We start from the raw sequence: 57,671 nt of genomic DNA on the forward strand, positions 1-57,671 counted from the left end.
GAGCCCAGCGACGAGCTCATGCCGCCGCCGAACATGTCCGACATGCCTCCGCCCTTCCCCTTGTGCATGAGGATGAGCATCGTGAGGAAGACACTGGTCAGGATGAGGACCGCGATGAGCGTCCAGTTGAGGATCTCCATAGTGGCCTCAGTCTACTCGGTGCACGGCGCGGATGAGTTCAGCGAAACCCGTGGGGTGCAGGCTGGCGCCGCCCACCAGCGCTCCGTCGACGTCCGGACCCGCGACCAGTTCCGCCGCGTTGTCCGCCGTGACGCTGCCGCCGTAGAGCACACGGGCCGTCCGTGCCACTCCCTCGCCGTGCACCTCCGCGAGGCGACCCCGGATCGCCGCCGCCATCTCCTGCGCGTCCGCGGGTCCGGCGGTCTCGCCCGTCCCGATCGCCCACACGGGCTCGTAGGCGATGACGAGGCCGCCGAGGTCGTCGGCACCGATCCCGTCGAGGGCACCGTCCACCTGGTACAGGACGTGGGCGACGTGATCGCCCGCGTCGCGGACCTCGCTGGGCTCGCCCACGCAGAGGACGGGGGTGAGGTCGTGCCGCAGCGCGGCGCGCAGCTTCGCGGCCACGAGCGCGTCGTCCTCGCCGTGGTGCGCTCGGCGCTCGCTGTGGCCCACGAGCGCGTAGGTGCAGCCCAGGCGCGACAGGAAGGCGCCGGAGACCTCGCCGGTGTAGGCGCCGGAGTCGTGGGGCGACAGATCCTGCGCACCGTATGTGAGGTCCATCCGCTCGCCCTGGATGAGCGTCTGCGCGGACCGGAGGTCCGTGAACGGGGGGATCACCGCGACGTCGATCCGATCGAGGTCGACGGACAGATCGCGCAGCGCCCACGACAGCTTCTGGATGAGTGTGAGCGCCTCGAAGTGATCGAGGTTCATCTTCCAGTTGCCCGCGATGAGCGGGGCCCGGTTCGTCTCCACCATCGTGCTCACCCCTCCAGCACCGCGAGGCCCGGCAGGACGCGGCCCTCGAGGAATTCGAGCGAGGCGCCACCGCCGGTCGAGATGTGGCCGAAGTCGTCGTCCGCGAAGCCCAGGGCGCGCACGGCCGCGGCGGAGTCGCCGCCGCCCACCACGGTGAGTCGGCCGGACTCGCGTCCGCCGTGGGCCGTCGTGAGGGACTCCGCGACCGCACGGGTGCCCTCGGCGAAGGCGGGGAACTCGAAGACGCCCATGGGACCGTTCCAGAAGACCGTCCGCGCCTGCGCCGCGCGTGCCGCGAACGTCCGGGCGGCCTCGGGGCCGATGTCGAGGCCCAGGGCGGTGGCGCCGCCGGGCGTCTGTTCGAGCGCGTCGACCTGCGCGGTCCAGTGCGCCGCCTCGCGGTCGAAGGACTCCGCCATGACGATGTCCTGCGGCAGGAGGATCTCGACGCCGCGCTCCTCCGCCTTCCGCAGATAGCCGCGCACCGTCTCCAGCTGGTCCTCCTCGACGAGGCTCGCGCCGATCGCGTGACCCTGCGCCTTGAGGAACGTGAAGACCATCCCGCCACCGATCATGAGGACGTCCGCGCGCTCGAGGAGGCTGTCGATGACCCCCAGCTTGTCCGACACCTTCGAGCCGCCCAGGATGACGGCGTACGGGCGTGCGGGGTCCTCGAGCAGACGTCGCGAGACCTCGACCTCCGCCGCGACGAGACCGCCCGCGTAGGCCGGCAGGCGACGCGCGATGTCGACGACGCTCGCCTGCTCGCGGTGGACGACGCCGAAGCCGTCGGACACGAACAGGTCCGCGAGCTCCGCGAGGCCGTCCGCGAACGCACCCCGCTCCCCCGCGTCCTTCGAGGTCTCCCGCGGGTCGAACCGAAGGTTCTCCAGCAGGGCGACCTGGCCGTCGGCCAGCCCCTCGACCGTCTCCCGCGCGCTCTCGCCCACGGTGTCGTGGGCGAAGGCGACGGGGCGGCCCAGTTCCTCGGCCAGGGCGACGGCGACGGGAGCCAGCGACAGCTCCGGCACCCGCTCGCCCTGGGGGCGCCCCAGGTGCGCTGCGACGACGACCCGGGCCCCGGCCTCGGCGAGGGCTCGGATGGTCGGCACGGACGCGGTGATCCTGCCCCGGTCGGTGATCTCGCCGTCCCGCAGCGGGACGTTGAGGTCGCTGCGGACGAGGACGCGCCTGCCCGCGACGGCGACGGCGGGAGTGAGGATCTGCATGGAGGGCCTTTCCGGTGGGTGAGGGCGACTCAGCCCAGCTGGGTCGCGATGTGGACGGTGAGGTCGAGGAGGCGGTGCGAGTACCCCCACTCGTTGTCGTACCAGGCGATCACCTTGAGCTGATCGCCCACCTGCTCCGTCAGGAGCCCGTCGACGATCGCGGAGTGCTCGTCCATGACGATGTCGGAGGAGACGATCGGGGCCTCCGTGTACGCGAGGATGCCCGCGAGGGGACCTGCGGCGGCCTCGCGCAGGAGGCGGTTGACCTCGTCCGCGTCCGTGTCCCGCTCCGGCGTGAACACGAGGTCGACGAGCGAGCCGGTGGGGACGGGCACGCGCACGGCGAGACCGCTGAGCCGGCCATCCAGCTCCGGCAGGACCGTCCCCACCGCGGCGGCGGCACCCGTCGTCGTCGGCACGACGTTGACGGCGGCGGCCCGGGCCCGGCGCAGGTCCTTGTGGTTGCCGTCGACCAGACGCTGGTCGCCCGTGTACGCGTGGATCGTGGTCATGAGGCCGGACCGGATCCCGATGCCTTCGTGGAGGACCTTCGCGACCGGGGCGAGGCAGTTCGTCGTGCACGAGGCGTTCGACACGATCGTGTGACGCTGCGGATCGAAGTCGGTGTGGTTGACGCCCATGACGAACATGCCGTCGACGCCCTTGCCGGGCGAGGACATGACGACGGTGCGGGCGCCGGCGTCCAGGTGGCCGCGCGCCTGGTCCGCGCTGCGGAACCGCCCGGTGGCCTCGATGACGATGTCGACGCCGTACTCGCGCCACGGGATCTCCGCGGGTGTCGAGTGGGCGGTCGCGCGGATGGTGCGGCCGTCGACGATGATCGAGTCCTCGTCGTGGTCGACAACGGCGTCGAGGCGCCGCCAGACGGAATCGTAGGCGAGGAGGTGGGCCAGCGAGGCGTTGTCCGTGAGGTCGTTGATCGCGACGACCTCCACGTCCGGGTGGGTGAGTGTCTGGCGGAGGAAGGACCGTCCGATGCGTCCGAAGCCGTTGATTCCGATGCGAGTGGTCATGGAGAGGCGCTCCTCAGATCGTAGGGTGATCCCATTCTATCGACTGCGGAGCGGTCATTCGTCCTCGAGCATGTCCGCCGTGATGTTGGCGTCCGTGCCCGGGATCCCCAGCTCCTCCGCCCGCTTGTCCGCCGTCGCGAGCAGGCGGCGGATGCGGCCGGCGACCGCGTCCTTCGTCATGACCGGATCCGCCAGCTGGCCCAGCTCCTCGAGCGAGGCCTGCTTGTGGGTGAGCCGCAGCCGGCCCGCGTACCGGAGGTGCTCCGGCACCTCATCGCCCAGAATCTCGAGAGCCCGTTCGACACGGGCGCCGGCGGCCACCGCGGCGCGGGCGGACCGGCGGAGATTCGCATCGTCGAAGTTCGCCAGCCGGTTGGCGGTCGCCCGCACCTCGCGCCGCATCCGGCGCTCCTCCCACACGAGCACCGCATCGTGGGCGCCCATCCGGGTCAGCAGCGCGGCGATCGCGTCCCCGTCGCGGATGACGACGCGATCCGTGCCGCGGACCTCACGGGCCTTCGCGGCGATGTCGAGGCGGCGGGCCGCGCCCACGAGGGCGAGGGCGGCCTCGGGACCGGGGCACGTGACCTCGAGGGCGGCGGAGCGGCCGGGCTCCGTGAGCGATCCGTGCGCCAGGAAGGCGCCGCGCCAGGCCGCCTCGCAGTCCGCGACCGCCCCGCCCACGATCGTCGAGGGCAGTCCACGGACGGGACGGCCGCGCGCGTCCAGGAGGCCCGTCTGCCGGGCGAGCGAGGCGCCGTCCTGCGCGATGCGGACGAGGTACCTGCTGCCGCGGCGCAGACCTCCCCCGGTGATCGCGACGATCTCCGCCGTGTGGCCGAAGAGCCCCCGGATCTCCGCGCGCAGGCGGCGCGCCGCAGCCGCCGTGTCCAGTTCCGATTCGACGAGGACGGCGCCGCCGGAGAGGTGGAGGGCGGACGAGAACCGGAGGATCGACGTCACCTCCGCCTTGCGCGCGGACACCCGCGTCACCTCGAAGCGGGCGAGCTCGTCCTTCACCTGCGCGGTCAGCGCCATGGGCACTCCTTCTCCTTCCGACCGACTGTCCTCACCACGTGTCCTCCCTCAGGAGACCGCGGTCGAGCAGCAGATCACGGTAGCAGGCCGCGAGCTTGAGGCTGTCATGCTGGCGCGGGCGGCGGGATGTGAGCGGATGCGTGCGGACCTCCGCGCCGAAGAGCTCCGAGGCGATCCGGACGAGGGCGGACTCCTTCGCCGCGGCGGCGGCGTCGACGAGCACGAAGTCGAGGCGCAGGTCCGGCGCGTGCCGGTGCAGCGACTGCAGGTGGTCGACGAGGGAGAGGTCGACCGTCTCCCCCGGCGCCGCGCCCAGGTTGAGCGTGAGCGTCTTGAGGGCCCGCGAGCGGACGATCGCGTCCGCCAGCTGGGGCACGAGCAGGTGGGGCATGACCGACGTGTACCAGGAGCCGGGCCCCAGGTTGAGCACGTCCGCCGCCTCGACCGCCGCGATCGTCTCGCTGCGGGCCGGGGGCGAGGCCGGGTCGAGCCGGACCTCCTCGACGCGGCCCGGTGTCGCGGCCAGCACGGACTGGCCGCGGATGACCTCCGGCGCACCGGCCGCGGCCGTCACGACGTCCGCCTCGATCGTGAGGGGGACGGACGACATGGGCAGGACGCGGCCGTGCGCCCGCAGCAGACGCGCGATCCAATCGAGTCCCACGACGTGGTCCTCGTGGATCTGCCACAGCGCGGCGATGAGGAGGTTGCCCACCGCGTGCCCCTCGAGGGCCCCCCTCGAGGCGAAGCGGTGCTGCATGACCCCGCGCCACACCCGGCCCCATTCGCCGTCGTCGCAGAGTGCCGCCAGCGCCATGCGCAGGTCACCCGGCGGCAGGCCGCCCATCTCCGCACGCAGGCGTCCGGACGACCCTCCGTCGTCCGCGACGGTCACGACGGCGGTGAGGTTCTCCGTGATGAGCCGGAAGGCGCGCAGCGCTGCGTAGAGCCCGTGGCCGCCGCCGAAGCTCACGATCCGGGGCTCGTCGCTGCTCTCGCTGTCCTGCGGGGTGCTGCCCAGGAGGCCACCCAGCAGCAGCGGCAGCTCCTCCGTGCTGGGGGCCCGGCCCATGTCCGGCACCCGACCGCCGCTCACGACTTCTCCAGATCACGGTGGCGGACGGAGACGCGCAGGCCGGTCGCCTGCCGCAGCCGGCGGGCGAGCTCCTCGGACATCGCGACGGAGCGGTGGCGACCGCCCGTGCAGCCCACGGCGACGGTCGCGGAGGAGCGACCGTCCTCGAGGTAGCCGCGCACCACCGTCGCGAGCGCCTGGGTGTACTCGTCGAGGAACTGCGAGGCGATCGGCTTCTGGAAGACGTAGTCGGCGACCTCTGAATCCGTGCCGTCGAACGGGCGCAGGTGCGGCACCCAGTGCGGGTTGGGGAGGAAGCGCACGTCCGCGACGTGGTCCGCGTCCGTGGGGATGCCGTGCTTGAAGCCGAAGCTCATGACGGTCAGCCGCAGGGTGTCCCCCGCCTCCGCCGCGAACGCCTGGCGGACCTCCTTGGCGAGCTCGTGGATGTTGAGCGTGGAGGTGTCGATGACGACGTCCGAGCGGTGCTTGACGTTCTCCAGCGCCGCGCGCTCCGCGGTGATGCCGTCCAGCAGCGTCCCGTCGCCCTGCAGGGGGTGCGGTCGACGGACGGATTCGAACCGGCGGACGAGGATGTCGTCCGCCGCCTCGAGGAAGAGGACGCGCAGCGCGACGCCCTGATGGAGGTACTCGTCGACCGCGGAGGCCAGATCCGCGCGCTGCGCCGCGCGGCCGCGGATGTCCGTCACGATCGCGACACGGGGCAGAGCGCCCTCCGCACGGCCCACCAGCTCGAGGAGCGGCGCGATCATCGCAGCGGGCAGGTTGTCGACGACGTACCAGTCGAGGTCCTCCAGCACCCGCGCGGCCGTCGACTTGCCCGCACCGGACATACCGGTCACGAGCACGACTTCGGGCAGCTGAGCGCGAGCGGAGGTGTCAGCTGTCATCAGTGGTCGTCCCTTCTGCGAGTCCTGCGTGAATCGTAGCCGCAAGAGCGGCGCCCACGCCCTGGACCTCCTGCAGCTGCTCGACCGTCGCCGCGCGCACACGGGCGACGGAGCCGAACCTCGCCAGCAGGGCCTTCTGCCGCGCCGGCCCCAAACCGGGGATCCCGTCGAGGGCCGACGCCGTCGCGGACGCGGCCCGCTTCTTCCGGTGGTACGTGATCGCGAAGCGGTGGGCCTCGTCGCGGATCCGCTGGAGCAGGTAGAGGCCCTCCGAGCTGCGTGGGAAGACCGTGGGGTACTCCTCGCCGGGCAGCCAGACCTCCTCGAGGCGCTTCGCCAGACCCGCGACGGCGATCTGCGCGAGCCCCAGGTCGTCGAGGGCGCGCCGCGCGGCCGCCACCTGCGGCGGACCGCCGTCGACCAGCAGCAGCGACGGGCGGTAGCCGAACCGCTCGTCGGGCTCCTCCGCCGCGAGGCTCTCGAGATAGCGGGTGAAGCGCCGGGACACGACGTCGTACATCGCGGACGTGTCGTCGCGCGCGGCGTCCCCGCGCACAGAGAAGTGCCGGTAGTCGCGCTTGAGCGGCAGCCCGTCCTCGAAGACGACGAGCGAGCCCACGACGTCCTGCCCCTGCGTGTGCGAGTTGTCGATGCACTCGATCCGCATGGGCGGTTCGTCGAGCCCCAGGACCTCGTGCACCTCGCGCATGGCCTCGCTGCGGGTCGTGAGGTCGGAGGCGCGGCGCGTGCGGTGCAGCACGAGGGACTGCTGGGCGTTCTGCCGGACGGTCTCGAGCAGGGCGGCCTTCTCCCCCCGCTCAGGCACCCGCAGCGTCACCCGGCGACCGCCGCGACGCTCGCGCAGCCAGTCCGCGACGGTGTCCGCGTCCTCCGGCAGCACGTCGACGAGCACCTCGGCCGGGACCCCCTGCGGGTCGACCTCCCCGTACGCCTGCCGCAGGTAGTCCGCGACCAGCTGGGCCGGTGTCGCGTCCTCGAGGCGCTCGACGATCCAGCCGCGCTCACCGCGGATACGCCCGCCGCGCACGTGGAAGACCTGGACCGCGGCCTCGAGCTCGTCATAGTGGACGGCGAAGACATCGCAGTCCGCATTCATCGAGAGCACGACGGCGTTCTTCGCCAGCACCTTCTCCAGCGCCTGGATCTCGTCGCGCAGGCGGGCGGCCCGCTCGTAGTCCAGCTCCTGGGCCGCGTTCGCCATCTCCTTCTTCCGCTGGGAGATGAGCGTGCCGGTGGAGCCGGACATGAAGTCCCCGATCCCGCGGACCAGCTCGCGGTGCTCGTCCTCCGACACCCGCCCCACGCACGGGGCGGAGCACTTGTCGATGTAGCCCAGCAGGCAGGGGCGGCCGCTGCGTTCCGCGCGCTGGAGGACGCCGGACGTGCACGTGCGGACGGGGAACACCTGGAGCAGCAGGTCGAGAGACTCGCGGATCGCCCAGGCCTGGCCGAACGGTCCGTAGTACGTGATGCCCTTCTTCCGCTTGCCGCGCGTCACGTAGACGCGCGGGATGCGGTCCTTCGTCGTGATCGCGAGGTACGGGTAGGACTTGTCGTCCCGGAACATGACGTTGAACCGCGGACTGAACTCGCGGATCCACGTCCACTCCAGCTGGAGTGCCTCGACCTCCGTTCCGACGACGGTCCATTCGACGGACGCCGCGGAGTGCACCATGCGGAACGTGCGGGGGTGGAGGCCCGCCGGATCCGCGAAGTACGAGTTGAGCCGCTGCCGGAGGTTCTTCGCCTTGCCCACGTAGAGGATCCGCCGGTCCTCGTCGCGGAAGCGGTAGACGCCGGGGGATGTGGGGATCTCCCCCGACGCGGGACGGTACTCACTGGGGTCCACGGACCCCCCTCCGCGCCAGCACCTCTGCGAGGTACTCGCCCGTGTGGCTGCCGGGGACCTGCGCGACCTCCTCCGGCGTGCCCTCAGCGACGACGGTGCCGCCGCCGCGGCCGCCCTCCGGCCCCAGGTCGATGATGTGGTCCGCGCTGGCGATGACATCGAGGTTGTGCTCGATGACGAGGACCGTGTTGCCCTTGTCGACGAGGCTCTGGAGGACGGTCAGGAGGCGCGAGATGTCCTCGAAGTGCAGGCCCGTCGTGGGCTCGTCCAAGACGTAGACGGTGCGCCCGCGGGTGCGCTTCTGCAGCTCCGCGGCGAGCTTGACGCGCTGCGCCTCGCCGCCGGACAGGGTCGTCGCGGGCTGGCCCAAGCGCACATAGCCCAGGCCTACGTCCACGAGGGTGACGAGGTGGCGCGCGATCGCGGGCACGGCCTCGAAGAAGCTGGCGGCCTCCTCGATCGGCATGTCGAGCACCTCCGCGATCGACTTCCCCTTGAAGGTCGCCTCGAGCGTCTCCCGGTTGTAGCGGGCGCCGTCGCAGACCTCGCACGGGACGTACACGTCCGGCAGGAAGTTCATCTCGATCTTGATCGTGCCGTCGCCCTTGCAGTTCTCGCAGCGCCCGCCCTTGACGTTGAACGAGAACCGGCCCGGCTGGTAGCCGCGGATCCGGGACACCTCCGTCTCCGAGAAGAGGCGGCGCACGTGGTCGAAGACGCCCGTGTACGTGGCGGGGTTGGACCGCGGCGTCCGGCCGATGGGCGACTGGTCGACGTGGATGACCCTGTCGAGGTGCTCCAGACCGGTCACGCGCTTGTGGCGGCCCGGGACGCGCTTGGCGCGGTTGAGCTTGTTCGCCAGCTCCGTGTAGAGGATGTCGTTCACGAGGGTCGACTTGCCGGAGCCGGAGACGCCGGTGACCGCGGTGAGCACGCCCAGCGGGAACTCGACCGTCACGTCCCTGAGGTTGTTCTCGCGGGCGCGCTCGACGCGGAGCGTGCGCTCCGGATCCGCCGCCCGCCGCTGGTCGGGCACCGCGATGCTGCGACGTCCGGACAGGTAGTCGCCCGTGAGCGAGCGGGGAGCGTCGGCCAGGCCCGCCACCGGTCCGGAGTAGACGATCTCGCCCCCGTGCTCGCCGGCGCGCGGACCGATGTCGACGATCCAGTCCGCCGCGTCGATCGTCTCCTCGTCGTGCTCGACGACGATGAGGGTGTTGCCCAGGTCGCGCAGCTTCGCGAGCGTGCCGATGAGGCGCCGGTTGTCCCGCTGGTGCAGGCCGATGCTGGGCTCGTCGAGCACGTAGAGGACGCCCACGAGGCCGGAGCCGATCTGCGTGGCCAGGCGGATCCGCTGCGCCTCCCCGCCGGAGAGCGTCCCGGCCGTCCGGTCGAGACTCAGGTAGTCGAGACCCACGTCCAGCAGGAACCGCAGGCGGGCGTTGATCTCCTTCATGACCTGCGCGGCGACCTGCGCGTCCCGGTCGGACAGGGTGAGTCCGGCAAGGAACTCCGCGGCCTCGTCGATCGGCTTGCGCGACAGATCCGCGATCGAGATCCCGCCCACGGTGACAGCGAGGACCTCCGGACGCAGGCGCGCGCCCTCGCAGACGGTGCACGGGATCTCCCGCATGTACTCCTCGTACCGCTCCCGGGACGACTCGGATTCCGTCTCCTGGTGCTTGCGGAGGATGTACTGGACGACGCCCTCGAATCCGGTCGAGTAGGTGCGCTCGCGGCCGAACCGGTTGCGGTAGCGGACCTGCACCTTGTGGTCCTTGCCGTCCAGCAGTGCGCGACGCGCGGCGGCGGGGAGGTCCTTCCACGGGGTGACGAGGTCGAAGCCCAGGTCGTCGCCCAGGCCCTTGACGATGCGCAGGAAGTACTGGGACGTCGTCTTCCCGGTGGCCCACGGCGCGATCGCGCCCTCCGTGAGGGTGAGGTCCTCGTCCGGGACGACGAGGGACTCGTCGACACTCAGCCGCGTCCCGATGCCGTCGCACGCCGGGCACGCGCCGAAGGGCGCGTTGAACGAGAAGGTGCGGGGTTCGATCTCGTCGAGGACGAGGGGGTGGTCGTTGGGGCAGCGGAGATTCTCCGAGAACGTCCGCACCGTCCCCTCGTCGACCAGTTCGACGTCGATCCGACCCTCCGCCAGCCCCAGGCCGGTCTCAACGGAGTCCGCGAGGCGCTGTCGGATCCCCTCGCGCACCACCACGCGGTCGACGATGACGGAGATCGTGTGCTTGTACTGCTTCTTCAGCTCCGGCGGATCGTCCAGGCGGATCTGCTCGCCGTCGACGACGGCGCGGGAGTAGCCCTGCGCCAGCAGCTGCGGGAACAGGTCCTTGAACTCGCCCTTCCGATTGCGGACCAGGGGGGCGGCGATGATGAGCTTCGTGCGCTCCGGCAGCTCGAGGAGACGGTCCACGATCTGCTGCGGCGACTGCTTCTCGATCTCCTCCCCGCACGTGGGGCAGTGCGGGATCCCGATCCGGGCCCAGAGGAGGCGCAGGAAGTCGTGGACCTCCGTGATCGTGCCCACGGTGGAGCGGGGGTTCTTCGACGTCGACTTCTGATCGATCGACACCGCCGGCGACAGGCCCTCGATGAAGTCGACGTCCGGCTTGTCGACCTGCCCCAGGAACTGCCGGGCGTAGGACGACAGGGACTCCACGTAGCGGCGCTGGCCCTCCGCGAAGATCGTGTCGAAGGCCAGCGAGGACTTGCCCGACCCGCTCAAACCGGTGAACACAACCATCGAGTCGCGCGGGATCGTGACGGAGGCGCTCTTGAGGTTGTGGGCGCGGGCGCCCTGCACCCGGATGACGGGGGCGTCGTCGTGCGTGCGGCCGTCCGGTGCGGTGCGCGGGAACTGGTCCGTGGAGCTCTGCATTTTCACTCCCCCACTGTATCGACCGGGACGGACGCACTCACTCCTCTGTGAGGGGACCCACCCCGTCGATGCGGAGGACGACCTCGCCGGCCTCGTCGCTGGCGGGCAGGTCGACGGTCGCGCGGATGGACCAGTCGCCGTCGCCCTGCGGGTCCGCCAGCACCTGCCGCACGCGCCACGTGTCCGCTCCCCGCTCGATGTGCACCATCCGCGCGGAGCGTGCGTCCGCGTCGATGCCCAGATCGTCGTACTCGTCGTAGAAGGACTCGATCGCGTCCTCCCACTCGCGCGCACCCCAGCCGGACTCCCCGTCGAGCGCGCCCAGCTCGCGGTAGGCGGCGCGTTCAGCCAGCAGGACACGGTGGAACAGCGCGTTCCGGACGGCGGCCGTGAACCGGCGCTCGTCGGAGGTGAATGTCCGCTCCAGCGCGTGGAGCGCGACGTCGGGCAGCTCCTCCCCCGGTTCCGCGAGTGCGGCCCACTCCTCGACGAGGCTCGAGTCGACGCGGACGACCAGATCGCCCAGCCACGTGATGATGTCCTCGAGCTCCTCGCCGCGCCGGTCGACCGGGACCGTCTGGACGAGGGCGCGCCACACGTCGAGGAGGTAGCGCAGGAGACCGCCCTCCACGCGGGCGATGCCGTAGTAGGCGACGAACTGCGAGAAGTTCATCGACTGCTCGATCATGTCCGCGACGATCGCCTTGGGCTCGATGCCGATCTCGCGCACCCACGGCGCGGTCTCCGCGTAGGCGTCGAACGCGGCCTCGAGGACCTCGCCGTTGGGCCGGGGCACGTCGAGGGAGTCGAGGATCTCCATCCGCTCCGCGTACTCGACGCCCTCCGCCTTGAGTGCCGCCACCTCGTCGCCCTTGATGCGGTCCAGCTGGCCGCGGATGATGTGGTGCTGGATCTGCGTCGTCGCCTCGATGACGCTCAGCGCGTCGAGCGCCCAGGTCTCCGACTGCTCGTCGAAGAGGTCGAGGGCCGCCAGCGCGAACGGGCTGAGCGGCTGGTTGAGAGCGAAGTCCGGGCCCAGGTCCGCGCTCAGCGCGTACTCGACGCGGCCGTCGTCCGTCACGGTCCGCTCGATGACGCCGCCGACCAGCAGGCTGCGACCGATCCGCAGCGCCCGCAGCATGAGGTCGAGGATCCGCTCGCGGGACTCGTGGGTGCGCTCGAGGAAGTCGCGGATCGTGTGGACGCCCGCGTGCGGACGCGCCAGCAGGTTCACGATCATCGAGTGGGTGATCCGCATGTGCGAGCGCAGCTGCTCCGGGGTGCCCGTCTCCAGGTTCTGGAACGTCTGCTGCGACCAGCCCACGTGGCCCTCGGGCGCCTTCTTCCGCTTGACCCGCTTCTGCTTCTTGGGATCGGACCCCGCCTTCGCGAGCGCGACCGCGTTCTCGATCTCGTGCTCCGGCGCCTGTGCGACGACGTAGCCCACGGAGTCGAAGCCCGCGCGGCCGGCGCGGCCGGCGATCTGCTGGAACTCGCGCACCTGCAGCTGCCGGACCCGGCGGCCGTCGAACTTGGCCAGCGAGGTGAAGAGCACCGTCCGGATGGGCACGTTGATGCCCACTCCCAGCGTGTCCGTCCCGCACACGACGCTCAGCAGGCCCGTGAGTGCCAGGTGCTCCACGAGTCGTCGGTACCGGGGCAGCATGCCGGCGTGGTGCACGCCCACGCCGCCCAGGACCAGTCGCCGGAGTGTGACCCCGAAGCCCTTGCCGAAGCGGAAGCCGCGCACCTCCTGGGCGATCGCGTCCCGCTGCTCCCGTGTCGTCAGGTTGGCCGCGAGGATCGACTGCGCGAGCTCCACGGAGCGCGCCTGGACGAACGAGACGACGTAGACGGGCGCGCGGTCCTCCGCGACGAGCGAGGCGAGCTTCTCCAGCAGGGGCGAGGTCGAGTACTCGTACTCGAGCGGGACCGGTCGCTGCGCGGAGCCGATGTGCGCGGTGTCACGGCCGGTCAGGTCCGTGAGGCGCTGGGAGATGTCCGTCGTGTCACCCAGCGTCGCGGACATGAGGACGAACTGGGCCTGCGGCATCTCGAGCAGCGGCACCTGCCACGCCCAGCCGCGCTGCGGATCCCCGAAGTAGTGGAACTCGTCCATGACGACGAGCGCGACGTCCAGCTCACCGCCCTCGCGCAGGGCGTGGTTCGCGAGGATCTCCGCGGTCGCGCAGATGACCGGCGCCTCCGGGTTCACGGAGCTGTCGCCGGTCACCATGCCCACGTTCTCGCGCCCCAGCGCTTCGACGAGCGAGAAGAACTTCTCGCTCACGAGTGCCTTGAGCGGCGCGGTGTAGTACGCGGTCCGGCCCGTCGACACCGCGTAGTACAGCGCCGCGAGTGCCACCATCGACTTGCCGGAGCCGGTGGGCGTCGCAACGATCGTGTTGTCGCCCGCGAGCACGGAGAGGATCGCGTCCTCCTGCGCGGGGTACAGGCTCATCCCGCTCTCCCGCACATGCGTCTCGAACGTCTCCCAGACGGTGTCGGCGTCTGCGAAGTCGTCGGGGATCTGCGGGAGTCGGGACACGCGGGGGCTCCTGGGCTCGAGGGGTAGTGTCAGTGCACGGGGCGCACCCGTGCTCCGAGACGAGTATCGCACTCGCACCCGACCGACACACAGGAGAGCCATGGCAGTCTTCGCCGTCACCTACACCTACGGCCCCGATACGGAGAAGCGGATGGGGGTCCGCCCGGCCCACCGCGAGTGGCAGGCCGCGCAGCTGGAGGCCGGTCGCCTGCTGGCGTCCGGACCGCTCGAGGACGAGCTGACGCCCGGCGGCCTGCTGATCCTCCGCGGCAAGGACAAGGAGGAGATCGCGACCCTGCTGGCGCAGGACCCGTACGCGGACGCGGGCGTCATCGACGACACGACGATCCGTGCGTGGACCCCCGTGTTCGGCCCCTTCGAGGCCTGATCCGACCCCACCACCGCCGAGGCCCCGGTCACCTGTCCAGGTGACCGGGGCCCACGCATACGGCCGGGTGGGGACAGCGGATCAGTCGCGCCGCAGGGGCGCCTCCTGGGTCCGCTTCATCGCGATGAGGCTCGCGACGGTGGCGACGACCATCGCGAGGACGATGAAGCCCAGCGACTGCCACGTCGTGATGACCGGCACCTGCGAGGTGAAGGACTCCGGCAGCCACTCCGTCTCGTGGAGGGCGTGCAGGAACAGCTTCACACCGATGAAGGCGAGGATCGCGGCGATGCCGTAGTGCAGGTACGGGAGTTTGTCGAGCAGGCCGCCCAGCAGGAAGTACAGCTGACGCAGTCCCATGAGCGCGAAGACGTTCGCCGTGAACACGAGGAACGGATCCTGCGTGATGCCGAAGATGGCGGGGATCGAGTCGAGCGCGAACATGATGTCCGTCGTGCCGATCGCGATGAACACGATGAGCATGGGAGTGAAGAACTTCTTCCCGTCGATCGTGACGCGCAGCTTGTTCTCGTGGTACTCGTCCGTGATGTTGATCCGCTTGCGGAGGAAGCGGATGAACCCGTTCTCCGCGTCCTCGTCGTCCTCGCCGCTGAACGCCTGGCGCCACGCGGTCCACAGGAGGAAGGCGCCGAAGAGGAAGAACACCTCGATGAAGCGCTCGATGATCGCGGAGCCCGCGACGATGAAGATGCCGCGGAAGATGAGGGCGAGGATGATGCCCACCATGAGCACCTGTTGCTGGTACTTCTTGGGCACCGAGAAGCCGCTCATGATGATGACGAACACGAACAGGTTGTCGATGCTGAGGCTGTACTCCGTCAGCCAGCCGGCGAGGAACTGTCCGCCGTGCTCCGCATCGCCCATCGCGAAGAGGACGCCGGCGAAGACGAGGGCGAGGCCCACGTAGAACGCGACCCACAGCGAGGCCTCCTTCATGGAGGGCGTGTGGGGCCGCTTGATGACCATGAGGAGGTCGGCGACGAGGATCAGCACGAGCACGACACTCGAGACGACCTCGAACACGTGGTAGGGATCCTGGAAGAACTCTTGCATGAGTGCCTTTCGGAGGAGAGTGGTCGCTGCACGCGGTCGAAAGTCTCTCCCACGGCCAGCGGCCGCTCCGCATCCGGATCCGCAGGATGGCTGCGATCGTGGTGACGAATGCGGAAGGTGTCGGGATACTCCCCTTCAACGACGGTTCATCGTACACCGATCAGACGTGTCCCGCCTCCTTCATCTGCCGCAGCTCGCGCTTGAGGTCGCCCAGCTCGTCCCGCAGGCGGGCCGCGAGCTCGAACTGGAGGTCCGCCGCGGCCGCGTGCATCTGGTCGGTGAGCGTCGCGATGAGTTCGACGAGGTCCTCCGCCGGCGGCGCCAGCGGCGCTCCCGCACCCCGCGACGTGGAGAACGCCTCCCGCTGCTCGTCCGTGATCGTCGCGTTGAACCCGCGCTTGCCCTTGCCGTAGTCGAACTCCGCGAGGATCTCGCGGGTGTCCTCGTCCTCGCGCCGCAGGCGCTCCGTGATGTCGGAGAGCTTCTTGACGAGCGGCTGCGGGTCGATGCCGTGCTCCTCGTTGTGCGCGATCTGCACCGCGCGCCGGCGGTCCGTCTCGTCGATCGCCTCGCGCATCGACCGTGTGATCGTGTCCGCGTACATGTGGACCTCGCCGTGCACGTTGCGGGCCGCGCGCCCGATCGTCTGGATGAGGGAGGTGGCCGACCGCAGGAAGCCCTCCTTGTCCGCGTCGAGGATCGACACGAGCGACACCTCCGGCAGATCGAGGCCCTCGCGCAGGAGGTTGATGCCCACGAGCACGTCGAAGTCGCCGGCCCGCAGCTCGCTCAGCAGCTCGACGCGGCGCAGCGTGTCGACGTCCGAGTGCAGGTACTCGACGCGCACCTGGTGCTCCAGCAGATAGTCCGTGAGGTCCTCCGCCATCTTCTTCGTGAGGGTCGTGACGAGCACGCGCTCGTTCCGCTCGACGCGGACCCGGATCTGCTCGAGCAGGTCGTCGATCTGCCCGCGTGTGGGCTTCACCTCGATGCGGGGGTCGACGAGGCCGGTGGGGCGGATGATCTGCTCGACCGTCCCGTTCGCCCGCTCCAGTTCGAAGTCACCCGGGGTCGCGGACAGGTAGACGGTCTGGCCGATCCGGTCGAGGAACTCCCCGAACCGCAGGGGCCGGTTGTCGAGCGCGCTGGGCAGGCGGAACCCGTGGTCCACGAGGGTGCGCTTGCGCGACATGTCGCCCTCGTACATGCCGCCGATCTGCGGCACCGTCACGTGGGACTCGTCGATGACGAGGAGGAAGTCCTCCGGGAAGTAGTCGAGGAGGCAGTTGGGGGCCGTGCCCGCGGCGCGCCCGTCGATGTGGCGCGAGTAGTTCTCGATGCCGGAGGTGAAGCCCATCGAGCGCATCATCTCCAGGTCGTAGGTGGTGCGCATCTTGAGCCGCTGCGCCTCCAGCAGCTTGTTCTGGCCCTCGAGCTCCTCCAGCCGCTCCTGCAGCTCCTGCTCGATGTCCGTGATCGCCCGCCCCATCCGCTGGTCGCCGGCGACGTAGTGGCTGGCCGGGAAGATGTGGACGACCTCCTCCTCCCGCACGATCTCGCCGGTGAGCGGGTGGAGCGTGTAGAGCGATTCCACTTCGTCGCCGAAGAACTCGATCCGCAGCGCCAGTTCCTCGTACTGCGGGATGATCTCGACCGTGTCCCCCCGCACGCGGAACGTGCCCCGCGTGAAGGCGACGTCGTTGCGCGAGTACTGCATCGAGACGAACCGCTTGAGCAGTTCGTCCCGGTCCAGTTCGTCGCCCACCGACAGCGACACCATCCGGTCGACGTACTCCTCCGGTGTGCCCAGGCCGTAGATGCAGCTGACGGTCGAGACGACGACGACGTCGCGGCGGGTCAGCAGCGCGTTCGTGGCGGAGTGCCGCAGGCGCTCGACCTCGTCGTTAATCGACGAGTCCTTCTCGATGAACGTGTCCGTCTGCGGGACGTAGGCCTCCGGCTGGTAGTAGTCGTAGTAGGACACGAAGTACTCGACCGCGTTGTGCGGCAGCAGCTGCCGGAACTCGTTCGCCAGCTGCGCGGCGAGCGTCTTGTTGTGCGCCATGACGAGCGTGGGCCGCTGCACCTGCTCGATGAGCCACGCGGTCGTCGCGGACTTGCCGGTGCCGGTGGCGCCCAGCAGGACGATGTCCTTCTCCCCCTGCTCCAGGCGCGCGGTCATGTCCGCGATCGCGGCCGGCTGGTCCCCCGACGGCGAGTAGTCCGACACGACCTGGAACGGCGCGACGGACCGGACGATGTCCGGACGGTGGCCCACCAGCGGCACGGGGCGGCTGGGGGCGTCCTGCGGGCGGGTGTCCGGGTGCTGCGGGTCCATGGCACACACGATAGCGCGGAGGACGGACACGGGAACCGCCCCGCAGGGCCGCTGCGGGGCCTAGACTCGGACCGGACGAAACGAACTCAGAAGGGGATGACGATGGCGGAGACGATCTCGAAGGCGCACACGGTGTGGCGGGGCACGCTCCCGGAGGGCAGCGGCACGGTCTCGCTCGACAGCTCCGGCGCCGGCGCGCTGGCGGTCTCGTGGGAGGCGCGCGCGGAGGGCACCGGCACGGCGACGACGCCGGAGGAGCTGCTGGGCGCCGCCCACTCCGCCTGCTTCTCGATGGCCCTGTCGAACGCGCTCACCTCGAACGGCACGCCGCCCGAGGAGCTCTCGACCGGCGCGGACGTCAGCTTCTCCCCCGCCGACGGGATCACCGGAGTGCACCTCTACGTCGTGGGCTCCGTGCCGAACCTCAGCGAGCCGGACTTCCGGACGATCGCCGAGCGCGCGAAGAAGGACTGCCCCGTCTCCCGCGCCCTCAAGGGCGTGTCGATCGAGCTCAGCGCGTCCCTGCGCTGACCGTCACCGTCGCGGGACGGCCGGGGTCCGTCGTGAGCCACCGGTCGTCCCGCGGCGCGTAGCCCGCGTCGCGCAGAAGGGCGCCGACGGCCTCGGGGTCCGTGCCCGCCGGGACGCGCAGGTCGATTGCGACCCCGTCCGCAGCGGGCGACGCCGAGGCCGTGGCCGGCACCCCGGCACGGCCCGCTGTCCGCTCGAGCCGGGCCACGAGGCGCGCGCCCGCGGCACGCTGGGCCTCCTCCCCCGCCTCCGTCCCCGTGAGCGGCAGCGGCCGGGCCGGGATGCCGGCGGCGCGGTTCCGCCGGAACGGCTCGATCCGGTCCTCCCACAGCCGCGCGACCTGTGCGCGCAGGTGCTCCTGCGTCCCCGCGTTGTCGAGGGCCGTGTCGCACGCGAGGTGGCGCTGGGCGTCCGTCGCCTGCGCCCGGATGCGCCGCTGGGCGTCCTCCCGATCGAGGCCCCGACTGGTCGTGAGGCGCTCGAGCCGCGTCTCCTCCGGCACGTCGACGAGCAGACTCAGGTGGTAGTTCCCCGTCATCCCGTTCTCCACGAGCAGCGGGACGTCGTGGACGACGACCGGCAGATGCGCGTGCTCCGCCAGCCGCGCGGCGGTCCGCTGCGCGATCGCGGGGTGCATGATCGCGTTGAGTGCCGCGGTCCGCTCCGGTGTCGCGAAGGCGAGACCTGCCAGCGCCGCGCGGTCCAGCGCGCCGTCGACCGCGAGGACCGCGTCCCCGAACTCCCGCCGCAGGGCCTCCAGGGCCGGTTCACCCGGCTCCACGACCTCGCGTGCGATGCGGTCCGCGTCGACGATCCCGGCTCCGCGGTCCGCCAGCAGTGCCGCGACGGTCGACTTGCCGGCGCCGATCCCCCCGGTGAGTCCCAGCAGCAGCGGAGAGGTGGGCGCGTGCGTCTCTGTCATGGTCCTCACCCTACTCCGCGCAGGTCGACGACCCACGTGTCCTCGACGCGCTCCGCGTGCGCTCCCGGCGTCCGCGCCAGCGCCTCCGCGAGCTCGTCCGCCGGCCCGGGCAGAAGGGGTGCGCCCTCCGGCACGAGGACGAACTCAGTCCCCCGGGCCCGGATGTCGCGGACGGCGTCCACGACCCGGGCCTCGTCGAGAGCCGCGGAGCCCCCAGGCCCCTCCGCCTCCCGCAGGAGCACGTCGAGCGGGTCGAGCAGCGACTGGTAGAGGACCGGGTGGTCGTCGGTGCTCCCGATGAAGTACCCGCCGGTCTCGCGGTAGTGCATCCCGGTCTCCGCCTGCCACGCCATCGCCTGGGCGTGGTCGGGCTCCGCCACAGCCCGCGGGGTGGGCAGCGCCTTGACGACGGATCCCTGCGGGAGCGCCTCCTCGATCGCCCCGGCGGCGATCGCCGTGGGGATGTGCAGGACCCGGGTCTCGACCGCGGCGGGTGCGATGAGCACGCCCACGGATGCGACCGCCGCGACGGATGCGACCGCCGCGCGCGCACCCGCCCGCAGCGCGTGATGGAGCAGCACCGCGGTGAGCGCGCTCAGGACCAGCACCACGTGGACGGACAGGCGCATCGGCAGGATGTTCTCCAGCACCGGCAGGTGCTCGACGAGGCGGAACGGCCCCGGCACCGGGAGCTCGTGTCCCAGGATCCGCAGGGGCGAGCCCATCGACAGCAGCCACACCGCCGCACCGGTGAGCGCCAGGACCCGCACGAGCAGGCCGTGGCGGGGCGACCTCCACCGGCGCAGCACGGCCCAGGCGCCCACGACCAGCCAGACGAGCGAGACGTACCCGCCCACCTCCGCCGGATCGATCCCCAGGACACGCGGGATCTCCGGGCCCGCTCCCCGCAGCAGGGTGTGCTGCGAGGGCGTCACGAGGTCGGCGAGGTCGTTGTTCCAGACCCCGTGCGGACGGATCGCCTCACGCGGCGCCCCCGGTCCGGTCAGCATCGTGACGAGCAGCGGCGCGGCCAGCAGCAGCGCCGTCACGACGGCGGCACCCGACGCGGCGAGGAACGGCACCAGACGCGGTCGCAGGCGCCCGCGCAGGCACACGGCGATCGCCGCCACCGCGGCCACGGCAGCCAGGAAAGTGCCGGCCAGCAGTTCCGTCGACACGTAGAACTGCCAGCCCAGGGCGCCGCCCACCAGGATGCCCCACGGCAGCGCCTCGCGCACGTGGGTGCGCAGAGCTCCGCCCGCGGGCGCGGTCGCGGACCGCCACAGGAAGGCACCCACCAGCGGCGGCAGCACCGCGAAGCTCAGGTTGAGGTGGCCTCCGGCCTGGGCGGTGAGGTACGGGGAGAAGCCGTACAGGAGGGCACCCGCGAACGCGGGGGTCCGGTCCGCGAAGCGGGTCAGCAGCGCGGCGGCCGACAGTGAGGCGGCGACCGGCGAGAGGACGATCGCCGTCGTGTAGGCGACGACCGGTCCGGCCAGCCACGTGAGGGGGGCCAGCGGCAGTGCGAGACCCAGGACGCTCGTGTTCCACGCTCCGTTGACGCCGTCGGGCCAGTTCATCCCCGCAGTCAGAAGGAAGCCCGTGGTGCCGGTGCCGAAGCCCAGGGCGGAGGCGAGGGCGTCCGCGCCGTTCGCGAACCACCAGATGAAGAGGGAGGCGTCGTCGTTGTGCGCGTACACGCGCCCACCGGGATCCGCGACGAGGCCGCGGAACGTCAGGAGCGAGAGCGCCAGCGCCAGCAGCGCGAAGACGAGCCAGGGACGGGATGCGGAGGACCCCCGGACATGCGTCCGGGGGTCCTCAGAGCCTCTGCTCACAGATGCGGCGTCAGCGTGCGGCGATCAGCTGCCGGCGAGCTTCTCGCGCAGCGCGGCCAGCGCCTCATCGCTGGCGAGCGTGCCGGAGTCCGCGGGCGCCTCGCTGGCGTACGAGCTGGCGGCCGCCGGGGTCTCCGAGCTGACGGCGCCGGACGCAGCGGCCTCCGCGTCTGCGGAGATCGCCTTCGCGACCTGCTTCTTGTGCTCCTCCCAGTGGTGCTGAGCGGTCGCGTACTGCTGCTCCCACTCCTCGCGCTGGGCGTCGAAGCCCTCGAGCCACTCGTTCGTCTCCGGGTCGAAGCCCTCCGGGTACTTGTAGTTCCCGTCCTCGTCGTACTCCTGGAGCATGCCGTAGAGTGCCGGGTCGAGGAACTCCTCCGCCTCCGGGTCCACGCCCTCGTTCGCCTGCTTGAGGGAGAGCGAGATGCGGCGGCGGTCCAGGTCGATGTCGATGACCTTGACGTAGATCGTCTCGTCGACGCCCACGACCTGCTCCGGCAGGTCGATGTGGCGCACGGCCAGCTCCGAGATGTGCACGAGGCCCTCGATGCCGTCCTCGACCCGCACGAACGCGCCGAAGGGCACGAGCTTCGTGACCTTGCCGGGCACGATCTGGCCGATGATGTGGGTCCGGGCGAAGTGCTGCCACGGATCCTCCTGGGTCGCCTTGAGCGACAGGGAGACGCGCTCGCGGTCCATGTCGACGTCCAGGACCTCGACGGTGACCTCGTCGCCCACCGTCACGACCTCGCTGGGGTGCTCGATGTGCTTCCAGGACAGCTCCGAGACGTGGACCAGACCGTCCACGCCGCCCAGGTCGACGAACGCGCCGAAGTTGACGATCGAGGAGACGACGCCCGGACGGACCTGGCCCTTCTGCAGGGTCTGCAGGAAGTCGTGGCGGACCGCCGACTGCGTCTGCTCGAGCCAGGCGCGGCGCGAGAGGACGACGTTGTTGCGGTTCTTGTCGAGCTCGATGATCTTCGCCTCGACCTGCTGGCCGATGTACGGCGCCAGGTCGCGGACGCGGCGCATCTCCACGAGCGAGGCCGGGAGGAAGCCGCGCAGTCCGATGTCGACGATGAGGCCGCCCTTGACGACCTCGATGACGGTGCCCGTGACGACCCCGTCCTCGTCCTTGATGCGCTCGATGTCGCCCCATGCGCGCTCGTACTGCGCGCGCTTCTTGGAGAGCATCAGACGGCCGTCCTTGTCCTCCTTGGTGAGGACGAGGGCCTCGATGCCGTCGCCGACCTCGACGACCTCGGACGGATCGACGTCGTGCTTGATCGAGAGCTCGCGGGAGAGGATGACGCCTTCGGTCTTGTAACCGATATCGACGAGCACCTCATCGCGATCGACCTTCACGACGGTGCCTTCGACGATGTCTCCGTCATTGAAGTACTTGATGGTCTCGTCGACGGCTGCGAGGAAGTCCTCGGAGGTGCCGATGTCGTTGACGGCGACCTGCTTCTGGTGCGCCGAGTCAGGCGTGGTGGTGGTCATTAGGTAAGGGACTCCGTAGATGGAATGTGGCCCGCGGTCCCGAGGGAACGGGGACACGGTCTCGTGATGGATGATTGGAAGTGCAGCACGGCGCCGTGTGACGTCCACGGTTCGCGATGTGCATACAGTCCCATATGCTAGCACCACCGCGGGTGCGAACGCACGTGCGGACTGTGGTTCTGACAGCGAGGAGCGGGTGTGAGCGAGGGCGAGTACTCACCGGAGATCATCAGCGGCGGATATCTGTCGATCGGTGAGGAGGAGTCCGTCCGGGCCAACCGCTCCTACTGGGACGGATCCGCGGAGGAGTACCTCGCGGAGCACGGCAGCTTCCTGGGGGCCTCGGAGTTCGTGTGGTGCCCGGAGGGCGTCCGCGAGGACGACGTGCGGCTGCTGGGCGACGTCCAGCGGCGCCAGGTGCTCGAGGTGGGCTGCGGCGCGGGGCAGTGCTCTCGCTGGCTGGCGGAGCACGGCGCGCTGGCGACGGGCGTCGACCTGTCCTCCGGCATGCTCGAGCAGGCCTCCCGCCTGCAGCGCGAGAACCCGCTGGGGCCGGACGCGGTGCCGCCCACCTTCCTCCAGGCCGACGCGCGCTCGCTGCCGTTCCCGTCCGACAGTTTCGACATCGTCTTCTCCTCGTACGGCGCGCTCCCCTTCGTCAAGGACGCGGAGACCGTGCTCGCGGAGGCGGCCCGCGTCCTCCGCCCGGGCGGCCTCTGGGTCTTCTCCGTCACCCACCCGCTGCGCTGGATGTTCCCGGACGTGCCCGGCGAGGCCGGACTCACCGTCGAGTACTCGTACTTCGACCGCACGCCGTACGTCGAACTCGACGCCTCCGGCCAGCCCGTCTACGCGGAGCACCACCGCACGCTCAGCGACTGGATCCGCCTCCTCGTGGACGCGGGCTTCGAACTGACCGGGCTCACGGAGCCCGAGTGGCCGGAGGACAACGAGTCGTCGTGGGGCGGCTGGTCGCCGCTGCGCGGCCGGGTCATGCCGGGCACCGCGATCTTCTCCACCCGCCTGCGCGACTGAGAAGCCTGCGCGACGGCCCCGCCACGGGCGGGACTCAGTGCGCGGCGTCCTGCCAGCTCTGCCCGATCCCCACATTCACCTCGAGCGGGACGGACAGGGTCGCCGCGTCCGCCATCCGCTCCGTGACGATCCGCGACACCTCGTCGTGCTCGCCGGCGACCAGCTCGACGATGATCTCGTCGTGCACCTGCAGGAGCACGCGGCTGTCGAGGTCCGCCTCCCGGATCGCCTCGTCGACGCGGATCATCGCCCGCTTCATGATGTCCGCCGCGCTGCCCTGGATGGGCGCGTTGAGTGCGGCCCGCTCCGCCATCTCGCGGACCTGCCGGCGGTCGGAGGTGAGTGCCGGCAGGTACCGTCGACGACCGTCCATCGTCTCCGTGTATCCGCGCTCGCGCGCCTCCTCGACGACGCTCGAGAGGTAGTCGCGGACCGCGCCGAACCGGTCGAAGTAGCCGTCCATGAGGGAGCGGGCCTCGTCGACGCCGATCCCCAGCTGCTGGGAGAGCCCGTAGGCGGACAGGCCGTAGACCAGTCCGTACGACATCGCCTTGACCTGAGAGCGCAGCTCCGGGGTGACCTCCGAGGTCGCCACGCCGAACACCTGGGCGCCCACGTAGGCGTGCAGGTCCTCCCCCGCGCGGAACGCGCTGATGAGGGACGGGTCGCCGGACAGGTGCGCCATGATGCGCATCTCGATCTGGGAGTAGTCCGCGGTGAGGAGGGCGTCCGCATCGCGGCCGGGGACGAAGACCTCACGGATGCGGCGGCCGGCCTCGGTGCGCACCGGGATGTTCTGCAGGTTGGGGTCCTTCGACGACAGTCGGCCGGTCGCGGCGACGGTCTGCAGGTAGGTCGTGTGGATGCGTCCGCCGTCCGCGATCGTCTTCTCCAGCCCCACGACCGTCTGGCTCAGCTTCGTGCGGTCCCGGTGCGCCAGCAGATGCGCCAGGAAGGGGTGCTGCGTCTTCGCGTAGAGATCCGCGAGTGCGGCGGCATCCGTCGTGTACCCGGTCTTCGTCCGCTTGGTCCGCGGCATGTCGAGGTCGTCGAAGAGGACCTCCTGCAGCTGCTTGGGCGAGCCCAGGTTCACCTCGCGCCCGATCGCCGCGTACGCGTCCGCCGCACTGGCGTCCGCCTGCGAGCGGAACTCCTGCGCGAGAGCGTCGAGACGTGCGCGGTCGACCGCGATGCCGCGGACCTCCATCCGGGCGAGGATGTCGAGGACGGGGACCTCGATCTCCTCCATGATCCGGGTGAGGCCGCTGTCCTCGAGCGCCTCGGCCAGTACGGGGCGCAGGTCCGCGACAGCGGCGGCGCGTGCGGCGAGCGGGGCGAACGGGTCCTCGTCCGCGGCCTCGGGCAGCGTCGTCCCCAGGCGCGCGCCCAGCAGGTCGCCCAGCTCGTAGCCGCGGCGGTCCGGCTCCAGCAGGTAGCCGGCCAGCTGGGTGTCCCAGGCGACGGCGGCCTCGGGGAATCCCGCCTCCCACAGCGCTTTGAGCTGCGGCTTCGCATCGTGGGCGACGAGGCGCGGGTGCTCCGTCAGGAGCGCCGCGAGCGCGGTCTGCGCGGTGGTGTCCAGCTCGCTCAGGTCGAGCGCCCAGAGGTCCTCCCCGCGCGCCAGCACGAGACGGTCGACGGTGCCCTCCCCGCGCACGTAGGCGCCGTCGGACGCGAGCGCGACCCAGTCCTCGGCGCGGACCCCGGCCAGGGCCTCCGGCACGTCCGCGGAGGCGAGCCGGGTCGCCTCCCGGACCACGGCCTCGGCGGCGGTGTCCGCGTCCTCATCCGTGTACAGGGCCTGCGCGCGTCGGCCCAGCACCGCGAACTCGAGCTGGTCGAAGAGGGCGTCCAGCGTCTCGCGGTCCGGCGACCGGCGGCGCGTCTCCTCGATCGTGACCGGCAGCTCGACGTCGTCCAGGAGGCGGTTGAGGCGGAAGTTGCGGCGCACGTCGGTCAGGTGCGCGCGCAGGCTCTCGCCCGCCTTGCCGGTGATGACGTCCGCGTGGGCGAGGACCTCCTCGAGCCCGCCGTAGGTCGTGAGCCACTTCGCGGCGGTCTTGGGGCCCACCCCGGGCACGCCCGGCAGGTTGTCCGCCTTCTCGCCCACGAGCGCGGCCTGCCCGCGGTACTGCGCGGGGGTGACGCCGTACTTCTCCTCGACCGCGTCCGGGGTCATCCGGTCGAGGTCCGTCATGCCGCGCCGGGGGTAGAGGACCGTCACCCCGGGGCGGACCAGCTGGAAGGCGTCCTTGTCGCCCGAGGCGATGCGGGCCTCGACCCCGGCCTCCTCCGCCAGCCGTGCGAGAGTGGCCAGCACGTCGTCGGCCTCGACGCCCACGATGCCCAGCACGGGGATCCGCAGCGCCTGCAGCACGTCCTCGATGAGGTCGACCTGGCCGTGGAAGTCCGGCGGCGTCTTCGCGCGCCCTGCCTTGTACTCCGGGTGCTCGTCCAGTCGGAACTGCGGCCGGCCGCGATCGAACGCGACCGCGATGTGCGTGGGCGACTCTGCCTCGATCGCCGTCAGCAGCATCGAGACGAACCCGAACACCGCATTCGTCGTCTGCCCCGATGCCGTCTGGAACTTCTCCGGCGGCAGCGCGTGGTACGCGCGGTAGGCCATCGAATGGCCGTCGATGAGGAGGAGCGAGTCCTGCGGGGCGGGGGCTGCGTCTGCGGAGGCTGTCGTCGTCACCCCCACAGGGTACCGGGAGACGGGAGGACGGCGCCGGGTCCTGATAGAGCCGGGTCCTGACTAGAGTGAGGGTGATCCCATCCGCACACCACCTCAGGAGTCCCCGTGCCCGCAGACCGGCAGATGCCCGCCCTCTCCCCCGACATGACCGCGCAGGACTACGCCGCGCTGGTCGAGAACTGGACGCTGCCGGCGGGCACGCTCGTCGAGAAGATGGGGATCCGGACCACGGGGCTGGGCTGGGAGTGGATCGAGGCCGACTGCCCGGTCGCCGGCAACCTCCAGCCGGCGGGGCTCTTCCACGGCGGCGGCCACGTCGTCATCGCGGAGACGCTCGCCTCGATGCACGCAGCGCTGCGCTCCGGCGGAGCCGTCGTGGGGGTAGACCTGAATGCCACGCACCTGCGATCGATCACGGAGGGCACGGTCTTCGCACGCGCGCAGGTCCTGCACGCGGGGCGCCGACTGTTCAACCACGAGGTCCGGATGACGGATGCGGACGACCGACTCCTGTCGATCGTCCGCATCTCCAATATGGTGCTGCAGGGCTCCTGAGGCTCAGCCCTTCGCGGAGCCGATCTGGTTCAGGACGGTCTCCGCGACCTCGCGCATCGTGAGGCGACGGTCCATGGAGGTCTTCTGGATCCACCGGAAGGCCTCCGGCTCCGTCAGCCCCATCGACGAGATGAGGAGGCCCTTCGCACGCTCGACCAGCTTGCGCGTCTCGAAGCGGTCCGTGAGGTCGGAGATTTCCGATTCCAGCGCAGTGATCTCCGCGTGGCGCGACAGCGCGATCTCCAGTGCCGGCAGCAGGTCGTTCGACGAGAACGGCTTGACGACGTAGGCCATGGCACCGGCGTCGCGGGCGCGCTCGACGAGCTCCTTCTGCGAGAAGGCGGTGAGGAGCACGACGGGGGCGATGCGGGCCTTCGCGATCCGCTCCGCTGCGGAGATTCCGTCGAGGACGGGCATCTTGATGTCCATGACCACGAGGTCCGGACGCAGCTCCTCCGCCAGCCGGATCGCGGACTCGCCGTCCGCGGCCTCGCCGACGACGTCGTATCCGACCTCGCGGAGCATCTCGACGATGTCGAGACGGATGACGGCCTCGTCCTCCGCGACGACGACGCGGCGCACGGGACCGTGCTCGGTGCTGGGGGTGTCTTCGTTGTGGGTCACCCCGCCATCCTACCGCCGTGACGGTCTCCGGGCACGGCGGGGGCGCACCCGGTGCGTGCAGTACACTTCCCCTGGGCCGGATTGGCGGAATCGGTAGACGCAGCGCACTCAAAATGCGCCGCCTTCGGGTGTGAGGGTTCGAGTCCCTCATCCGGCACGGAGGAAGGGGTCCCCAGCGGGGACCCCTTCTGCATGTGCGGATCCTGCGCGCTCAGACGCCCGTCTCGTCCACCTCGTCCCGGTAGGCGGCCGCGACCCCGTTGATCGCCTGCCCCAGGACGTGCACGCGCAGCGCGTTCGTCGACCCGACGATGCCGGGGGGCGAGCCGGCGACGATGATGCTCAGCTGGCCCTCCTCCCCCTCGCCGTTGCTCAGGAGCACCTTGTCGACCTGGCGGGCCATCTGGTCCGTGTGGTGGACGGCTCGCACGAGGTGCGTGCGCACGCCCCAGCTCATCTCCAGCTGATTGCGCACCCGGGGGTCGGGTGTGAACGCGATGACGGGCCGCTTCTGGCGCAGGCGCGACATGCGTCGCACGGAGTCGCCCGACTGCGTGAAGGTGCAGACGAGGTCGATGCCCAGCTGCTCCGCGATCTGCGCGGCCGCCGCCGTGATGGCTCCGCCGCGCGTGTGCGGGGTGGTGCCCAGGGAGGGGATCCGGTCGAAGCCCTCAGCCTCCGTCGCCTCGATGATGCGGGCCATCGTCCGCACCGACTCGAGCCAGTGCGCGCCGATCGACGTCTCGCCGGACAGCATGAGGGCGTCCGCACCGTCCAGGACGGCGTTCGCGCAGTCGCTCGCCTCCGCCCGGGTGGGGCGCGGCGACTCGATCATCGACTCGAGCATCTGGGTCGCGACGACGACGGGCTTCGCCTGGCGACGGGCGACCTCGATCGCGCGCTTCTGGACGATCGGGACCTCCTCGAGCGGCAGCTCGACGCCCAGGTCTCCGCGGGCCACCATGATGCCGTCGAACGCGGCGACGATCTCGTGGAGGCGGTCGACCGCCTGCGGCTTCTCGAGCTTCGCCATGACGGGCAGGCGCACGCCCGTCTCCTCCATGATCCTGTGGACGTCCTCGATGTCCTCGGGCCCGCGCACGAAGCTGAGTGCCACCCAGTCGACGCCGTGCGCCAGACCCCACCGCAGGTCCGCGAGGTCCTTCTCCGTGAGGGCGGGGACGGAGACGGCCACGCCGGGCAGATTGATCCCCTTGTGGTCGGAGATCCGGCCGGGCACCTCCACCTCCGTCACCACGTCCGTCTCCGTCACCTCGATCGCGCGCAGACGGATGCGGCCGTCGTCGATGAGCAGCGGGTCGCCCGGCTGCACGTCGCCGGGGAGTCCGGTGTAGGAGGTGCTGACGATCTCCGCATCGCCGTCGACGGGACGGGAGGTGATGGTGAAGCGATCGCCGATCGCCAGGTGCGGCTTGGCGCCGTCCGCGAACGTGCCCACCCGGATCTTGGGCCCCTGCAGGTCGAGGAGGACCGCCACCGGCGAGTCTGAGTCCGCCGCGGCCCGACGGAGCCGCTCGAGGCGCTCCTCATGGTCCGCGTGCGTCCCGTGGCTCATGTTGAAGCGGGCCACATTCACGCCCTCCGCGAGGAGGTTCCTCAGGTCGTCGTAGGATGTCTGTGCTGGTCCCAGGGTCGCCACGATCTTCGCATGCCTCATGGCACCAGCCTACTGCCTACGGGCCCGCGGTCAGCGCCTGTTCGTGGGCCGTCACCGGACGCGGGAGGGACGTCTCCCCCATGAGGTGCGCGTCGACGGCCGCGGCCGCCGCCCGGCCCTCCGCGATGGCCCAGACGATGAGCGACTGGCCGCGCCCCGCATCGCCCGCGACGAACACGCCGTCGAGGGCCGTGGCGTAGTCAGCGTTGCGGGCCAGGGTCCCCGCCTCGACGCCGAGGCCCCACGCGGCCGCCGTGACCGTCTCCGGTCCCGTGAACCCCATCGCGATGAGCACGAGATCCGCGGGCAGCTCCTCCTCCGTGCCCGGCTCCGGCACCCGGCCGGCGTCCGTGTACGCGGTCCGCGCGACCCGCAGCGCCCGCACGCGGCCGGCCCCGTCGTCCAACGCCTCGACGGTCGAGGCGAGGAAGCGGCGCTCACCGCCCTCCTCGTGGCTGGTCGAGACCTCGAAGATCCGGGGGTCCGTGGGCCACGGCTCGTCCGCGGAGCGCTGGGCGGGCGGCCTCCGGCCGATCGCGAGCGATGTGACGGACGCCGCGCCCTGACGCAGGGCGGTGCCGACGCAGTCGGACCCCGTGTCGCCTCCGCCGATCACGACGACGTGTTTCCCCGCGGCGTCGATCCGGTCCGCGACCGGATCGTCACCGGCCTGCCGCCGGTTCTCCGGGACGAGGTAGTCCATGGCCGGGTGCACGCCCGCCAGCTCGCCGCCGGGGATCCTCAGCGCGCGCGGGACGGTCGCTCCCGTGCACACGACGACGGCGTCGACGCGGTCGCGCAGCTCCTCCCACGACACGTGCGTCCCGATCTCGACCCCGGTGCGGAATCGGGTGCCCTCGCGTCGCATCTGCTCGAGCCTGCGATCGATGTGGTGCTTCTCGAGCTTGAAGTCCGGGATCCCGTAGCGCAGGAGTCCGCCGATCCGGTCCTCGCGCTCGAACACGACGACGGAGTGCCCTGCACGGGTCAGCTGCTGGGCGGCCGCCAGGCCTGCAGGGCCCGAACCGACGACGGCGACGGTGCGTCCCGACATCCGCTCAGGCGGCCGCGGCACGACGAGGCCCTCCTCGAACGCACGGTCGATGATCGTCTGCTCGACGTTCTTGATCGTGACCGCCGGTTGCGAGATCGCGAGGACGCACGCGGATTCGCAGGGCGCGGGGCATGCCCGGCCCGTGAACTCCGGGAAGTTGTTCGTCGCGTGGAGGAGCTCGCTGGCCCTCGCGGTCTGCCCGCGCCACATCGCGTCGTTGAACTCCGGGATGAGGTTGCCCAGGGGGCACCCCTGGTGGCAGAAGGGGACGCCGCAGTCCATGCACCGACCGGCCTGCCGCACGAACGCGGACGCGTCCTGCCGCTCCTGCTGCACCTCGCGGAAGTCGAGGAGTCGGACGGCGACGGGGCGGGACGGGGGGAGCTCCCGCTCCGTTGTCGTGAGGAATCCGTGCGGATCAGCCATGGGTCATCTCCAGGATCGAGCTCCATGCCTCGGAGCCGTCGGGGTCGGTGCCGTCCTCCTCGAAGCGCGTGCGCAGCGCGAGGACCGCCTGGTAGTCGACGGGGACCAGTTTGGTGAACCGGCCGAACACGTCCTCTCCGCGCTCGAGCCGCGCGAGGAGGGACGCGACGAGCGGTGAACTCGTCCACTCGAGGTGCTCCCGCAGCAGGACCTCGAGCTCGTGCGTGTCCTCGCCGGACAGTCCGCGCAGGTGGAACCGCCCGGCCGCCCGGTCCGCGACGTTGAGGCGCGCGGGGTTGAAGTCGAGCAGGTACGCGACTCCCCCGGACATCCCGGCGGCGAAGTTCCGACCCACCGGCCCCAGCACGACTGCGGTGCCGCCGGTCATGTACTCGAGTCCGTGGTCGCCGATCCCCTCGACGACCGCGGTCGCACCGGAGTTGCGCACGAGGAAGCGCTCGCCCACCTGACCGGACAGGTGCATCCGGCCGGCGGTCGCGCCGTAGCCGATCACGTTGCCGGCGATGACATGGTCCTCGGGCCGGTACCCGGGCGCGGCGGCCGGCCGTACGGCGATCGTGCCGCCGCAGAGGCCCTTGCCCACGTAGTCGTTGCCCTCACCGCACAGCGACAGGGTGACACCGCGCGGCAGGAACGCACCCAGGGACTGGCCCGCGCTGCCGGTGAGATGCACGCGCAGGGTGTCCTCCGGCAGCGCCTCGAGGCCGTGCTCGACGGTCACCCGATGGCCCAGCATCGTGCCCACGGACCGGTCGACGTTCGTGACCGTGTGGTTGAGGACGAGCGGCGTGCGGGCGCGGATCGAGTCCGCGGCCTCCGCGATGAGACGCGCGTCGAAGTGCTCGTCGAGCCGGTGGTCCTGGCCCACGGTCCGGGAACGGACCGCAGCGATCTCCCCGTCCGCCGTGCGCGGCACGGCGAGGATGTCCGCGATGTCGAGGCCGTCCGCCTTCCAATGGCTCTGGGCCGCACTCCGGTCCAGGCGCTCGACGCGGCCGATCGCCTCGTCGAGGGTGCGGAAGCCCAGCTCGGCCAGCAGCTCCCGGACCTCCTCCGCGATGTACTCGAAGAACGTCTCGACGAACTCGGGGCGGCCGGTGAAGCGGCGGCGCAGCTCCGGGTTCTGCGTCGCGACGCCCACGGGGCACGTGTCCTTGTGGCACACGCGCATCATGATGCAGCCGCTCACGACCAGGGGCGCCGTCGCGAAGCCGAACTCCTCCGCGCCCAGCAGCGCGGCGATGACGACGTCCCTGCCGGTCTTGAGCTGGCCGTCGACCTGGACGGAGACCCGCTCGCGCAGGCCGGACTGGACGAGGGTCTGCTGGGCTTCCGCGAGCCCCAGCTCCCACGGGACGCCCGCGTGCTTGAGCGAGTTGAGCGGGCTGGCCCCCGTTCCGCCGTCGTGTCCGGAGATGAGGACCACGTCCGCCTGCGCCTTCGCGACACCGGAGGCGACGGTCCCCACGCCGGATGACGCGACGAGCTTGACGTGGACGCGCGCCGCGGGGTTGGCCCGCTTGAGATCGTGGATGAGCTGGGCCAGGTCCTCGATCGAGTAGATGTCGTGGTGCGGGGGCGGCGAGATGAGGCCGACCCCGGCCGTCGAGTTCCGCGTCCGCGCGATCCAGGGGTAGACCTTCGACGGCGGCAGCTGACCGCCCTCACCGGGCTTGGCGCCCTGCGCCATCTTGATCTGGATGTCGTCCGCCTCCGTCAGATAGAGGCTCGTGACGCCGAACCGGCCGCTCGCCACCTGCTTGATGGCCGACCGGCGCTCCGGGTCGAGCAGCCGTTCAACGTCTTCGCCGCCCTCGCCGGTGTTCGACTTGCCGCCGATCCGGTTCATCGCGATCGCGAGCGTCTCGTGCGCCTCCTGCGACAGGGAGCCGTAGCTCATCGCCCCGGTCGAGAACCGTCGGATGATCGCGGACGCGGGCTCGACCTCCTCGAGCGGAATCGGACCGGTCGCACCGGGGACGAGGTCGAAGAGGCCGCGCAGCGTCAGCAGTTCGCGCGCCTGGTCGTCGACCCGCCGCGTGTAGGAGCGGAAGATGTCGAAGCGGCGCGTGCGCGTCGCGTGCTGGAGTCGGAAGACCGTCTCCGGGTCGAAGAGGTGCGGGGGTCCCTCCCGGCGCCACTGATACTCGCCGCCGATGTCGAGGGCGCGGTGAGCGACCGGGTTGTCGTGCGGATAGGCGGCGCGGTGGCGTTCCTCCACCTCCTGGGCGATTCCATCGAGTCCGATCCCGCCCAGACGGGCCCGCGTCCCCGCGAAGAACTCCGCGACCAGCTCGTCGCTCAGTCCCAGCGTCTCGAAGGTCTGGGCCGCGTGGTACGAGTGCACCGTCGAGATGCCCATCTTCGACATGACCTTGAGGAGTCCGCGACCCAGGGCGCGCAGGACGTTGCGCACGGCGACGTCCTCCTCGATCCCCGTCACCCGGCCGTCGCGGACCATGAGGGCTGCGGTCTCCATCGCGAGGTAGGGGTTGACCGCCGATGCGCCGAACCCGATGAGCGCGGCGACGTGGTGGACCTCCCGCACGTCCCCGGCCTCGACGAGCAGCGACACGGACGTGCGCGTCCGCTCGCGGATGAGGTGGTGGTGGACGGCGGAGGTGAGGAGGAGGGTTGGGATGGGCGCGAGGTCCGCCTGCGAGTCGCGGTCGGAGAGCACGAGGAACCGGGCCCCCGCCCGGATGGCCTCGCTCGCCTCGTCGCACAGCTGGGCGATCCGCGTCCGCAGGGCCTCGCCGCCGCCGGGCCGGTAGAGACCTCGCAGGACCGCGGTCGCGCGCCGTGCATCGGACCCCACGCGGGCGCCGGACAGGTGGACGAACTTCGCGAGCTGCTCGTTGTCGATGACGGGGTACGGCAGATCGACCTGGAAGAGGTCCTGCGGGCCGGACGCCAGCAGGTTCCCCTCGCTGCCGATCCCCACCGCGACGCTCGTGACGATCTCCTCGCGGATCGCGTCGAGCGGCGGGTTCGTCACCTGCGCGAAGCTCTGCGCGAAGTAGTCGAAGAGCAGGCGGGGGCGCTCCGCGAACGCGGCGACCGGGGTGTCCGTGCCCATCGCGCCCAGCGGCTCGGTGCCGGCCTCGGCCATGGGGCCGATGAGGATCCGCAGCTCCTCGTCCGTGTAGCCGAACGTGCGCTGGCGGCGCTCGACGGACGCCTGCGGGTAGCGGACCGTCTCCCGCTCCGGCAGGTCCTCGATCGAGACCGTCGTCTGCTCGAGCCATTCCCCGTACGGGGCGGCGGAGGCGAGCGTCGCCTTCGTCTCCGTGTCGGACACGATCCGGCCGGCGACCATGTCGACGAGGAACATCCGACCGGGCTGCACACGACCGCGGGCGACGATCGTGTCCACCGGCAGGTCGACGACTCCGGCCTCGCTCGCGAGGACGACGGTGTCGTCCGTGAGGGTGTACCGAGCGGGGCGCAATCCGTTGCGGTCCAGCACGGCGCCGATCTGGTCGCCGTCGGTGAACGCGACGCACGCGGGCCCGTCCCACGCCTCCATGAGCAGCGCGTGGTAGCGGTAGAAGGCCTGCCGCTGCTCCGAGATCGCAGGCTCCTTCTCCCAGGCCTCCGGGATGAGCATCGCCATCGCGTGCGGAAGCGGGCGGCCGGCCATGACGAGGAGCTCGAGGACCTCGTCGAGCGAGCCGGAGTCCGACAGCATCGGGTTGTTGATGGGGAGCAGACGCGCGAGGTCCGCATTGTCGCCGGTGCCGTCCGGAGAGGCGAGGAGCTCGGATGCGACGACGGACTCCCGTGCGGCCATCCAGTTGCGGTTACCGCGGACCGTGTTGATCTCCCCGTTGTGGGCGAGCATCCGGAACGGCTGCGCAAGCGGCCACGACGGGAAAGTGTTCGTCGAGAAGCGCGAGTGGACGATCGCGAGGCGCGTCCGGAACCGCTCGTCGGACAGATCCGGGTAGAACGGCTCCAGTTGGGCGGTGCTCACCATCCCCTTGTAGACGAGGGTGCGGGTCGACAGCGACGGGAAGTAGACCCCGTCGCGCTCCGCCCGGCGACGGACTGCGAACGCGCGACGGTCCAGCGCCCACGGATCCGTCACCCCGGCCGCGTCCGTGCGCAGCGGCCGGTCCGCCGAGGCCGTGAGGAAGACCTGCTCGAAGTGCGGCATCGCGGCGCGGGCCGATGCCCCCAGCACCGACGGGTCGACCGGAACGGGCCGCCACCCCAGGACGTCGACGCCCTCCTCCTCTGCGAGGGTCTCGACGAGCGCCCGGCCGGACGCGGGGTCCGCGGGGTCGAGGAACGCGGTCCCGACCGCGTACTGTCCCGCTTCCGGCAGCGCGAGCCCGCTCACGGCGGTGAGGAAATCGTGCGGGACCTGCACGGTGATGCCCGCGCCGTCACCCGTTCCCTCGTCTCCGCCCACGCCGCCCCGGTGCTCCATGTTGCGCAGCGCCGTGAGGGCCTGCTGCACGACGAGGTGATCGGCGGGTCCGCGGTAGCGCGCGATGAAGGCGAGGCCGCACGCGTCGTGCTCGTCGGCGGGGTCCGCGAGCGCATGGCGCGCCGGGCGCGCGGAGAAGGGCAGTGAGACGGGTCCACTCATGCGAGCACCGTCCTTCCGGGGTCGTGCGGAAAGGGCCGCAGCAGACGGCACTGTCGGCACTGCGGTGCGCCGCCTCGTGCGAGGCCGGCCACACGGAAACCCAGTTTACACTCCGCAACTCCCAGTTCCGCGCTGCGTCTCAGAGTCTGAGCGACCGCGCAGCTGCGGGACGATCGAGATTGCAGACGTGACCGCGCCGAAGAATCCGAAACCGCGGCGCGGGGGCTCCTCCTCATCAGGCCGCGCGGTCGCGTCCGCCGTTGCGTCGGGAACGGAATCGGCGGGTCCGGAGGGTGTCGATGGGGCGGACGAGGTGTCCCCACCGCCCCGACCGTCGACGTACGCGGAGTCCTTCCCGGATCCGTGCCGGGCGCGGGAGACCGCGAGGAGGACGAGGCCCACGAGGAAGACGAGGATCGATGTCCACACATTGAGGCGCAGCCCCAGGATGTGCTCGGCGTCGTCGATCCGCAGCGCCTCGATCCACACGCGTCCCAGCGTGTAGTAGCTCAGGTACAGGTAGAACACCTGTCCCCGCCACAGGCCGAACCGGCGCGCGGCCCACAGCAGGAGTGCGCAGCCGGCCAGGTTCCACAGCGACTCGTAGAGGAACGTGGGGTGGAAGAGGGTGTCCGCCGGCAACTCCGGGTCCGGCCAGGTGGGGCTTGACCGATCGATCTCGAGCCCCCACGGAAGGGTCGTGGGCGCACCGAACAGCTCCTGGTTGAACCAGTTGCCCCACCGGCCCACGGCCTGCGCGAGGATGAGGCCGGGCGCGGCGGCGTCGAGGAACGACGTGAAGCGGAACCCGTGCCGTCGGCACACGAACAGGACGACGAGCACTCCCAGCGCGACCGCGCCCCAGATGCCCAGCCCGCCGTTCCAGATGTAGAGCGCGGCGACGGGGTCCCCGTCCGGACCGAAGTAGGGGTCCGGCGTGGAGAAGACGTGGTAGAGCCGGCCGCCGATGATCCCCGCGGGGATCGCCCAGATCGCGATCGTCCAGAGATCGTCCTCCGTGCCGCCGCGCGCCTGCCACCGCTTGTTCGTGAGCCACAGGGCCAGCGCGATGCCCAGGAGGATGCAGAGCGCGTACGCGTGGATCCGCACGGGTCCTACGTCGAAGCCGCTCCAGGTGGGCGACGGGATGGACGCGAGGAGGTCGACGACGCGCGGATCAGTCACGCACGCCCTCCACGAACTCCCGCGCGACCCGACCCACACCGGCGGGCCCGTCGTCGTCGAGGGCGCGGACGAGGGCGGAGCCCACGATGACGCCGTCGGCGAAGCGGGCGACCTCCGCCGCCTGCTGCCGCGTCGACACGCCCAGTCCCACGCACACGTGCTCCGCACCCGCGGCCCGCGTGTTCGCGACGAGGTCCTCCGCCCGGGAGCCCACCTCCTCGCGCGTGCCCGTGACCCCCATGGTCGAGGCCGCGTAGACGAATCCGCGGCTGGCGGCGGCGACCGTCGCCAGCCGGTCCGGAGACGACGACGGTGCGACGAGGAAGATCCGATCGAGCCCGTGCGCGTCGGAGGCGGCGATCCATTCGTCGGCCTCGTCCGGGATGAGGTCGGGCGTGACGATGCCCGCGCCGCCCGCGGCCGCCAGGTCGCGGGCGTAGGCGTCGACGCCGTACTGCAGGATGAGGTTCCAGTAGCTCATGACGACGGGTGTCGCACCCGCGTCCGCGGCGGCCTCGATCGCCGTGAAGACGTCCCGCACGCGCACCCCGCGGCTCAGGGCCTGCACGGTCGCGGCCTCGATGACGGGGCCGTCCATGCCGGGGTCCGTGTAGGGCATCCCGATTTCGATGATGTCCGCGCCGCCGTCCGCCAGCGCGCGCACCGCGTCGAGCGAGCCCGGCACGTCCGGGTAGCCCACCGGGAGATAGCCGATGAACGCGGCGCGGTCCTCTTCGGCCGCGGCCGCGAGCACTCCCCCGGTGCCGGATCCGGTGTTCGTCGCCGTGCTCATTCCACGTCTCCTGCCGTCTCGTCGAGGTAGCCGAACCAGCGTCCGGCGGTCGTCACGTCCTTGTCGCCGCGCCCCGAGAGGTTCACGAGGATCGTCGCGTCCGGTCCCAGCTCGCGGCCCAGTTCCAGGGCGCCCGCGAGCGCGTGCGAGCTCTCGATCGCGGGGATGATCCCCTCCGTGCGGCAGAGCAGGCGGAACGCGTCCATCGCCTGGGCGTCCGTGACGGGGCGGTACTCGCCCCGCCCGGTCTCGTGCAGCCACGCGTGCTCCGGCCCCACGCCGGAGTAGTCGAGTCCCGCGGAGATCGAGTGGCTTTCCAGTGTCTGCCCGTCCTCGTCCTGCAGCTGGTAGGACTTCGCTCCGTGGAGCACGCCCACCGTGCCGCGCGTGAGCGTCGCCGCGTGCCGGGGCGTGTCGATGCCGTCGCCGGCGGCTTCGCAGCCGATGAGCCGCACGGACGCGTCTGGGATGAAGGCGTGGAAGACGCCGATCGCGTTGGAGCCGCCGCCCACGCACGCGACGACCGCGTCCGGGAGCACACCGGTCAGCTCGAGCGCCTGACCGCGCGCCTCGAGGCCGATGATGCGCTGGAACTCGCGGACGAGGAGCGGGAACGGGTGCGGCCCCGCGACGGTGCCGAACACGTAGTGGGTCGACTCGACAGAGGCGACCCAGTCGCGGAACGTCTCGTTGATCGCGTCCTTGAGGGTGCGCGACCCCGCCTCGACCGCGGTCACCTCCGCGCCCAGCAGGCGCATGCGCGCCACGTTCAGCGCCTGCCGCTCCACGTCGACGGCGCCCATGTAGATCCGGCACTCGAGCCCCAGCAGCGCGGCCGCGGTGGCGGTCGCGACGCCGTGCTGGCCCGCGCCCGTCTCCGCGATGAGCCGTGTCTTCCCCAGACGACGGGCCAGGAGACCCTGGCCCAGTGCGTTGTTGATCTTGTGGCTGCCGGTGTGGTTGAGGTCCTCCCGCTTGAGGAGGATCCGCGCGCCGCCGGCGTGCTGCGAGAACCGGGGAGCCTCCGTCAGCAGGCTGGGCCGGCCCACGTACTCCGCGAGCAGGCCGCGGTACTCCGCGCGGAAGTCATCGTCCAGGACGGCCTTCGCGAAGGCCTCCTCGATCTCCTCGCACGCGGGGACGAGGGCCTCGGGAATGAAGCGGCCGCCGAAGTCGCCGAAGCGGGGACCCTGCGGCAGCTCCGCATCCGGGCGCGAGAACTGCTCGATCTGCTCGATCATGGATGTCTCCTCCAGGGATCAGGGGCGTGCTGCGGCACCGGCCGCGGTGAAGGCGGCGACGGCGGCGGCCGGGTCACCGCCGGTCACGAGCGCTTCGCCCACGAGGCCCAGACGGGCGCCGGCGGCGGCGTACTGCGCGACCGTGTCCGGTCCGCTCACGCCGGACTCCGCCACGAGGACGGCACCGGCCGGCGCGTGCGGTGCCAGGTGCGCGAATCGGGCGGAATCGACCGTGAGGTCCTTGAGATTGCGGGTGTTGACGCCCACGAGCGCGGCGCCCGCCCGTCCGGCCCGGGCGAGCTCGTCGACGGTGTGGGCCTCGACGAGTGCCGCCATGCCCAGCTCCCGGCTGAGCGCCAGGAAGTCGATCAGCTGCGCGTCGTCGAGCGCCGCGACGATGAGGAGGACGATGTCCGCTCCGTGCGCGCGGGCCTCGTGGAACTGGTACTCGTCGACCATGAAGTCCTTGCGGAGGACCGGCACGTCGACCGCGGCGCGGACCGCGTCGAGGTCTGCGAGCGAACCGTTGAAGCGGCGCGCCTCCGTCAGCACGCTGATCGCGGCCGCTCCCCCGCTCTCATAGGCGGCGGCCAGTGCGGCGGGGTCCGGGATGTCCGCCAGCGCGCCCTTCGAGGGCGACGAGCGCTTGACCTCGCAGATGAGGCCGAACCCGCCGGCCGGCGGGAACGGGCGCACCGGCGCCGCGGCGAGGGCGTCCTCGCGGACGCGGGACAGCGGACGGTCCGCCCTGCGCGCGTCGAGGTCCTCGCGCACGCCGGCGATGATGGCGTCGAGGACCGTCACGAACGGGGCTTGCCCTTGCCGGCGGCGCGCATGATGAGACCCACGACGGGGCCCGCGACCACGACGGCGAGGCCGGCGTACAGCATCGTCTGGTTCTCGATGACGAGCCCGATCGCCAGGATCGTGCTGCCCAGCAGCATGAGGAAGACGCCCATCCACGCGGCCGGGGTGTTCCCGTGTCCGGGATCCTTGATCTTGTCGTAGTCGATCGCCGAGCGGTCGAGGTCGTTGCCCGCACGCGTTGTCGCTGCCATGTCACTCCTTGTCCCGCGGGGATGGGACCCGCGCGTGTGAAGTCGGTTCTGCTCAGGGGTCATTGTCGCATGTGCGTAGGTCAGCTGGGGTCCTCGCCCCTCGACAGCGCGTCCCATGCCGCCGCCGGATCGTCGTCCGCGGACGCGCCGGGGGCGGAATCCCGGTCGTAGCGGGAGGAGACCGTCCACCGCGGGCTCACGACCGCCGTCCAGACCGCGACGGCGACGATCGCCGCGCCCGCCGCGGTCGCGAGGGCGACGGGCACCGTCGGACCGGTCGTCGTGAGGGCGGTGAGCGCGGCACCGGCACCCACGACCGCGACGAGGACGCACACGATGATGCGGCCCACCCGGCCCATCATCGCGAGCAGCAGGGAGGCGACGGCGATGATCGCGGCGCAGGCGGTCAGGACCGGGTGACCGGTCGACTCCTCACCCGCGACCTCGGCGACACCGGACGGTCCCGTCGCGCCGGGTGCGGCGGACCCCCATGCCTGGGAGGCGACGATCCACAGCACGCCCGCCAGCAGCAGGAGCGCGAGGACGGCTCTGCCCTTCGTCATCCGTCGGACCCCCCGGCGACCCGCGGTGCGCGGACCGTGCCGGCGGCCGCGGCGGCCCGCAGCACGGCCGCGGCCTTGCGGCGGCACTCGTCGAGCTCCGACTGCGGGTCGGAGTCCGCGACGATCCCGGCGCCCGCGGACACCGTCAGGAGTCCGTCGCGCAGGATCCCGGTCCGGATCGCGATCGCGACGTCGAGGTCGCCCGTGAAGGACAGGTAGCCCACCACTCCCCCGTACACGCCGCGTGCGGTGGGTTCGAGGCGGTCGATGATGCTGAGGGCGCGCGGCTTGGGCGCACCGGAGAGCGTGCCGGCGGGGAACGCGGCCCGCAGCACGTCGAGGCCGCCCGTCCCGTCCCGCAGTCGCCCCGTCACGGTCGACACGATGTGCATGACGTGGCTGTACCGCTCGATCTCCATGAACTCGACGACGTCGACGCTGCCGGGCTCACTGACCTTCGCCAGGTCGTTGCGCGCCAGATCGACGAGCATGAGGTGCTCGGCGCGCTCCTTCTCGTCCGCCAGCAGCTCCGCCGCGAACGCCCGATCCTCGTCCGCGGTGGCGCCGCGCGGTCGGGTGCCGGCGATCGGGTGGGTCGTGACGGTGCCGTCCGTCACGGTCACGAGTGCCTCGGGCGACGAGCCGATGAGCGTGAGCGGCGACCCGTCGGCGACCGGCGCCTCGAGGAGGTACATGTACGGGCTGGGGTTCGTGGCCCGCAGCATCCGGTAGACGTCCGTCGCGCTCGCATCGACGGCGGTGTCGAACCGCTGTCCCAGCACCACCTGGAAGATCTCGCCCTCGACGATGAGGCGCTGCGCCTCCTCGACGGCGGCGAGGTAGTCATCGGGGTGGGTGCGCGGCTTCACATCCGGCTCGGGCGCGTCGTGGACGGACAGGGACGGCACCAGCGGCACCTGCAGCTCCTCGATCATCCGCTCGAGGCGTCGGACCGCGGCGTCGTACGCCTCCTCCGCGCCCTCCGGCCGACCGTCGACGTTCACGGCGTTCGCGACGAGGGTGAGGCGGGAGGTGAAGTGGTCGAGGATCGCGACGTCGCCGGGGATCGACAGCGACAGCTCCGGGACCGGGTGCTCCGGCAGGGGCGACGGTCCCAGGTCCTCGAAGCGGCGGATCGTGTCCCACCCCAGGTAGCCCACGAACGAGGACACCATGGGCGGCAGGTCGTCCTCCGATCGGTCCGCGGCCAGCGAGCGCAGCGCCGCGGCGAGGGCCGCGTGCGGGTCGCCCCCGGTCGGCAGCCCGGACGGAGGGGTGCCCAGCCAGACCGCCTCCCCGTCGACCTCCGTGAGCGTCGCGACGGGGGCGCGGCCCACGAACGAGTACCGGCTCCACTGGTCCTGCGCGGCGGACTCGAGGAGGAAGCCGCCCGGGCGTCCCTCCGCCAGCCGGCGGTAGAGGCTCAGTGGCGTCTCCGTGTCCGCGAGGACGGTCGTGCGGACAGGGATGACGCGGCGGTGGACCGCCTGTGCGGCGAACCCCTCCCGCGTGGGCAGGACCGTCATGCGAGCTCCCGTCCCGTGAAGCACGTCGTCGTCCCCGTGTGGCAGGCCGGCCCCGTCTGCCGGACGGTGTAGAGGAGCGTGTCCCCGTCGCAGTCGGTGGCGACGGACTCGACGTGCTGCACGTGTCCGGACGTCTCGCCCTTGACCCAGATCTCCCCCCGCGACCGCGACCAGTACGTGGCCCGGCCCGTCGTCAGCGTGGCGCGCACGGCCTCGGCGTCCGCCCACGCGAGCATGAGGACGTCGCGGGTCGCGGCCTCCTGGACGACGACGGGCAGCAGTCCGCGCTCGTCGAAGACGAGCCCGTCCAGGCGGGGGTCGGTGTCAGCGCACCTCGTGTCCGGCACGATCGAGCTCCTCCTTGATCTGGGGGACGGTGGTGTCGCCGAAGTGCAGGATGCTGGCGGCCAGCACCGCATCCGCCCCGGCGTCGACGGCCGGCGGGAAGTGCGCGGGCGAGCCCGCGCCTCCGGACGCGATGAGCGGGACCCGCACCTCCCGGCGGACCGCTGCGAGCATCGCGAGGTCGAAGCCCTGCTTCGTGCCGTCCGCGTCGATGCTGTTGAGCAGGATCTCGCCGGCTCCGGCCTCCGCGGCCCGGGCCGCCCACTCGACCGCGCAGATCCCGGTCCCCGGCGGCCGCCGTGGGTCGTGACCTCGTAGCCCGAGGCCGTGCCCGGCTGCCCGTCGGGCACCCGACGGGCGTCGACGGAGAGGACGAGGACCTGGCTGCCGAAGCGCTGGGCGATCTCGGAGATGAGCTGGGGCTTCGCGACGGCGGCGCTGTTGACGCCCACCTTGTCCGCCCCGCGGCGCAGCAGCGTGTCGACGTCCTCGACGGTCCGGACGCCGCCGCCCACCGTGAGCGGGATGAAGATCTGCTCCGCGCACCGGGTGACGACGTCGTACATGGTCGACCGGTCGCCGGTCGTCGCGGTCACGTCGAGGAAGGTGAGCTCGTCGGCTCCCTGCCCGTCGTAGCGCCGCGCCAGCTCCACGGGGTCCCCCGCGTCACGGAGGTCCGCGAAGTTGACGCCCTTGACGACCCGGCCGTCATCGACGTCGAGGCACGGGATGACGCGGACGGCGGGGCTCACAGGCCCAACCTGCGGTAGCGGTCGATCCGGGCGCCCGTGCGCAGGTAACCGGGCGTGCGCATGAGCTCGATGATCTCGTGCTCGAGCGTCGCGGACAGCCGGGCGATGAAGCCCTGCGGATCGTCGGAGGCGTCGACCGGCTCCGCAACGACGCGGTCGACGACGCCGGCGGCCACCAGCTGGGCCGACTGGACGCGCTGGGCCTGCGCCATCTCCGCGGCGTGCTGGGTGTCGCGGTGCACGATCGCGGACGCGCCCTCCGGCGGCAGCGGGGACAGCCAGCCGTTCTGCGCGGAGAGGACGCGGTCGGCCGGGATGAGTGCCAGTGCGCCGCCGCCGGAGCCCTCGCCCATGATGACGGAGACGCTGGGCGAGTCGAGGTCGATGAGGTCCGCGAGGCTGCGCGCGATCTCGCCAGCCAGGCCGCCCTCCTCCGCCTCGCGCGACAGCGCGGCCCCGGGGGTGTCGATGATCGTGACGAGCGGGATCCCCAGCTCCTCCGACAGGCGCATGCCGCGGCGCGCCTCGCGCAGCGCGGCCGGGCCCATGGGCTCGCGGGTGTTCTGGCGGTACCGGTCCTGGCCCAGCACGATGCACGGGGCGGAGCCGAAGCGGGCGATCGCCAGCAGGAGGCCCGGGTCCTTCTCGCCCTGGCCGGTCCCCCGCAGCGGGAGGACGTGGGTCGCGCCGTGGCGCAGCAGATCGCGCACGCCGGGGCGCTCGGGCCGGCGCGAGGCGGTGATGACCTCCCACGCGTCCCGCGTGTCCGGGTCGACGGGGCGCGAGTCCGGGTCGGGGACGCGGGCGGGCAGCTCGCGCGCGCCCATGAGCACGTCGAGCACCCGGGCGACGGTGTCGTGGATCCGGTCCGGGCCCAGCACGGCGTCGACGATGCCGTGCCGCTGCAGGTTCTCGCCCGACTGGACGCCGGCGGGGAACTCGCGCCCGTAGAGCTGCTCGAACACGCGCGGTCCCAGGAAGCCGATGAGGGAGTCCGGCTCCGCCACCGTCACGTGCCCCAGCGAGCCCCACGAGGCGAACACGCCGCCGGTTGTGGGGTGGCGCAGGTAGACGAGGAACGGCAGCCCGGCCTTCCGGTGCGCGACGACCGCCGCGGTGATCTTCACCATCGAGAGGAACGCGACGGTGCCCTCCTGCATGCGGGTGCCGCCGGAGGCGGGCCCCGCCAGCACGGGCAGGCCCTCGAGCGTCGCGCGCTCGATCGCCTCGACGAGGCGCTGCGCGGCGGCGGTGCCGATCGAACCGGCGAGGAAGCGGAACTCGCATGCGACGACTGCGACGCGCCGGCCGTGGATGAGGCCCTCGCCCGTCACGACCGCCTCGTCGACGCCGGACTTCTCCCGCGCCGCCTCCAGTTCCGCGGCGTAGGCGTCGTCGATCCCGGCGGCCGGGACGATCGGCGTCGTGTCCCACGACACGAAGCTGCCGGGGTCGACGACCCGCTCGATGAGCTCGCGTGCGCTCAGGCGCTTCGCCATATGTCAGTCCTCCAGCCAGGACCGGATCTCCCGGTCGTGCTCGGACAGCCGCGGCGGGGCGAGGTGCTCCGTCACGGTCGTCTCCGTCTCGCCCGCGGCGTCCGCGTCGAAGAAGCGCAGCGGCGGCCCGGGCAGGTCGATGTCGCCGATCGTCGGGTGCGCGGCGGTGATCTTGAGACCCTGCGACAGCGCCTGCTCCCACTCGTAGACCTCCGGCAGCGTCCGGACGACGCCCGCGGGGATCCCGGCCTCGGACAGCTTCTCCAGCAGCGGGGCGGAGTCGAAGCGGCCGAACCGCTCCTCGATGACCGCGATGAGCTCCTCGCGGTGCGCGAAGCGCTCCCCGTTCGTCGCGAAGCGGGGATCCGCGGTGTCCAGGTCGAACGCCTCGCAGAACCGCTGCCACATCTTCTCGTTGCCCACGGAGATCTGCACCGCGCCGTCGCGGCACGTGAAGAGGCCGTAGGGCGCGAGCGTCGCGTGGTGGTTGCCGCCGGGCTCCGGGGTCATCCCGCCAATCGTCGCGCGGGTGCCCTGGAACGCGTGGATGCCCACCATGCCGGCGATGAGCGAGGTGCGCACGACCTTGCCGCGTCCGGTCCGCTCGCGCTCCAGCAGCGCCGCGAGCACGCCGTACGCGCCGTGGATGCCCGCCAGCAGGTCCGCGATCGGGACGCCCACCCGCTGGAAGTCGTCCGGGCCGGAGCCGGTGATGGACATGAGGCCGCCCTCGCCCTGCGCGATCTGGTCGTAGCCCGCGCGCGCGGCCTCCGGACCGTCGTGGCCGAAGCCGGTGATCGAGAGGACGATGAGGCGGGGGTTGAGCTCTGCGAGCGCGGTCGTCGAGAAGCCCAGCCGGTCGAGCACGCCGGCCCGGAAGTTCTCGATGAGGACGTCCGCCCGCTTCAGCATCGCGGTCAGCGTCGCGACACCGTCCTCGCTCTTGAGGTCGAGGGCGATCGACTCCTTGTTGCGGTTGGTCGACAGGTAGTAGGTGGACTGCGGGTCGTCCTCGGGGCCCGCGAAGGGCGGTCCCCAGCCGCGGGAGTCGTCGCCGGTGCCGGGCGTCTCGACCTTGATGACGCGGGCGCCCTGGTCGCCCAGCATCTGGCCGGCGTGGGGGCCGGCCAGCGCGCGGGACAGGTCGACGACGACCGTCCCGGCGAGGGGGCCTGCACTGCGGGGGGTGGTGGGAATGCTCACGGTGTGCCTCCGGATGGGGTGTGCTCGTCTACGAGGATACGCAGGTGGTTCGCCGCCGCCGCGGCTCTGGGTCCGTCCGCCGCCTGGATCGCCATGACCGCGGCGGTCGTCCCGTCGGAGAGGCTGAGAGTGGCCCACGAATCGCCCAGCGGCTCCGAGTAGGACACGCCCACGATCTGGCTCCAGGCGTAGCGCCGGGTCAGGAGGATGTTGCGGACGAAGAGCCCGTCCTCGTCCGCCCGCGCGACGATCGTGGCGAACCGCAGGATGATCGCGGACAGCAGCAGGCCCAGTCCGATCATCCAGACCGAGTCCGCTCCGGCCCGCCAGCTGCGCCACTCGATGACCGTGAACGCGATCGACGCCGCGACGAACGCGGCCGTCACGAGCGGGGCGAGGATGAGGCCCACGGTGCGCAGCATCCGCGGCCGGAACACGACCGGCAGTTCCATGGGACGGTCCGCAGCCGGGTCAGACACGGCAGGCGGCGATGTTCGTGACGAGGATCGCGCGGGCGCCCACGGAGTAGAGCCGGTCCATGACCGTGTGCTGGGCGTCCGCGGAGACCATCGAGCGGACGGCGACCCATTCCGGGTCGCGCATCGGGGAGACGGTGGGGCTCTCGAAGCCCGGGGTGACCGCGACGGCCTCCGAGAGGCGGTCGACGGGCACGTCGTAGTCGACGATCACGTAGCTGCGGGCGACCATGACGCTCTCGAGGCGTCGGACGACGACCTGCGCGGCGTCGGACAGCTCCTCCCGCTCGACTGGGGCGACGAGGAGGCCCTCGGAGCGCATGATGGGGTCGCCGAAGGTCTCGAGGCCGGCCTGTCGCAGCGTCGTGCCGGTCTCGACGACGTCCGCGATCGCGTCCGCGACGCCCAGCTCGATCGAGACCTCGACCGCGCCGTCCAGGCCGACGGTGCGCGCGTCGATCCCGCGGGCGGCCAGGTCGCGCTGGACGAGGACGGGATAACTCGTCGCGATCCGCCTGCCCTCCAGCTGGGTCACATCCGTGAAGGTTCCGGCTCGGCTCGCGTAGTGGAAGCGCGAGCGTCCGAAACCCAGCGGCAGCGTCTCGAGCGCCGCCGCACCGGACTCCAGGAGCAGGTCGCGCCCCGTGATGCCCAGGTCGAGGATGCCCTCGCCGATGTAGACGGCGATGTCGCGGGGACGGAGGTAGAAGAACTCGATGCCGTTGGCGTCGTCACGGCTCACCAGCGTCTTCGAATTGGTGCGCAGCTTGTATCCGGCCTCCCGCAGCATGACGGTGGCGGACTCTGACAGGGTGCCCTTGTTCGGCACCGCGATGCGAAGCATGGAATGCGGCTCCTGGGAGGATTCGACCGGGTGGTGGGTGCGGGTGGGGACCGGGTCAGAGATGTCGGTAGACGTCCGCCGGTGTGAGGCCGCGGGCGATCATCATGACCTGCAGGTGGTAGATCGCCTGCGAGATCTCCTCCGCGAGCTCCTCGTCCGACTGGTACTCGGCGGCCATCCAGACCTCCGCCGCCTCTTCGACGATCTTCTTCCCGATCTGATGGATGCCCGCGTCCAGCTCCGCCACGGTGGACGAGCCCTCCGGTCGGGTCTGTGCCTTCTGCGCGAGTTCCGCGAACAGGGAATCGAAGTCCTTCACACGATCAGGGTAGTGCAGGGTCCCGGAGTCGGTCATGCCGGGTCGGGACGTGAGATGTCCGGCGACAGATCCGTGGGCGAGGCGATGCGCTGGCGGGAGCGGCGGCTCCAGTCGATGATCCCGACGATCACCATGACGAGGAAGACGAAGTAGACCGCACCGGAGAACACGAGTCCGCCCATGATGGCGAGCGGGATGCCCACGAGGTCGACGAGGAGCCACACGAGCCAGAACTCGACGATCGCCCGTCCCTGGGCCACCATCGCGGCGAGCGAACCCACGAAGATGTAGGCGTCCGGATACGGGTTCCACGACCAGCCGCCCCACGCCAGGAGCGAGCCGAACGCGACGGTGCCGACGAGCAGGAACCCCAGGAGCAGGAGCCGCTCCGTCCACGTCCCCCACCGGACCTCGACCTCGCCCGAGGCCGCCTGCTCCTTCGCCTGCTTCCACCGGGTCCAGCCCCAGACCGCCGCGGCGATGATGACGACCTGACGCGAGGCGTTGCCGCCCAGCCCGGCGCCGATGCTGGCGCTCAGGAGCAGGACGGACCCCAGGATCTGGACGGGCCACGACCAGATGTTCCGCCGCAGTGCCAGGAACACGGTCGCGATCGCGCAGACGTTCCCGATGAGGTCCGACCACGGGACGGGCGTGCCCAGGAGCGTGAAGACGGGGGTGTTGAGGACGTCGAGCAGCGGCACGACTCAGGCCTCCGCGGCGGCTGCTGCCGCCCGCCGGCCGGTCTCCCGCAGGTGCGCGATCGCCTGCTCGGCGTCCTCCGCCCCGTAGACGGCGGAGCCGGCGACCAGCACGTTCGCGCCGGCCTCGACGGCCCGCTCGATCGTCTCCGTGGAGATCCCTCCGTCCACCTGCAGCATGACGTCGAGGCCGGAGGCGCTGATCGCCTTCCGCATGCGGGCGATCTTGGGCAGGCACACGTCGAGGAAGCGCTGGCCGCCGAATCCCGGCTCGACCGTCATGATGAGGATCTGATCGAACTCCGGCAGGAGGTCGATGAGCGATTCGACGGGCGTCGCCGGACGCACCGCGACGCTCGCCTTCGCACCGGCGGCGCGCAGCTCGCGCGCCAGGCGGACGGGTGCGGTCGCCGCCTCGAGGTGGAAGGTGACGGACGCGCACCCGATCTCCGCGTAGACGGGCGCCCACGTGTCCGGGTCCTCGATCATGAGGTGGGCGTCCAGCGGGATGGGCGAGACCGCCCGGATCCGCTCGACGACCGGGGGGCCGAACGTGAGGTTGGGCACGAAGTGGTTGTCCATGACGTCGACATGCGCCATGTCCGCGGAGCTGATGCGCGCGAGTTCGCCGGTGAGGTCCGCGAAGTCCGCGGACAGGATGCTCGGATTGATGTGTAGTCCCACGTCGCCAGCCTAGCGCCGCCGCAGGAGCGCGAGGAACATCGCGTCCGACCCGTGGAGGTCCGGCCACAGCTGCGCGTACCGGCCGTCGCCGCGGGCGGCGGAGGCGAAGGTCTCAGCCTCCAGCCCGGTCGCCTCCGCGAGCACGGCGGCCGCGTCGAGCACCTCGACGTCGCCTGACTCGACGACCTCGTCGACGATCCCGGCGGTCTCCGCCCAGTGCGGCGAGCACGTCGAGTAGGCGATGACGCCGCCGCTGCGGGATGCCGCGACCGCGGACCGCAGCAGCCCGCTCTGCAGCGGGGCCAGCGCCGCGATGTCGTCGGGGCGCCTGCGCCACCGCGCCTCCGGACGCCGCCGCAGCGCGCCCAGGCCGGTGCACGGGACGTCGACGAGCACACCGGTGTGCGCGCCCGGGTGCGTCTCCCCCGCCGTGCGGCCGTCCCCGGTGGCGACGGTCACGACCTCCGCCGAGGCCCGGGTCGAGTCCCGCACGAGCTGCGCCCGGTGCGCGGACGAGTCGACGGCCCGCACCGTGCCGCCGCGTCCCGCGGCCAGCGCGCCCAGGACGGCGGTCTTCCCGCCGGGTCCCGCGCAGAGGTCGAGCCACTGCGGACGGTCCGCGGTGTCCGTCTGTGCGAGGGCGAGGGCGATGAGCTGCGAGCCCTGGTCCTGGACGCGGACCCGGGCCTCGTCGACTCCGGGCACGTCGCGCGGGTCGCCGGAGTCCAGGACGAGGCCCAGCGGCGAGAGCGTGCCGGGGGTCAGCTGCGGGTGCGTCGCCGCGAGCTCGTCGCGGTCGGCCAGGCCGGGCAGTGCGGCGAGGCTCACGCGGGCGGGGGCGTTGTCCGCGTCGAGCACGGCACGCAGCGTCGCCTCCAGTCCCTCGCCGCCGCGTCCGTGTCCGCGCAGCGACAGCCGCAGGGCGCGCACGATCCAGGCGGGGTGGGAGGTCGTGAGCGCGAGGGCCTCGTCCGCGGCCAGCCCTCGGGAGACCTCCGTCAGCCAGCCGTCGCGGTCCCGCTCCGCGACCCGGCGCAGGACCGCGTTCACGAGTCCCGCGGCGCGACCGCCCCCGGCGCGACGGAGCGCGTCGATCGTCGCCGACACCGCCGCGTGGTCCGCGATCCGCGTGCTCAGCAGCTGGTGGACGCCCATCCGCACGGCCGAGGCCGTGCGCGGGTCGAGGTCCGCGGGATGGCGGTCCGCCGCCTGCGCCGCGACCGCGTCGTAGAGGCCGAGGCCGCGGAGCGTGCCGTACGTGAGCTCGGTCGCCAGCGAGGAGTCGCGGGGGTCGAGCCCGGCCCGCCGCAGGCGCGACGGCAGGAGGAGGTTCGCGTACGCGTCCGCCTCGTCGACCTCCGTCAGCACCTCGAGGGCGACGTCCCGGGGCCCCGGCTTCCCGCCGCCCTCCCCGCGGGGCGCCCGTCGGCGGGACTCCTGTCGGCGGGACTCCTGTCGGCGCTGGGGCCGGCGTCGCGCGTCACTCATGATCGTCTCCCGTCTGTGCGGCGAGGTCCGTGTCGAAGGCCGCGTCGGGGCGGCCGCGCAGGAAGTCCGCGGCCTCGCGGGCGGGCTTCCCGAAGGGCTGGATGCGGCCGATCCGCACGGGGCCGTCGCCGCTGCCCACGACGACGCCGCCGTCCGCGGTGGCGGCCAGCGCCCCGGGAGCCGGGCGCGGATCGCCCGCATGCGCCTCCGTGAGGCCGGCGACCTTCGCCCGCCTCCCGTCCAGGAGCGTCCACGCGCCGGGTGCGGGCGAGACCCCGCGGGCGCGGGCCAGCACGGCGGCCGCCGGATGCGCGAAGTCGAGCCGGGCCTCGTCCGGGTCGATCTTCTGCGCGTGGCCGGCCTCGCCGGTCTGCGGGGTCAGCTGTGCCCGGTCGGACGCGAGGAGGGCGAACGCCTCCCTCAGCAGTCCGGCCCCGGTCACGGCGAAGTCGGCCAGCACGTCGCCGGCGTCCTGTCGCGGCAGCGGCAGACTCCGCTGGAGCAGCACCGGACCGGTGTCCATGCCCGTGTCGATCCGGAACACGGTCAGGCCCGTCTCCGCACGACCGTCCATGAGCGCCCGTTGGACGGGCGCTGCGCCGCGGTACTGCGGCAGCAGCGAGAAGTGGAGGTTGAACCAGCCCAGCCGTGCGGTCGCGAGCGCCCGGGGTCCGGCGATCGCGCCGAACGCGACGACGGCGACCGCGTCCGGGCGCAGCTCCTCGAGCCGGTCGAGGACCTCGCCCCGCAGGCGGTCGGCCTCGAGGACGGGCAGGCCCAGCGCCTCCGCGCGGCGCTTGACGGGGCTGGGGGTGAGGATCCGCTTGCGTCCCACGGGCGCGTCCGGCCGGGTGAGGACCGCGACGATGTCGTGGTCCGCGTGCAGGGCGTCGAGGGAGGGCACGGCCGCGTGCGGGGTGCCGGCGAAGACGATTCTCACGGCCCCGAGTCTAGTGCGCGGGAGTCCTCACAGCGCCCCCGCCGGGTCGACGACGTGCCGGACGACCGGCAGGGACGCGGCCGATCGCTGCGCGGCCGCGGCGGTGAGTGCCGCGGACACCGGCGCGGAGGCGCTGCGGCCGAAGGACAGCAGCAGCACCCTCTCGTCCTCCTCGTCGCGGGTCAGCAGCGGGGTGAGCACGCCGGCGCCCGCCTCCGCCTCGAGACGCGCCTGCACCGCGCGGACCTCCGAGCGGGGTCCGGTCAGCTGGACCGTGCGGGTGGTGGGGGGCAGGCCCGTCGCCTGCCGGTCGCGGAGCTCGAGGTGCGCGTGCCGGACCGGGTCGAAGGTCTGGAGGACGCGCACGACGACGTCCGTCGTGTCGAGGACGAGGGCGCGTCCGCCGGCGGATGCGCCCCGCACCAGGGCGAGGGCGCGCAGGCGGCGGGCGATCGCACGGCTCACCCCGTCGAGGCCCGGTCCCGGCCACAGCGAGTCCAGCAGCAGGGCCGCGGCGTAGCCGCCGTCCGCGTACGGCTCCGCCCCCGTCGTCGCGACGACGATCGCCGGTGCGGAGTCGACGGACCGGACGATGTCCGTGCCGCCCGAGCGGATGACGGGGACGTCCGCGAAGGCCCGGGCCAGCTCCTCGGCCGTCCGCTCGAGTCCGCGCACGACCGCGCGGACCCGGGTGCTGCGGCACCGGGGGCAGCTGAGGTGCTCCTCGCGCAGTCCGCAGTGGGCGCACGCGAACGGTCCTGCGGCGCCGGCGGCCGCGATGCGCGCCTCGCAGCGGGGGCAGTCGAACAGGTCCCCGCAGCGTGCGCACGCGACGACGGGCAGGTAGCCCGCTCGCGGCACCTGGACGAGGACGGGCCCCTGCGCGGTCTCCCGCTTCGTCCGGCCCAGGGCCCCGCGGATGAGGTCGAAGGCCTCCGGCGGCATGCGCTCGGACGGGGTGTCCGCGTGCGGGAGGAGGACGAGCGGGGCCGTCGCCCGCCGCTCCTCCCGGGGGCGGTCGATCGAGCCGATCCAGCCGGACTCGACGAGGTCCTGCACCTCGACGGTGCGGGTGTGGTCGAGGAGGAGGAGTGCGGCACCCGTCTCCCGCACCCGCAGGAGGCAGACCTCGCGGGCGTGCGGGTAGGGGGCGCGCGGCTCGACGTAGTGATCGCTGCCGTCCTCGACGAGGAGGACGAGGCCGGCCTCCCGCACGGGTGCGAGCGCAGCGGCCCGCGTGCCGATGACGAGGCGGGCCGCTCCCGCGTGCGCGCGCACCCAGTTCGACCAGCGCGCCTGCGGTCCCTGGTCCGCGGACAGGCGGACGGTGAGGGGCGCCAGGTCGCCCAGGCGGGCCTCGAGCGCGTCGAGCTCGCGGTGGTCCGGCACGATCCACAGGACGGACCGGCCGGCTGCGATCGTCCGGTGCGCCGCCGCGAGACCGACCGTGATCCACCCGGTCCCCGGTTCAGAAGCCGGGGTGAGCGCCGCTGCCGCGCGGGGGCCGTCCCGGCCGTCGGGCTCCCGGAGCCAGTCCTCGAGCACGTCGAGGTACTCGCGCAGGGCCACCGGTGCGTCCTCTGGCGGGGGGACGGGGTCGAGTGCCGCGGGCGGCTCGGACGTCAGCCGCTCGATCGCGGCCAGCGCCCTCGCCTCCCCCGCCGCGTGGCGCGGCGGGATCGCGAGCCGCAGGACGTCCGGAAGGGTGCCTGCCCATCGCTGCGCGACGGCGCGCGCCAGGGACAGCACCGGCGCGTCCGCGACCGCGACGGGTGAGACGACGCGCTCGAGCGGTGCCAGCGGACCGGTCACGTCCGTCGAGTCCGTGCGCTCGAGGAGGAAGCCGGAGACGAGGCGGCCGGAGAACCGGACGCGCACGCGCACACCGGGCACGGCCTCGGTGTCCTGGGCCTCCGTCACGCCGAAGTCGAACGGACGGGCCAGGTGCGGGACGGGGGTCTCGAGGAGCACGCGCGCCACCGGCTGTGCCGCGGCGGGTGTGAGGCCGCCGCGCAGGCGCAGGTGCGGCTCCTCGTCCCCCAGCAGCGCGGGCTGCACGCGATCAGCCCACGAGGGACGCGAGCGCCTGGGCCCGGTCCGTGCTCTCCCACGTGAAGGCCTCGCCGGTGCGGCCGAAGTGGCCGTAGGTCGAGGTCTGCGAGTAGACGGGGCGGACGAGCTCCAGCTCGCGGATGATCTCCGCCGGGCGCAGCGGGAAGACCTCGCGGATCGCGGACGCGATGCGGGCGGGGTCCGCCTGCTCCGTGCCGAAGGTCTCGACGTAGAGGCCCACCGGCTCGCTGCGGCCGATCGCGTACGCGACCTGGACCTCTGCGCGCCGGGCCAGTCCCGCCGCGACGACGTTCTTCGCGACCCACCGCATCGCGTACGCCCCGGAGCGGTCGACCTTCGAGGGGTCCTTGCCGGAGAAGGCGCCGCCGCCGTGGCGGGCGAAGCCTCCGTACGTGTCGACGATGATCTTGCGGCCGGTCAGACCGGCGTCGCCCATGGGGCCGCCGATCACGAACGCGCCGGCCGGGTTGATGTAGTGCGTGGTGCCCGCGGTGTCGAGCTCGAAGTCCGCGAGCACGGGGCGGATGACCGCCTCCGTCACGTCCGCGGACAGGCGCTCCTGCGTCACGTCCCGATCGTGCTGGGTCGAGACGACGACGGCCTCGAGGCTGACGGCCTCGTCCCCGTCGTAGCCGATCGTCACCTGGGTCTTGCCGTCCGGACGCAGGTACGGGAGCACGCCTCCCTTGCGGACGTGCGCCAGTCGCTCCGACAGCCGGTGCGCGATGTGGATGGGCAGGGGCATGAGCGCGTCCGTCGTGTCGTCCGCGTACCCGAACATGAGGCCCTGGTCGCCCGCGCCCAGCGAGGTGCCGTGGTCGGAGTCGTCGGAGGTGCCGGAGCGGCGCTCGAACGAGTTCTCCACGCCCGCGCTGATGTCCGAGGACTGTGCGCCGATCGACACGGACACGCCGCAGCTGTGCCCGTCGAAGCCCTTGTCGGAGGAGTCGTAGCCGATCCCGGTGATGACGTCGCGCACGATCGAGGCGACATCCGCGTAGCCGGTCGACTTCACTTCGCCGGCGACGTGGACGAGGCCGGTCGTCACGAGGGTCTCGACCGCCACCTTCGAGGAGGGGTCCTGTGCCAGCAGCGAGTCGAGGACGGCATCGCTGATCTGGTCGCAGATCTTGTCCGGGTGGCCTTCCGTCACGGATTCGGACGTGAAGTGGCGCAGATAGGGAGAAGTCACGGGTTCATCCTAGCGAGTGCGTTCGGCGATGACCGCCGCGATGACATCGTGGGACACATCCGCCTTCGTCCCGGTGCTGCGCACGACCTCCTGCGCGACCGAGTCCGCGGGGCGGTACACGATGACGGTGTTGTCGTCCTGGCCGAAGGCGCGGTCGCCGGACACGTCGTTGAAGACGAGGAGGTCGCAGCCCTTCCGCAGCAGCTTCTCCTGCGCCAGCACCGCCGCGGGCCGGTCCGGCGTGCCGGTCTCCGCCGCGAAGCCCACGAGGAGCTGGCCGGTGCGGCTGCGTCCCGCGTCGCGGTCCTCGACGAGTCCGCGCAGGACGTCCGGGTTCTCGACGAGCTCCAGGACGAGGCCGTCGCCGGACTTCATCATCTTGTGCTCCGCGGTCTGCGCGGGGCGGTAGTCCGCGACGGCCGCGGCCATGATCATGACGTCCGCGGTCGAGGCGTGGACGACGCAGGCGGCCTGCAGCTCCTCCGTCGTCGAGACGGTGTCGACTGCGACGCCCGCGGGCAGCGCGGCGAGCACCTGGGAGTCCACGTTCGCGGCGATGAGCGTCGTATCCGCACCGGCGGCCGCGGCGGCGGCGGCCAGCGCCGCGCCCTGCTTGCCGGAGGAGCGGTTGCCCAGGAAGCGGACGGGGTCCAGCGGCTCCCGGGTGCCGCCGGCGGTCACGACGACCGAGGTGCCGTGCAGCGGTCCGGGCTCCGCGGCCTCGGCGGGGGTGACCGGGTGACCCGAGCCGCCGGCGGGTTCCTGCACGGCGGTGAGGGCGGCGGCGATGATCTCGTCCGGCTCCGGCAGGCGACCGGGACCCGAGTCCTGACCGGTCAGGCGGCCCGAGGCCGGCTCGATGACGGTCCAGCCGCGGCTGCGCAGCACTGCGACGTTCTCGACGGTCGCAGGGTTCTCCCACATCTGCGTGTGCATCGCGGGGGCCGCGACGACGGGGCACGTGGCCGTCAGCAGCGTGGCGGTGAGGAGGTCGTCCGCGATGCCCGAGCGGGCGCGGGCCAGGAGGTCCGCGGTGGCCGGCGCAATGACGACGAGTTGGGCCTCGTGACCGATCCGCACGTGCTCGACGCGGTCGACGCCGTCGAACACGGTCGTCGAGACGGGCTGCCCGCTGAGCGCCTCCCAGGTGGGCGCGCCCACGAACTCCAGCGCCGCGTCCGTGGGGACGACGCGCACCTCGTGGCCCTGCTCTCGGAGACCCCGGAGCACGTGCGCTGCCTTGTACGCCGCGATGCCGCCTGTGACCCCGAGGACGATCCTCATTCCGCGGCGGGGTCCGCGGCGGAATCGGTCGTGTTCGTGATGGCGCTGTCGCCGCCGAAGGCGTCGCCGCCGAAGGCCTCGTCGAACGAGAAGTCGTGACCGTAGTCGAGGTCCGTCACGGGGGCGAAGTCCGCCTCCGTGGGCTCGCGCATGATGAGCTTGCCCTCGTGGATCTCGCGCAGAGCGATCGACAGCGGCTTCTCGTTGGGCTCCGGCGTCACGAGGGGGCCCACGTTCTCCAGGAGGCCCTCCTGCAGCTGCGCGTAGTACGAGTTGATCTGACGCGCGCGGCGCGAGCTCTGGATGACGAGCTCGTACTTCGAGTCCGTGACGGCCAGCAGGTCGTCGATCGGGGGGAACGTGATGCCTTCGGGGGTGTGTGCCACTGGCTCTCCAAACGGATGGACGGCGGGTGAGGGGGCGGCCGGGAGTCAGTCCCGGTCCTCGAGTCCCATCAAGTCTACTAGTTCGCGCGCCGCCTCGCTCACATCGCGGTTGATGATGGTCACGTCGAACTCCTTCTCCGCCTCGAGTTCGACGCGGGCGGTCGCGAGTCGGCGCTCCTGCTCCTCCTCCGATTCCGTCCCGCGCCCCACGAGGCGGCGGACGAGCTCGTCCCAGCTGGGCGGCGCGAGGAAGACGAAGAGCGCCTCCGGCATCGCCTCGCGCACCTGGCGGGCACCCTGCAGGTCGATCTCCAGCAGCGGCGCACCGCCAGCGTCGATCTGCTCCTGCACGGGGCCGCGCAGCGTGCCGTACCGGTTGCGGCCGTGCACGACGGCGTGCTCCAGCAGCTCGCCGTCCGCGATCATCCGGTCGAACTCCGCATCCGTCACGAAGTGGTAGTGCACGCCGTCGATCTCTCCGGGGCGCGGTGGACGCGTCGTCGCGGACACGGAGAACCACACCTCCGGGTGCGCCTCGCGGATGCGCGCGCTCACGGTGCCCTTGCCGACCGCGGTGGGGCCGGCCAGCACTGTCAGTCGGCTCATCCGGGGAAGCGCTCGAGCAGAGCCGACTTCTGGTGCACGCCCAGCCCCTTGATGCGGCGCGAGGCGGCGATCCCGAACTCCTCCATGAGCGCGGTCGCGCGCCGCTCGCCCACACCGGGCATCGAGCGGAGCAGATCGTGGACCTTCATCTTCGCAAGCGACTCGTCGCCGACTGCCTTCTCCAGCACTGCGGACAGTGTCATGTCTCCGTTCTTGAGGGCCGCCTTGACCTCGGCACGCGCCTGTCTGGCGGCGAATGCCTTGTCGAGAGCGGCCTCCCTCTCCTGCGGGGTCAGCTGCGGTAGTGCCACTGCCGTGCCTCCTCGTCCCGTTGGGTGCAGACCCCCTGCGCCGGGCGTCTGCGCCTCAGTCTACGCTGAGGTGGGCGCCGAGTTCAGCAGTGATCTGCGCGATCCTGCGGCGCAGGTCCGCCGGATCGCTCCCCGCGCCGCTGATCCCCCGCGAGGCGTTGACCGCCAGCCGGTGGTCCGCGGCGACCGGACCGAAGAGCCGGGCGAGATCTGCGGCGGTCGCACCCTGCGCCCCGTATCCGGGTGTGAGGACGGGGCCGGGGAACGCCCCCGCGTCCAGGCCCAGCGCCCGGGCGGCGGGGCCGATCGTCGCGCCGACGACGACCCCCACACGACCCGGGCGTGTCGCGTTCTCCTGCGCGGCCAGCCGCAGCATCGTCCCGCCCACGGGCTCGCCGTCCTCTCCCCGCGCGTGCTGGACCTCCGGCCCCGACGGGTTCGAGGTGAGTGCGAGCGCGAAGACGAGCGCGTCCTCCTCCTCGAGCAGGTCGAGCACCGGCCCCAGGGAGGCGAAGCCCAGGTAGGGCGAGACCGTCACGGCGTCCGCCCGCAGCGGGGAGCCGCGCCGGATCCACGCGTCCGCGTAACCCGCCATCGTCGAGCCGATGTCCCCGCGCTTCGCGTCCGCGATCGAGAGGAGACCCAGGTCGCGGGCCGCCGCCAGCACCTCCTCGAGCACCGCGAATCCCCGCGCGCCGAAGCGCTCGAAAAGCGCGACCTGCGGCTTGACGACCCCGGCACCGCCCGCGACCGCCGCCTCGAGGAGGCGCAGTGCGAACGTGCGCGCCCCGTCCGCGGAGTCCGGGAGGCCCCAGGCGGACAGCTCCCCCGGATGCGGGTCGATGCCCACGCACAGGGGGCTGCTCCGCAGGGCCGCGCGCAGACGGTCCGGGGCCGTGCTCACGCCCAGTCCTGCAGCGCGCGCACGTCCATCGCGTCCCGTTGCAGGGACTCGATCGCGGACACCGCCGCACTGAACTCGTCGACCGTCGTGAGCAGCGGGACGTTCGCCGAGGTCGCGGCGGCGCGGATCTCATAGCCGTCCGCGCGCTCCTGTCGGCCGCCGGGCACGTTCACGACGAGGTCGAAGCCGCGAGCGGCGATGCGGTCGAGCACCGACTCCTCCCCCGCACCGGTCTCGAAGTGCTTCGCCGTCGTCTCCGCACGGATCCCGTAGCGGGCGAGGACCGCTGCGGTGCCCGCCGTCGCGACGATCGAGAAGCCGCGGTCTGACAGCAGCTTGACGGGCAGCACGAGGGCCCGCTTGTCGCGGTCCGCGACGGACACGAACACGGTGCCAGAGGTGGGCAGTGTCGTCGACGCGGCCATCATCGCCTTCGCGAAGGCCCGCGGGAAGTCGCGGTCGATGCCCAT

The 57,671-nt window shown here is 71.9% G+C and carries 49 protein-coding genes, 1 tRNA gene and 1 pseudogene (2 of these 51 only partly in view); 5 read left to right on the plus strand and 46 right to left on the minus strand.

Features of this window, described 5'->3' with window-relative positions; all coding sequences use genetic code 11:
• The 10 genes in view from secG to HGBR_RS01010 are tightly spaced (at most 54 nt apart) and all read right to left on the minus strand, a layout consistent with a single transcriptional unit that may run on beyond the window.
• Positions 1–140: the 5' portion of a preprotein translocase subunit SecG gene (gene secG, locus HGBR_RS00965; protein ID WP_019157466.1), read on the minus strand. The gene continues 103 nt to the left of window position 1, outside the view; the window shows 140 of its 243 coding nt (coding positions 1–140); it begins with the start codon at positions 138–140; its stop codon lies beyond the left edge, outside the window.
• Positions 141–147: 7 nt separating this feature from the next.
• Positions 148–942, minus strand: coding sequence for a triose-phosphate isomerase (gene tpiA / locus HGBR_RS00970; RefSeq protein ID WP_040364562.1), 795 nt, complete (start codon positions 940–942; stop codon positions 148–150).
• Between the two features lie 5 nt (positions 943–947).
• Positions 948–2,171 carry a phosphoglycerate kinase gene (locus tag HGBR_RS00975; protein WP_019157468.1) on the minus strand — a complete coding sequence of 408 codons (1,224 nt, stop codon included), beginning with the start codon at positions 2,169–2,171 and terminating at the stop codon, positions 948–950.
• Positions 2,172–2,200: 29 nt separating this feature from the next.
• Positions 2,201–3,205 carry a type I glyceraldehyde-3-phosphate dehydrogenase gene (gene gap / locus HGBR_RS00980; RefSeq protein WP_019157469.1) on the minus strand — a complete coding sequence of 335 codons (1,005 nt, stop codon included), beginning with the start codon at positions 3,203–3,205 and terminating at the stop codon, positions 2,201–2,203.
• A gap of 54 nt (positions 3,206–3,259) precedes the next feature.
• The gene (gene whiA / locus HGBR_RS00985; protein WP_019157470.1) at positions 3,260–4,243 is read right to left on the minus strand and encodes a DNA-binding protein WhiA; all 984 of its coding nucleotides are present in this window, start codon (positions 4,241–4,243) and stop codon (positions 3,260–3,262) included.
• Positions 4,244–4,274: 31 nt separating this feature from the next.
• Positions 4,275–5,339 carry a gluconeogenesis factor YvcK family protein gene (locus HGBR_RS00990; protein WP_019157471.1) on the minus strand — a complete coding sequence of 355 codons (1,065 nt, stop codon included), beginning with the start codon at positions 5,337–5,339 and terminating at the stop codon, positions 4,275–4,277.
• A complete protein-coding gene (gene rapZ / locus HGBR_RS00995) occupies positions 5,336–6,229 on the minus strand; it encodes an RNase adapter RapZ (RefSeq protein WP_019157472.1) in 894 nt (297 codons plus the stop codon). The genes HGBR_RS00990 and rapZ overlap by 4 nt, the downstream gene beginning before the upstream one ends.
• Positions 6,219–8,099: an excinuclease ABC subunit UvrC gene (gene uvrC, locus HGBR_RS01000; RefSeq protein ID WP_019157473.1), complete on the minus strand. Its 1,881-nt coding sequence runs from the start codon at positions 8,097–8,099 to the stop codon at positions 6,219–6,221. The genes rapZ and uvrC overlap by 11 nt, the downstream gene beginning before the upstream one ends.
• The gene (uvrA, locus tag HGBR_RS01005; protein WP_019157474.1) at positions 8,086–10,995 is read right to left on the minus strand and encodes an excinuclease ABC subunit UvrA; all 2,910 of its coding nucleotides are present in this window, start codon (positions 10,993–10,995) and stop codon (positions 8,086–8,088) included. The genes uvrC and uvrA overlap by 14 nt, the downstream gene beginning before the upstream one ends.
• A gap of 37 nt (positions 10,996–11,032) precedes the next feature.
• Positions 11,033–13,543 (minus strand): DEAD/DEAH box helicase, encoded by a 2,511-nt coding sequence (locus HGBR_RS01010; protein ID WP_019157475.1) that lies wholly within the window; start codon positions 13,541–13,543, stop codon positions 11,033–11,035.
• 100 nt (positions 13,544–13,643) lie between these two features.
• Between HGBR_RS01010 and HGBR_RS01015 the strand changes: the two genes are divergently transcribed.
• On the plus strand, positions 13,644–13,931 hold the full coding sequence (locus HGBR_RS01015) for a YciI family protein (RefSeq protein WP_019157476.1): 288 nt from the start codon (positions 13,644–13,646) through the stop codon (positions 13,929–13,931).
• 81 nt (positions 13,932–14,012) lie between these two features.
• On the opposite strand, the gene HGBR_RS01020 is transcribed toward HGBR_RS01015, so the two are convergent.
• Entirely contained in the window at positions 14,013–15,005 is a 993-nt protein-coding gene (locus HGBR_RS01020) for a TerC family protein (RefSeq protein WP_019157477.1), read from the minus strand.
• A gap of 160 nt (positions 15,006–15,165) precedes the next feature.
• Positions 15,166–17,343: an excinuclease ABC subunit UvrB gene (uvrB, locus tag HGBR_RS01025; protein ID WP_019157478.1), complete on the minus strand. Its 2,178-nt coding sequence runs from the start codon at positions 17,341–17,343 to the stop codon at positions 15,166–15,168.
• Between the two features lie 96 nt (positions 17,344–17,439).
• Between uvrB and HGBR_RS01030 the strand changes: the two genes are divergently transcribed.
• Positions 17,440–17,874: an OsmC family peroxiredoxin gene (locus tag HGBR_RS01030; protein ID WP_019157479.1), complete on the plus strand. Its 435-nt coding sequence runs from the start codon at positions 17,440–17,442 to the stop codon at positions 17,872–17,874.
• Here HGBR_RS01030 and coaE read toward each other — a convergent pair.
• The 3 genes from coaE to rpsA are packed head-to-tail and all read right to left on the minus strand — an operon-like array spanning position 17,855 to position 22,140.
• On the minus strand, positions 17,855–18,796 hold the full coding sequence (gene coaE / locus HGBR_RS19185; protein WP_019157480.1) for a dephospho-CoA kinase: 942 nt from the start codon (positions 18,794–18,796) through the stop codon (positions 17,855–17,857). The genes HGBR_RS01030 and coaE overlap by 20 nt on opposite strands.
• A gap of 5 nt (positions 18,797–18,801) precedes the next feature.
• A complete protein-coding gene (locus HGBR_RS15875) occupies positions 18,802–20,634 on the minus strand; it encodes a hypothetical protein (protein ID WP_019157481.1) in 1,833 nt (610 codons plus the stop codon).
• A gap of 24 nt (positions 20,635–20,658) precedes the next feature.
• Positions 20,659–22,140 carry a 30S ribosomal protein S1 gene (rpsA, locus tag HGBR_RS01045; RefSeq protein ID WP_019157482.1) on the minus strand — a complete coding sequence of 494 codons (1,482 nt, stop codon included), beginning with the start codon at positions 22,138–22,140 and terminating at the stop codon, positions 20,659–20,661.
• 198 nt (positions 22,141–22,338) lie between these two features.
• Between rpsA and HGBR_RS01050 the strand changes: the two genes are divergently transcribed.
• The gene (locus HGBR_RS01050; RefSeq protein ID WP_019157483.1) at positions 22,339–23,175 is read left to right on the plus strand and encodes a class I SAM-dependent methyltransferase; all 837 of its coding nucleotides are present in this window, start codon (positions 22,339–22,341) and stop codon (positions 23,173–23,175) included.
• 34 nt (positions 23,176–23,209) lie between these two features.
• Here the strand turns inward: HGBR_RS01050 and polA are convergent, their stop codons facing one another.
• A complete protein-coding gene (polA, locus tag HGBR_RS15880; RefSeq protein ID WP_019157484.1) occupies positions 23,210–25,879 on the minus strand; it encodes a DNA polymerase I in 2,670 nt (889 codons plus the stop codon).
• Between the two features lie 99 nt (positions 25,880–25,978).
• On the opposite strand from polA, the gene HGBR_RS01065 reads away from it, so the two are divergent.
• Entirely contained in the window at positions 25,979–26,428 is a 450-nt protein-coding gene (locus HGBR_RS01065) for a hotdog fold thioesterase (RefSeq protein WP_019157485.1), read from the plus strand.
• A gap of 3 nt (positions 26,429–26,431) precedes the next feature.
• Here the strand turns inward: HGBR_RS01065 and HGBR_RS01070 are convergent, their stop codons facing one another.
• Entirely contained in the window at positions 26,432–27,052 is a 621-nt protein-coding gene (locus tag HGBR_RS01070) for an ANTAR domain-containing response regulator (protein ID WP_019157486.1), read from the minus strand.
• Between the two features lie 75 nt (positions 27,053–27,127).
• On the opposite strand from HGBR_RS01070, the gene HGBR_RS01075 reads away from it, so the two are divergent.
• Positions 27,128–27,209, plus strand: a tRNA-Leu gene (locus tag HGBR_RS01075).
• Positions 27,210–27,263: 54 nt separating this feature from the next.
• Here the strand turns inward: HGBR_RS01075 and pyk are convergent.
• The 29 genes and pseudogenes from pyk to carB form a co-directional block, all read right to left on the minus strand.
• Positions 27,264–28,730, minus strand: a complete 1,467-nt coding sequence (gene pyk, locus HGBR_RS01080) for a pyruvate kinase (protein WP_026077228.1) — start codon at positions 28,728–28,730, stop codon at positions 27,264–27,266.
• A gap of 16 nt (positions 28,731–28,746) precedes the next feature.
• Positions 28,747–30,210 carry a glutamate synthase subunit beta gene (locus tag HGBR_RS01085; RefSeq protein ID WP_019157488.1) on the minus strand — a complete coding sequence of 488 codons (1,464 nt, stop codon included), beginning with the start codon at positions 30,208–30,210 and terminating at the stop codon, positions 28,747–28,749.
• Positions 30,203–34,828, minus strand: coding sequence for a glutamate synthase large subunit (gltB, locus tag HGBR_RS01090; RefSeq protein WP_019157489.1), 4,626 nt, complete (start codon positions 34,826–34,828; stop codon positions 30,203–30,205). The genes HGBR_RS01085 and gltB overlap by 8 nt, the downstream gene beginning before the upstream one ends.
• A 105-nt stretch (positions 34,829–34,933) precedes the next feature.
• Positions 34,934–36,013, minus strand: a complete 1,080-nt coding sequence (lgt, locus tag HGBR_RS01095; protein WP_019157490.1) for a prolipoprotein diacylglyceryl transferase — start codon at positions 36,011–36,013, stop codon at positions 34,934–34,936.
• Positions 36,006–36,806, minus strand: coding sequence for a tryptophan synthase subunit alpha (gene trpA, locus HGBR_RS01100; protein ID WP_019157491.1), 801 nt, complete (start codon positions 36,804–36,806; stop codon positions 36,006–36,008). The genes lgt and trpA overlap by 8 nt, the downstream gene beginning before the upstream one ends.
• Positions 36,803–38,047, minus strand: a complete 1,245-nt coding sequence (gene trpB, locus HGBR_RS20605; protein WP_019157492.1) for a tryptophan synthase subunit beta — start codon at positions 38,045–38,047, stop codon at positions 36,803–36,805. The genes trpA and trpB overlap by 4 nt, the downstream gene beginning before the upstream one ends.
• An 18-nt stretch (positions 38,048–38,065) precedes the next feature.
• Positions 38,066–38,851 (minus strand): indole-3-glycerol phosphate synthase TrpC, encoded by a 786-nt coding sequence (gene trpC, locus HGBR_RS20610; RefSeq protein WP_019157493.1) that lies wholly within the window; start codon positions 38,849–38,851, stop codon positions 38,066–38,068.
• Positions 38,848–39,105, minus strand: a complete 258-nt coding sequence (locus HGBR_RS01115) for an HGxxPAAW family protein (RefSeq protein WP_019157494.1) — start codon at positions 39,103–39,105, stop codon at positions 38,848–38,850. Before HGBR_RS01115 ends, trpC begins: the two co-directional genes overlap by 4 nt.
• Before the next feature lie 80 nt (positions 39,106–39,185).
• Entirely contained in the window at positions 39,186–39,668 is a 483-nt protein-coding gene (locus HGBR_RS01120; protein ID WP_026077229.1) for a Trp biosynthesis-associated membrane protein, read from the minus strand.
• Positions 39,665–41,194, minus strand: coding sequence for an anthranilate synthase component I (locus HGBR_RS01125; protein WP_019157496.1), 1,530 nt, complete (start codon positions 41,192–41,194; stop codon positions 39,665–39,667). The genes HGBR_RS01120 and HGBR_RS01125 overlap by 4 nt, the downstream gene beginning before the upstream one ends.
• Positions 41,191–41,613, minus strand: coding sequence for a phosphoribosyl-AMP cyclohydrolase (gene hisI, locus HGBR_RS20105; protein ID WP_245533237.1), 423 nt, complete (start codon positions 41,611–41,613; stop codon positions 41,191–41,193). Before hisI ends, HGBR_RS01125 begins: the two co-directional genes overlap by 4 nt.
• Positions 41,519–42,291, minus strand: a pseudogene (gene hisF, locus HGBR_RS20480) (imidazole glycerol phosphate synthase subunit HisF). The gene hisI and the pseudogene hisF overlap by 95 nt, the downstream one beginning before the upstream one ends.
• On the minus strand, positions 42,288–43,790 hold the full coding sequence (locus HGBR_RS01145) for a carboxyl transferase domain-containing protein (RefSeq protein ID WP_019157500.1): 1,503 nt from the start codon (positions 43,788–43,790) through the stop codon (positions 42,288–42,290). The pseudogene hisF and the gene HGBR_RS01145 overlap by 4 nt, the downstream one beginning before the upstream one ends.
• A gap of 3 nt (positions 43,791–43,793) precedes the next feature.
• Positions 43,794–44,993, minus strand: coding sequence for a CaiB/BaiF CoA transferase family protein (locus HGBR_RS01150; protein WP_019157501.1), 1,200 nt, complete (start codon positions 44,991–44,993; stop codon positions 43,794–43,796).
• Positions 44,990–45,445, minus strand: coding sequence for a PH domain-containing protein (locus HGBR_RS01155; protein WP_019157502.1), 456 nt, complete (start codon positions 45,443–45,445; stop codon positions 44,990–44,992). Before HGBR_RS01155 ends, HGBR_RS01150 begins: the two co-directional genes overlap by 4 nt.
• 19 nt (positions 45,446–45,464) lie before the next feature.
• Entirely contained in the window at positions 45,465–46,313 is an 849-nt protein-coding gene (gene hisG, locus HGBR_RS01160) for an ATP phosphoribosyltransferase (protein WP_019157503.1), read from the minus strand.
• A 55-nt stretch (positions 46,314–46,368) separates the two neighbouring features.
• On the minus strand, positions 46,369–46,632 hold the full coding sequence (locus tag HGBR_RS01165; RefSeq protein ID WP_026077231.1) for a phosphoribosyl-ATP diphosphatase: 264 nt from the start codon (positions 46,630–46,632) through the stop codon (positions 46,369–46,371).
• 32 nt (positions 46,633–46,664) lie between these two features.
• On the minus strand, positions 46,665–47,336 hold the full coding sequence (locus tag HGBR_RS01170) for a nicotinamide mononucleotide transporter family protein (RefSeq protein WP_019157505.1): 672 nt from the start codon (positions 47,334–47,336) through the stop codon (positions 46,665–46,667).
• A gap of 3 nt (positions 47,337–47,339) precedes the next feature.
• Positions 47,340–48,017: a ribulose-phosphate 3-epimerase gene (gene rpe / locus HGBR_RS01175; RefSeq protein WP_019157506.1), complete on the minus strand. Its 678-nt coding sequence runs from the start codon at positions 48,015–48,017 to the stop codon at positions 47,340–47,342.
• Between the two features lie 9 nt (positions 48,018–48,026).
• Complete coding sequence (locus HGBR_RS01180; RefSeq protein ID WP_026077232.1) at positions 48,027–49,505, minus strand: RsmB/NOP family class I SAM-dependent RNA methyltransferase; 1,479 nt, start codon at positions 49,503–49,505, stop codon at positions 48,027–48,029.
• Positions 49,498–50,445, minus strand: a complete 948-nt coding sequence (locus tag HGBR_RS01185; RefSeq protein WP_019157508.1) for a methionyl-tRNA formyltransferase — start codon at positions 50,443–50,445, stop codon at positions 49,498–49,500. The genes HGBR_RS01180 and HGBR_RS01185 overlap by 8 nt, the downstream gene beginning before the upstream one ends.
• A 27-nt stretch (positions 50,446–50,472) precedes the next feature.
• On the minus strand, positions 50,473–52,503 hold the full coding sequence (locus HGBR_RS01190; protein ID WP_019157509.1) for a primosomal protein N' family DNA-binding protein: 2,031 nt from the start codon (positions 52,501–52,503) through the stop codon (positions 50,473–50,475).
• 4 nt (positions 52,504–52,507) lie between these two features.
• Positions 52,508–53,710 carry a methionine adenosyltransferase gene (gene metK / locus HGBR_RS01195; protein ID WP_019157510.1) on the minus strand — a complete coding sequence of 401 codons (1,203 nt, stop codon included), beginning with the start codon at positions 53,708–53,710 and terminating at the stop codon, positions 52,508–52,510.
• Between the two features lie 9 nt (positions 53,711–53,719).
• Positions 53,720–54,994, minus strand: a complete 1,275-nt coding sequence (gene coaBC, locus HGBR_RS01200) for a bifunctional phosphopantothenoylcysteine decarboxylase/phosphopantothenate--cysteine ligase CoaBC (RefSeq protein WP_019157511.1) — start codon at positions 54,992–54,994, stop codon at positions 53,720–53,722.
• Positions 54,991–55,380 (minus strand): DNA-directed RNA polymerase subunit omega, encoded by a 390-nt coding sequence (rpoZ, locus tag HGBR_RS15890; RefSeq protein ID WP_019157512.1) that lies wholly within the window; start codon positions 55,378–55,380, stop codon positions 54,991–54,993. The genes coaBC and rpoZ overlap by 4 nt, the downstream gene beginning before the upstream one ends.
• A 45-nt stretch (positions 55,381–55,425) precedes the next feature.
• Complete coding sequence (gmk, locus tag HGBR_RS01210) at positions 55,426–55,986, minus strand: guanylate kinase (protein WP_026077234.1); 561 nt, start codon at positions 55,984–55,986, stop codon at positions 55,426–55,428.
• Complete coding sequence (gene mihF / locus HGBR_RS01215) at positions 55,983–56,297, minus strand: integration host factor, actinobacterial type (protein WP_019157514.1); 315 nt, start codon at positions 56,295–56,297, stop codon at positions 55,983–55,985. Before mihF ends, gmk begins: the two co-directional genes overlap by 4 nt.
• Positions 56,298–56,352: 55 nt before the next feature.
• Positions 56,353–57,201 carry an orotidine-5'-phosphate decarboxylase gene (gene pyrF, locus HGBR_RS01220; RefSeq protein WP_019157515.1) on the minus strand — a complete coding sequence of 283 codons (849 nt, stop codon included), beginning with the start codon at positions 57,199–57,201 and terminating at the stop codon, positions 56,353–56,355.
• Positions 57,198–57,671 carry the end of a carbamoyl-phosphate synthase large subunit gene (gene carB / locus HGBR_RS01225; RefSeq protein ID WP_019157516.1) on the minus strand. 2,799 nt of this gene lie beyond the right edge of the window, so the window shows 474 of its 3,273 coding nt (coding positions 2,800–3,273); its start codon lies beyond the right edge, outside the window; it ends in the stop codon at positions 57,198–57,200. Before carB ends, pyrF begins: the two co-directional genes overlap by 4 nt.

The organism is Brevibacterium senegalense (assembly GCF_000285835.1).
Classification (GTDB): domain Bacteria; phylum Actinomycetota; class Actinomycetes; order Actinomycetales; family Brevibacteriaceae; genus Brevibacterium; species Brevibacterium senegalense.

Excerpts from the sequence above, each read along its gene's own strand:
- tpiA (WP_040364562.1), bottom strand. The coding sequence starts at position 942 with ATGGTGGAGACGAACCGGGCCCCGCTCATCGCGGGCAACTGGAAGATG.
- HGBR_RS00975 (WP_019157468.1), bottom strand. The coding sequence starts at position 2,171 with ATGCAGATCCTCACTCCCGCCGTCGCCGTCGCGGGCAGGCGCGTCCTC.
- gap (WP_019157469.1), bottom strand. The coding sequence starts at position 3,205 with ATGACCACTCGCATCGGAATCAACGGCTTCGGACGCATCGGACGGTCC.
- whiA (WP_019157470.1), bottom strand. The coding sequence starts at position 4,243 with ATGGCGCTGACCGCGCAGGTGAAGGACGAGCTCGCCCGCTTCGAGGTG.
- rapZ (WP_019157472.1), bottom strand. The coding sequence starts at position 6,229 with ATGACAGCTGACACCTCCGCTCGCGCTCAGCTGCCCGAAGTCGTGCTC.
- uvrA (WP_019157474.1), bottom strand. The coding sequence starts at position 10,995 with ATGCAGAGCTCCACGGACCAGTTCCCGCGCACCGCACCGGACGGCCGC.
- HGBR_RS01015 (WP_019157476.1), top strand. The coding sequence starts at position 13,644 with ATGGCAGTCTTCGCCGTCACCTACACCTACGGCCCCGATACGGAGAAG.
- HGBR_RS01020 (WP_019157477.1), bottom strand. The coding sequence starts at position 15,005 with ATGCAAGAGTTCTTCCAGGATCCCTACCACGTGTTCGAGGTCGTCTCG.
- uvrB (WP_019157478.1), bottom strand. The coding sequence starts at position 17,343 with ATGGACCCGCAGCACCCGGACACCCGCCCGCAGGACGCCCCCAGCCGC.
- HGBR_RS01030 (WP_019157479.1), top strand. The coding sequence starts at position 17,440 with ATGACGATGGCGGAGACGATCTCGAAGGCGCACACGGTGTGGCGGGGC.
- coaE (WP_019157480.1), bottom strand. The coding sequence starts at position 18,796 with ATGACAGAGACGCACGCGCCCACCTCTCCGCTGCTGCTGGGACTCACC.
- rpsA (WP_019157482.1), bottom strand. The coding sequence starts at position 22,140 with ATGACCACCACCACGCCTGACTCGGCGCACCAGAAGCAGGTCGCCGTC.
- pyk (WP_026077228.1), bottom strand. The coding sequence starts at position 28,730 with ATGAGGCATGCGAAGATCGTGGCGACCCTGGGACCAGCACAGACATCC.
- HGBR_RS01085 (WP_019157488.1), bottom strand. The coding sequence starts at position 30,210 with ATGGCTGATCCGCACGGATTCCTCACGACAACGGAGCGGGAGCTCCCC.
- gltB (WP_019157489.1), bottom strand. The coding sequence starts at position 34,828 with ATGAGTGGACCCGTCTCACTGCCCTTCTCCGCGCGCCCGGCGCGCCAT.
- trpA (WP_019157491.1), bottom strand. The coding sequence starts at position 36,806 with ATGAGCACGGCGACGAACACCGGATCCGGCACCGGGGGAGTGCTCGCG.
- trpB (WP_019157492.1), bottom strand. The coding sequence starts at position 38,047 with ATGATCGAGCAGATCGAGCAGTTCTCGCGCCCGGATGCGGAGCTGCCG.
- HGBR_RS01115 (WP_019157494.1), bottom strand. The coding sequence starts at position 39,105 with ATGGCAGCGACAACGCGTGCGGGCAACGACCTCGACCGCTCGGCGATC.
- HGBR_RS01120 (WP_026077229.1), bottom strand. The coding sequence starts at position 39,668 with ATGACGAAGGGCAGAGCCGTCCTCGCGCTCCTGCTGCTGGCGGGCGTG.
- HGBR_RS01125 (WP_019157496.1), bottom strand. The coding sequence starts at position 41,194 with ATGACGGTCCTGCCCACGCGGGAGGGGTTCGCCGCACAGGCGGTCCAC.
- hisI (WP_245533237.1), bottom strand. The coding sequence starts at position 41,613 with ATGCGGTGCTGGCCGCCAGCATCCTGCACTTCGGCGACACCACCGTCC.
- HGBR_RS01145 (WP_019157500.1), bottom strand. The coding sequence starts at position 43,790 with ATGGCGAAGCGCCTGAGCGCACGCGAGCTCATCGAGCGGGTCGTCGAC.
- HGBR_RS01155 (WP_019157502.1), bottom strand. The coding sequence starts at position 45,445 with ATGGAACTGCCGGTCGTGTTCCGGCCGCGGATGCTGCGCACCGTGGGC.
- hisG (WP_019157503.1), bottom strand. The coding sequence starts at position 46,313 with ATGCTTCGCATCGCGGTGCCGAACAAGGGCACCCTGTCAGAGTCCGCC.
- HGBR_RS01180 (WP_026077232.1), bottom strand. The coding sequence starts at position 49,505 with ATGAGTGACGCGCGACGCCGGCCCCAGCGCCGACAGGAGTCCCGCCGA.
- coaBC (WP_019157511.1), bottom strand. The coding sequence starts at position 54,994 with ATGAGGATCGTCCTCGGGGTCACAGGCGGCATCGCGGCGTACAAGGCA.
- gmk (WP_026077234.1), bottom strand. The coding sequence starts at position 55,986 with ATGAGCCGACTGACAGTGCTGGCCGGCCCCACCGCGGTCGGCAAGGGC.